This window comes from Mesorhizobium silamurunense, from assembly GCF_014843905.1.
Taxonomy (GTDB): domain Bacteria; phylum Pseudomonadota; class Alphaproteobacteria; order Rhizobiales; family Rhizobiaceae; genus Mesorhizobium; species Mesorhizobium silamurunense.
In genome coordinates, this window is the sequence record NZ_LPVS01000075.1 from 1 (window position 1) to 56,756 (window position 56,756).

General features: G+C 63.9%; 48 protein-coding genes, 2 tRNA genes and 1 pseudogene. 20 read left to right on the top strand and 31 right to left on the bottom strand.

Annotated features, from left to right (window positions below):
- The 3 genes from AU465_RS21040 to cpdR all read right to left on the bottom strand — a co-directional run.
- Positions 1–828 (bottom strand): cysteine hydrolase family protein (locus tag AU465_RS21040; RefSeq protein WP_312891298.1); only part of this gene is annotated, 828 nt, incomplete at its 3' end.
- A 401-nt stretch (positions 829–1,229) separates the two neighbouring features.
- Positions 1,230–1,304 (bottom strand) — tRNA-Val (locus AU465_RS21045).
- A 111-nt stretch (positions 1,305–1,415) separates the two neighbouring features.
- A complete protein-coding gene (gene cpdR / locus AU465_RS21050; RefSeq protein WP_006199474.1) occupies positions 1,416–1,778 on the bottom strand; it encodes a cell cycle two-component system response regulator CpdR in 363 nt (120 codons plus the stop codon).
- A gap of 164 nt (positions 1,779–1,942) precedes the next feature.
- Here cpdR and AU465_RS21055 point away from each other — a divergent pair, with 164 nt between their 5' ends.
- Together AU465_RS21055 and hisN are read left to right on the top strand one after the other, a co-directional pair.
- Complete coding sequence (locus AU465_RS21055) at positions 1,943–2,884, top strand: N-formylglutamate amidohydrolase (RefSeq protein WP_192252355.1); 942 nt, start codon at positions 1,943–1,945, stop codon at positions 2,882–2,884.
- Between the two features lie 304 nt (positions 2,885–3,188).
- Positions 3,189–3,962, top strand: coding sequence for a histidinol-phosphatase (hisN, locus tag AU465_RS21060; RefSeq protein ID WP_192252358.1), 774 nt, complete (start codon positions 3,189–3,191; stop codon positions 3,960–3,962).
- A 109-nt stretch (positions 3,963–4,071) separates the two neighbouring features.
- Here hisN and AU465_RS21065 read toward each other — a convergent pair whose 3' ends face one another.
- Positions 4,072–4,530, bottom strand: a complete 459-nt coding sequence (locus tag AU465_RS21065) for a styrene oxide isomerase (RefSeq protein ID WP_192252361.1) — start codon at positions 4,528–4,530, stop codon at positions 4,072–4,074.
- Positions 4,531–4,690: 160 nt separating this feature from the next.
- The gene (locus AU465_RS21070; RefSeq protein ID WP_192252364.1) at positions 4,691–5,647 is read right to left on the bottom strand and encodes an alpha/beta fold hydrolase; all 957 of its coding nucleotides are present in this window, start codon (positions 5,645–5,647) and stop codon (positions 4,691–4,693) included.
- A gap of 480 nt (positions 5,648–6,127) precedes the next feature.
- On the opposite strand from AU465_RS21070, the gene AU465_RS21075 reads away from it, so the two are divergent.
- Together AU465_RS21075 and AU465_RS21080 are read left to right on the top strand one after the other, a co-directional pair.
- On the top strand, positions 6,128–6,595 hold the full coding sequence (locus AU465_RS21075) for an Hsp20 family protein (protein ID WP_192252367.1): 468 nt from the start codon (positions 6,128–6,130) through the stop codon (positions 6,593–6,595).
- 133 nt (positions 6,596–6,728) lie between these two features.
- Positions 6,729–7,480: pseudogene (locus tag AU465_RS21080) on the top strand (sulfite exporter TauE/SafE family protein).
- Here the strand turns inward: AU465_RS21080 and AU465_RS21085 are convergent.
- Positions 7,481–8,533, bottom strand: a complete 1,053-nt coding sequence (locus AU465_RS21085) for a threonine aldolase family protein (protein ID WP_192252371.1) — start codon at positions 8,531–8,533, stop codon at positions 7,481–7,483.
- 496 nt (positions 8,534–9,029) lie between these two features.
- Between AU465_RS21085 and gltB the strand changes: the two genes are divergently transcribed.
- Positions 9,030–13,763, top strand: a complete 4,734-nt coding sequence (gene gltB / locus AU465_RS21090) for a glutamate synthase large subunit (protein WP_192252374.1) — start codon at positions 9,030–9,032, stop codon at positions 13,761–13,763.
- 156 nt (positions 13,764–13,919) lie between these two features.
- A complete protein-coding gene (locus AU465_RS21095) occupies positions 13,920–15,374 on the top strand; it encodes a glutamate synthase subunit beta (protein WP_192252377.1) in 1,455 nt (484 codons plus the stop codon).
- Here the strand turns inward: AU465_RS21095 and AU465_RS21100 are convergent.
- Complete coding sequence (locus AU465_RS21100) at positions 15,371–16,582, bottom strand: SGNH/GDSL hydrolase family protein (RefSeq protein WP_192252380.1); 1,212 nt, start codon at positions 16,580–16,582, stop codon at positions 15,371–15,373. The genes AU465_RS21095 and AU465_RS21100 overlap by 4 nt on opposite strands.
- A 114-nt stretch (positions 16,583–16,696) precedes the next feature.
- Positions 16,697–17,917 (bottom strand): lytic murein transglycosylase, encoded by a 1,221-nt coding sequence (locus AU465_RS21105; RefSeq protein ID WP_192252383.1) that lies wholly within the window; start codon positions 17,915–17,917, stop codon positions 16,697–16,699.
- Between the two features lie 226 nt (positions 17,918–18,143).
- Between AU465_RS21105 and galU the strand changes: the two genes are divergently transcribed.
- Positions 18,144–19,049, top strand: coding sequence for a UTP--glucose-1-phosphate uridylyltransferase GalU (gene galU / locus AU465_RS21110; protein ID WP_192252386.1), 906 nt, complete (start codon positions 18,144–18,146; stop codon positions 19,047–19,049).
- Between the two features lie 51 nt (positions 19,050–19,100).
- Here the strand turns inward: galU and AU465_RS21115 are convergent, their stop codons facing one another.
- Positions 19,101–20,888: an outer membrane beta-barrel protein gene (locus AU465_RS21115; protein WP_192252555.1), complete on the bottom strand. Its 1,788-nt coding sequence runs from the start codon at positions 20,886–20,888 to the stop codon at positions 19,101–19,103.
- A 160-nt stretch (positions 20,889–21,048) separates the two neighbouring features.
- Between AU465_RS21115 and AU465_RS21120 the strand changes: the two genes are divergently transcribed.
- Positions 21,049–22,050: a KpsF/GutQ family sugar-phosphate isomerase gene (locus tag AU465_RS21120; protein ID WP_192252389.1), complete on the top strand. Its 1,002-nt coding sequence runs from the start codon at positions 21,049–21,051 to the stop codon at positions 22,048–22,050.
- Positions 22,051–22,070: 20 nt separating this feature from the next.
- On the opposite strand, the gene AU465_RS21125 is transcribed toward AU465_RS21120, so the two are convergent.
- From AU465_RS21125 to AU465_RS21175, 11 genes are all read right to left on the bottom strand, one after another.
- Positions 22,071–22,535 carry an NfeD family protein gene (locus AU465_RS21125; RefSeq protein ID WP_192252392.1) on the bottom strand — a complete coding sequence of 155 codons (465 nt, stop codon included), beginning with the start codon at positions 22,533–22,535 and terminating at the stop codon, positions 22,071–22,073.
- Positions 22,536–22,555: 20 nt separating this feature from the next.
- Complete coding sequence (locus AU465_RS21130; RefSeq protein ID WP_192252395.1) at positions 22,556–23,506, bottom strand: SPFH domain-containing protein; 951 nt, start codon at positions 23,504–23,506, stop codon at positions 22,556–22,558.
- 136 nt (positions 23,507–23,642) lie between these two features.
- On the bottom strand, positions 23,643–24,707 hold the full coding sequence (gene hemH / locus AU465_RS21135) for a ferrochelatase (RefSeq protein WP_192252399.1): 1,065 nt from the start codon (positions 24,705–24,707) through the stop codon (positions 23,643–23,645).
- A gap of 200 nt (positions 24,708–24,907) precedes the next feature.
- Complete coding sequence (locus AU465_RS21140; RefSeq protein ID WP_192252402.1) at positions 24,908–26,977, bottom strand: 5'-nucleotidase C-terminal domain-containing protein; 2,070 nt, start codon at positions 26,975–26,977, stop codon at positions 24,908–24,910.
- 190 nt (positions 26,978–27,167) lie between these two features.
- Positions 27,168–27,539, bottom strand: coding sequence for an outer membrane lipoprotein Omp10 (gene omp10, locus AU465_RS21145; RefSeq protein WP_192252405.1), 372 nt, complete (start codon positions 27,537–27,539; stop codon positions 27,168–27,170).
- A 188-nt stretch (positions 27,540–27,727) separates the two neighbouring features.
- Positions 27,728–29,173 (bottom strand): homospermidine synthase, encoded by a 1,446-nt coding sequence (locus AU465_RS21150; RefSeq protein ID WP_192252408.1) that lies wholly within the window; start codon positions 29,171–29,173, stop codon positions 27,728–27,730.
- Positions 29,174–29,299: 126 nt separating this feature from the next.
- A complete protein-coding gene (locus AU465_RS21155; protein ID WP_192252411.1) occupies positions 29,300–30,235 on the bottom strand; it encodes a heme-dependent oxidative N-demethylase family protein in 936 nt (311 codons plus the stop codon).
- Positions 30,236–30,276: 41 nt separating this feature from the next.
- On the bottom strand, positions 30,277–30,939 hold the full coding sequence (locus AU465_RS21160) for an aminotransferase class IV family protein (protein WP_192252414.1): 663 nt from the start codon (positions 30,937–30,939) through the stop codon (positions 30,277–30,279).
- Positions 30,888–32,033 (bottom strand): aminodeoxychorismate synthase component I, encoded by a 1,146-nt coding sequence (locus tag AU465_RS21165; protein WP_192252417.1) that lies wholly within the window; start codon positions 32,031–32,033, stop codon positions 30,888–30,890. The genes AU465_RS21160 and AU465_RS21165 overlap by 52 nt, the downstream gene beginning before the upstream one ends.
- A 158-nt stretch (positions 32,034–32,191) precedes the next feature.
- Complete coding sequence (locus tag AU465_RS21170; RefSeq protein WP_192252420.1) at positions 32,192–32,905, bottom strand: helix-hairpin-helix domain-containing protein; 714 nt, start codon at positions 32,903–32,905, stop codon at positions 32,192–32,194.
- A 360-nt stretch (positions 32,906–33,265) separates the two neighbouring features.
- A complete protein-coding gene (locus AU465_RS21175; RefSeq protein ID WP_192252423.1) occupies positions 33,266–35,104 on the bottom strand; it encodes a M3 family oligoendopeptidase in 1,839 nt (612 codons plus the stop codon).
- Positions 35,105–35,251: 147 nt separating this feature from the next.
- Here AU465_RS21175 and AU465_RS21180 point away from each other — a divergent pair, with 147 nt between their 5' ends.
- The 3 genes from AU465_RS21180 (at position 35,252) to AU465_RS21190 (ending at position 39,172) form a co-directional block, all read left to right on the top strand.
- Positions 35,252–36,793, top strand: coding sequence for a sigma-54-dependent transcriptional regulator (locus tag AU465_RS21180; protein ID WP_192252426.1), 1,542 nt, complete (start codon positions 35,252–35,254; stop codon positions 36,791–36,793).
- Between the two features lie 378 nt (positions 36,794–37,171).
- On the top strand, positions 37,172–39,019 hold the full coding sequence (locus tag AU465_RS21185) for a peptidoglycan L,D-endopeptidase MepK (RefSeq protein ID WP_192252429.1): 1,848 nt from the start codon (positions 37,172–37,174) through the stop codon (positions 39,017–39,019).
- 79 nt (positions 39,020–39,098) lie between these two features.
- Positions 39,099–39,172 (top strand) — tRNA-Gln (locus AU465_RS21190).
- Positions 39,173–39,414: 242 nt separating this feature from the next.
- Here the strand turns inward: AU465_RS21190 and AU465_RS21195 are convergent.
- The gene (locus tag AU465_RS21195) at positions 39,415–40,053 is read right to left on the bottom strand and encodes a 2-dehydro-3-deoxy-phosphogluconate aldolase (RefSeq protein ID WP_192252432.1); all 639 of its coding nucleotides are present in this window, start codon (positions 40,051–40,053) and stop codon (positions 39,415–39,417) included.
- A 159-nt stretch (positions 40,054–40,212) separates the two neighbouring features.
- On the opposite strand from AU465_RS21195, the gene trhO reads away from it, so the two are divergent.
- Positions 40,213–41,142 carry an oxygen-dependent tRNA uridine(34) hydroxylase TrhO gene (trhO, locus tag AU465_RS21200; protein ID WP_192252434.1) on the top strand — a complete coding sequence of 310 codons (930 nt, stop codon included), beginning with the start codon at positions 40,213–40,215 and terminating at the stop codon, positions 41,140–41,142.
- A 17-nt stretch (positions 41,143–41,159) separates the two neighbouring features.
- Here trhO and AU465_RS21205 read toward each other — a convergent pair whose 3' ends face one another.
- Entirely contained in the window at positions 41,160–41,519 is a 360-nt protein-coding gene (locus tag AU465_RS21205; RefSeq protein WP_192252437.1) for a YybH family protein, read from the bottom strand.
- A 195-nt stretch (positions 41,520–41,714) separates the two neighbouring features.
- On the opposite strand from AU465_RS21205, the gene AU465_RS21210 reads away from it, so the two are divergent.
- Entirely contained in the window at positions 41,715–42,422 is a 708-nt protein-coding gene (locus AU465_RS21210) for a tellurite resistance TerB family protein (RefSeq protein WP_192252440.1), read from the top strand.
- Positions 42,423–42,716: 294 nt separating this feature from the next.
- On the top strand, positions 42,717–43,469 hold the full coding sequence (locus AU465_RS21215; protein ID WP_192252557.1) for an SDR family oxidoreductase: 753 nt from the start codon (positions 42,717–42,719) through the stop codon (positions 43,467–43,469).
- 12 nt (positions 43,470–43,481) lie between these two features.
- On the opposite strand, the gene AU465_RS21220 is transcribed toward AU465_RS21215, so the two are convergent.
- Positions 43,482–44,666 (bottom strand): pyridoxal phosphate-dependent aminotransferase, encoded by a 1,185-nt coding sequence (locus AU465_RS21220; protein WP_192252445.1) that lies wholly within the window; start codon positions 44,664–44,666, stop codon positions 43,482–43,484.
- A 101-nt stretch (positions 44,667–44,767) separates the two neighbouring features.
- Between AU465_RS21220 and AU465_RS21225 the strand changes: the two genes are divergently transcribed.
- From AU465_RS21225 to denD, 4 genes are read left to right on the top strand one after another with little or no spacing between them, the layout of a single operon-like run.
- Positions 44,768–45,454, top strand: a complete 687-nt coding sequence (locus AU465_RS21225) for a GNAT family N-acetyltransferase (RefSeq protein ID WP_192252559.1) — start codon at positions 44,768–44,770, stop codon at positions 45,452–45,454.
- 56 nt (positions 45,455–45,510) lie between these two features.
- A complete protein-coding gene (locus AU465_RS21230) occupies positions 45,511–46,491 on the top strand; it encodes a cation diffusion facilitator family transporter (protein WP_192252448.1) in 981 nt (326 codons plus the stop codon).
- A gap of 44 nt (positions 46,492–46,535) precedes the next feature.
- On the top strand, positions 46,536–46,742 hold the full coding sequence (locus AU465_RS21235) for a hypothetical protein (protein WP_192252451.1): 207 nt from the start codon (positions 46,536–46,538) through the stop codon (positions 46,740–46,742).
- Positions 46,743–46,744: 2 nt separating this feature from the next.
- On the top strand, positions 46,745–47,722 hold the full coding sequence (gene denD / locus AU465_RS21240; RefSeq protein WP_192252454.1) for a D-erythronate dehydrogenase: 978 nt from the start codon (positions 46,745–46,747) through the stop codon (positions 47,720–47,722).
- Positions 47,723–47,736: 14 nt separating this feature from the next.
- Here the strand turns inward: denD and AU465_RS21245 are convergent, their stop codons facing one another.
- From AU465_RS21245 to AU465_RS21260, 4 genes are all read right to left on the bottom strand, one after another.
- Entirely contained in the window at positions 47,737–48,915 is a 1,179-nt protein-coding gene (locus AU465_RS21245) for a nickel/cobalt transporter (RefSeq protein ID WP_192252457.1), read from the bottom strand.
- Between the two features lie 6 nt (positions 48,916–48,921).
- Entirely contained in the window at positions 48,922–49,590 is a 669-nt protein-coding gene (locus AU465_RS21250) for a DUF1007 family protein (RefSeq protein WP_192252460.1), read from the bottom strand.
- A gap of 135 nt (positions 49,591–49,725) precedes the next feature.
- Complete coding sequence (locus AU465_RS21255) at positions 49,726–50,625, bottom strand: LysR family transcriptional regulator (protein WP_192252463.1); 900 nt, start codon at positions 50,623–50,625, stop codon at positions 49,726–49,728.
- A gap of 2 nt (positions 50,626–50,627) precedes the next feature.
- The gene (locus AU465_RS21260) at positions 50,628–51,827 is read right to left on the bottom strand and encodes an amidase (protein WP_192252466.1); all 1,200 of its coding nucleotides are present in this window, start codon (positions 51,825–51,827) and stop codon (positions 50,628–50,630) included.
- Positions 51,828–52,368: 541 nt separating this feature from the next.
- On the opposite strand from AU465_RS21260, the gene odc2 reads away from it, so the two are divergent.
- Both odc2 and AU465_RS21270 read left to right on the top strand, forming a co-directional pair.
- Positions 52,369–53,502, top strand: coding sequence for an ornithine/lysine decarboxylase (gene odc2 / locus AU465_RS21265; RefSeq protein WP_192252469.1), 1,134 nt, complete (start codon positions 52,369–52,371; stop codon positions 53,500–53,502).
- A 299-nt stretch (positions 53,503–53,801) separates the two neighbouring features.
- Positions 53,802–54,338 carry a GNAT family N-acetyltransferase gene (locus AU465_RS21270; protein ID WP_192252472.1) on the top strand — a complete coding sequence of 179 codons (537 nt, stop codon included), beginning with the start codon at positions 53,802–53,804 and terminating at the stop codon, positions 54,336–54,338.
- Positions 54,339–54,418: 80 nt separating this feature from the next.
- Here the strand turns inward: AU465_RS21270 and AU465_RS21275 are convergent, their stop codons facing one another.
- The 4 genes from AU465_RS21275 to AU465_RS21290 all read right to left on the bottom strand — a co-directional run bounded on the left by AU465_RS21275 (position 54,419) and on the right by AU465_RS21290 (position 56,485).
- A complete protein-coding gene (locus AU465_RS21275; protein ID WP_126098072.1) occupies positions 54,419–54,703 on the bottom strand; it encodes an SCP2 sterol-binding domain-containing protein in 285 nt (94 codons plus the stop codon).
- A 228-nt stretch (positions 54,704–54,931) separates the two neighbouring features.
- Positions 54,932–55,453: a hypothetical protein gene (locus tag AU465_RS21280; protein WP_192252475.1), complete on the bottom strand. Its 522-nt coding sequence runs from the start codon at positions 55,451–55,453 to the stop codon at positions 54,932–54,934.
- Positions 55,454–55,484: 31 nt separating this feature from the next.
- Positions 55,485–55,907, bottom strand: coding sequence for a hypothetical protein (locus tag AU465_RS21285; RefSeq protein ID WP_192252477.1), 423 nt, complete (start codon positions 55,905–55,907; stop codon positions 55,485–55,487).
- Between the two features lie 8 nt (positions 55,908–55,915).
- Entirely contained in the window at positions 55,916–56,485 is a 570-nt protein-coding gene (locus AU465_RS21290) for a rod-binding protein (RefSeq protein WP_246506301.1), read from the bottom strand.
- Between the last annotated feature and the right edge of the window lie 271 nt (positions 56,486–56,756).

A 56,756-nucleotide genomic window follows, 5' to 3' on the forward strand; every position in this document is an offset into this window, starting at 1 on the left:
GCCTTCGCTGCAGCCTTCATCTTCTGGATCAATGAGTCCTGACCCTAGTTCAAAACGCCCCTGAACTCGCTCCTCGATCGCCTTCAGGAACTGGTCGGACGTCGATGTCCATCCAAAGAGTATCTGCACGAGCGTGATCGAGGCGTCATGATTGCTCCTTGAGGCGTCCCAAGCGATGGGCTCGCTGGTGCAATCCGTCAGCAGTATGCAGTGATAGTCCCTGAAGAAGGCATCCCGAATTGTCGATTCCACACACACGCTGGTCGTGCATCCTGTCACGATGAGGTGTTTGATGCCTGCGGTCTTCAGAACAGAATCGAGTTCGGTCTCGTAGAAACCGCTGAATCGCGTTTTGTAGAGGACGACATCCCCCGGCTCTGGCTTGAGGTCGTCAACGATATCTGTTCCCCAGGTGTCGCGGATCAGAATCCGGCTCTCGCTGCCATCCGGGGCTGTCATGCTCTCACCGACCCCAAAGATCTGGAGATGTCGGATACGGTTGGGGGCGTCCGATTTCCCAAGGTCCGAGAGGTCGGAATAATACCCCATTTTCAGATAGACGACGGGCACTCTCAAATCGCGAGCGGCCGCTATTACGCTGGCAGTAGGGCCGACAGCCCGTTGAATCCCGGAGATATCGATTCCAGCTCTGTCGAACATTCCACCTTTGGAGCCGAAGTCATTCTGCATGTCCACGACGAGAACTGCAGCGTTAGCAGTATCAATTAAAATAGGTTGAGGCTTCGCGTCGATGACAAGTGGATGCATTTTTATCCTCCCCCAGCATGAGGGGTCGCTCTTTGCGCCCTTGTCATCATGATCCGCCACCTACATCGCGTCAACAAAGGGGAGCTACATCCCTGCTTGGCGGACTAGAGCAGCGGTTACGTTCAAAACAGCTTTCCCGGCGACTATTGCCACATACTTCGAACCACGATGTCGAGCTTATGGGTTTCAACCCGGAACGCCGCAGATTGCCGAATGCATCCAACAGGAAGCTAGCTTGATGCCTCGCCCATTCCTTAGCGTCAGCAAGGACTGTGAATGTTCTGGTTAAAGGGGCGACGCCCTTCCTGCGAACCTGTACTTGATACTTGTCGCAGTGCTTCCGAATTCTGGCCATGACGAACCCTTTGCTGTGACCAGTTTGTGACCAGCAGCCAAATCAAGGGTCATTCGATGGGATTTGTTTTGATAGCTAAACTATTGAAAAGCTATCAAAAACTGGATGGTGGGCGTGACAAGGATTGAACTTGTGACCCCTGCAATGTCAATGCAGTGCTCTCCCGCTGAGCTACACGCCCATCCGAAGCCGCGCATACACCATTTTTGGTCCGGCGCGTCAATAGCAGGAATTGTGAAAAGAAGCTCCGTTTTGCCGCACCGGCGGAAGCGCCGCCTGTGCGGAAAATATCTCAGGCCGCCTGAAGCATCTTCTCGACCTCGTTGACGAGGTCGCGCAGATGGAACGGCTTCGACAGCACCTTGGCGTCCTTGGGCGCCTTGGAATCCGGATTGAGCGCGACGGCGGCAAAACCGGTGATGAACATGACCTTGAGGTCCGGATCGATCTCGGTGGCGCGGCGGGCAAGCTCGATGCCGTCCATCTCCGGCATGACGATGTCGGTCAGAAGCAGCGAGAAAGGCTCCTCGCGCAGCCGCTCATAGGCGCTGGCGCCATTGTCGAAATCGCTTACCTGGTAACCGGCACGCTCCAGCGCCTTGACGAGGAACCGGCGCATATCGTCGTCGTCTTCCGCCAGCAGAATGCGTGCCATCATATCCCGTCCGAATCACCCGCCCCAAGCCTGCCGCCGGGCAAGCCCGTTAACCATCCTGTATATGAGGAGGAGACGGTAAACATCAAGTGAACATTGGCCTTGTCCCGCCCGCTTCGACTGTCCGTTTCGTGGGCTGAGATGCTGGACATGACGGGCGCAAGATGGCAGTTTTGCGTCATGATGCAGTGCTGTTTCCTGGTTCGTTCAAATTGAAGACGGCAGCCGAGGATTTTTCGGTCGTACCACCCTTCGAAATCCGATTGGGCGCCGAGCAACGCGTACCTTTCCTGTTCAATTCGCCGCATAGCGGCCGCCACTATCCCGAGCGCTTCCTGGCCATGGCGCGGCTCGACCGCAACGCCATACGCCGGTCGGAGGATTGCTATGTCGATGAATTGTTCGGCGGCGCCGTCGCGCTCGGCGCGCCGATGCTGGCGGCGAATTTCCCGCGCGCCTATCTGGACGTCAACCGCGAGCCGTGGGAACTCGATCCGCGCATGTTCGCGGAGCCGGTGCCGTCCTTCTGCAACATCCGTTCTGCCCGCGTCGCGGGCGGGCTGGGCACGGTGCCGAAGCTGGTAGGAGAGGGGCTCGACATCTATCCCGGGCGCCTGCCTCTGGCCGAGGCCGTGGGGCGCATAGAGGCCGTCTACAAGCCGTATCACGAGACGCTGAAGCGGCTGCTGACCAGAACCCATGCCCGCTTCGGCTATGCCGTGCTGATCGATTGCCATTCAATGCCGGCCAGCATCCGCGTCGGCGACAACGGGGCGCGGCCGGATTTCATCATCGGCGACCGTTTCGGCATTTCCGCGACCGCGGCTCTGACCGAGACGGCGATCGGCCTGCTGACGGGCATGGGCTACGCGGTCGCGCACAACAAGCCTTATGCCGGCGGCTTCATCACCGAGCATTACGGGCGGCCGGCGCGTCATCTCCACGCGCTGCAGATAGAGGTCAATCGCGGACTTTACATGAACGAGCGGACGTTCCAGAAGTCGGCCGGCTTCGACGCGCTTGCCGACGACCTGGCGCGGTTTTCGGCCGAGCTGATGTCGATGCCCGACCATAATTTCGTCGACCTGCCGCTCGCCGCGGAATGATCGCAACCCGACGATTCGCGGCTTAAAAAAAGACCGCGTCGTTTTCACGACACGGTCGAAGTCTAGGGAGGAAACGCCCAAGGAGGGCATGGACAGGATAAGCTGTCCGAGAACAAAACTATTGTGCGATGCACAAATGTCAATCGACTTCGGGCTTTTTTAATTCAATATGATGTGCAAATTCCGTTTCGGCGGCTGAGGTGTGACATTCGGGCAACAAATGCGCGGCGCCTGATCGGCCTTTGCGTCTTTGCTCCGGGCAGAAACGGCGGCTGCCGACGGCTGCCGCAATGGGGAGAGCGAGTTGGATATCAGTATTGATTTCATGCGGCGCATCGCGCGTGCCGCCGCGGCCGAGACCTTGCCGCGCTTCCGCAGCCAGGGCGAGGTCACCAACAAACAAGCCGAAAGCTTCGATCCGGTGACGGAGGCCGACCGCGAGGCCGAGCGGGCGATCCGGGCGCTTATCTCAGCGGAATACCCCGATCACGGCATCCTCGGCGAGGAGCATGGCAGCGAGAATATTTCGAGCCGGCATGTCTGGGTCATCGACCCGATCGACGGCACGCGCGCCTTCATTTCCGGCCTGCCGGTCTGGGGAACGCTAGTCGGACTGACGGTCGACGGCGATGCCGTCGCGGGCCTGATGTCGCAACCCTTCACCGGCGAGCTGTTCTATGCCAATGCGTCCGGCTCGCACTACGAAGGCCCGGGCGGCCCGCGCAAGCTCGCGACGCGCAAGACGACGGAGCTTTCGCAGGCGACGCTGTTCACCACCACGCCGGCGCTGTTCAAGGGCGAGGCGCGCAGCCGCTACGACCAGTTCGAGAAGCAGGTGCAACTCGCCCGCTACGGCACGGACTGCTACGCCTTCGCGATGATAGCGGCGGGAAGCGTCGACATTGTCGCCGATCCAGGCTTGAAACCCTACGACATCGTGGCGCTGATCCCGATCATCGAGAAGGCGGGCGGCGTGGTCACCACATTCGAGGGCGGGCCGGCGGAAAAGGGCGGCGACATACTGGCGGCGGCGACGCCGGAATTGCACGCCGCGGCGATGGCAGCGTTGCGCGGCTGAGCATCTCTAAAGCGCGTCGCGCTGAAATGGATTCAGCGACGCGCTTTAAGCCTTTGTTTTGATGCATGTCGTTATCCCAGAACCGCTACGCACTTCTGGGCGACGTGCATCAGGCGTTGGTGGACGAAGCGCCCGCGAGACGCAGGCCCCATAGGATGAGGGCGAAAGAGATCAGGCCGGTCGGCGCGGACGAATACCCTATCCCTTTGATCACGCCTTCCTGGAAGGCACTCCAATGGAAGGCTCCGGCCGCCAGCGGCATTGTCTCGTTGCCGGCCCCCCAGATGCTGGCCATTACATAGGCGGCCAGGATGGCCAAGGCCGAATAGATCAGGAACCAGAATGCAACCCGTGACATCGCGGCGCCGAGATTGAGCCTGGGCCACATGAGACCCAGCGCCAGCAGGAGAACGCCCTGCAGGCCGCTGAGCGTGTGCGCGGACAGTCCGAGCCGCGGCGCGGCGAGGTACGGGATCGCAAACCCTTCGAAGGACGAAAACAGCAGGAGGGCGACGCCGATCTGCAGCAGGCGATGGCCCTGACGCGATAGCGGGCTCGATGCGTTCATGTTCTCTCCTCCCGGTCCCTGTCGACTGGCGTATGACCTCCTGGACAGCAACCTAGCGCTCGGCGCCCGAACGGGAATAAGCCGAGGCGGCGAAGTTCGCCCATCGGTCGGGGAGCCACGCTGCGGACTGGCTCTCAGGACGGGCGTGCTGCCGAGCCGGTCAGGGGACGTCGCCGGTGCCCGGAATGAACGCATCGAAGGCCGCGAGCAACTGCTCGCGGAAAAGATCCTTCTCCTGCAGGATCTCGTGATGGGCGCCGTCGATCATCAACAGCGAGCCGACGCGCAGCCGCCTGGCATAGGCCTCCACCGCCTTGGTCGACACGACCTGGTCGGCGCCGGCGGCGACGATCAGCATCGGCACCCGGATCCTTGCCATGAAATCGGGATCGCTGACGGCTTCCGCGGCTTCGGCGGCGGCCTTCAGCCAGCGGATGGTCGGACCACCGAGACCCAACTGCGGCCAAGCCCTGTAGATGTCCGTGTTGCGCCGGTAGCGCTCCGGATCGGAGGTTACCTTGTTGATTTCGAAGGGCGTCGGCAATTTCGGACGCGGCCCCAAGGCGGCATAGAGGCGGCCGAGGCCCAGCGCGCAGAACACCGCGCAGACGCGCCGTATGGTGGTTATCGAAACTTGCAAGTCGGGCACGGCCAGGAAGGGCGCGATCAGCACCATGCGCCGCACCCGGTTGACCATCGACGGCGAGGCAAGCAGCGCAATCACCGCTCCGGTCGAATGGGCGAGAATGTAATAGGGGCCGCGGCAATCCGGCAGCACGATCTCCTCGAAGAACTGCTCAAGGTCGCCGGTGTAGTCGCAGAAGCTGCGGACATAGCCGCGCTGCCGGTCGCGCAGCAGGCGGCTGGAATCGCCCTGGCCGCGCCAGTCGAGGATGGCAACGCCGAAGCCGCGGCCGGCGAGGTCGCGGATGGTTTCGAAATATTTCTCGATGCACTCGTTGCGGCCGGTAAGCACCACCACCGTGCCCTGCAGCGGGCGGGCGACCGCAGCGAAGACGCCATAGCGGATCTTCCTGCCGTCGCGGGTTGGGAAAAAGCCACCGGCGGCATGCTCAGGCGGCGGATTGCCCTCGGTGTGGTGGAAAAGGTCCGTCATTCGGCGCTTCGTAGATTGTTCTTTGCCCGAACGGGCCAGGCGTTGCCATGGTGATAGACGGCCATGCGCCAAAAGCAAAGGCGTTGCGGGATTTGCGCGCGGCTTTCACCGAGCTCGAAACGGGGAAGGCCGGAAGCGCCTGCGGCGCGCTTCCGGCCTCTGTCGATCCGGGAGGAAGGGACGTTGCACCCGGTTCGGCCTCGTCGCGGCGCCCCGATCGAGGCGCCGCATGTCCGTATTCTTAGGCGCAGCCTAGCCAGGCCAGGCTGAACGGATGCCGAAGCCGCGGTTCATCTGGCGTTCATCGGGCGGAAAGATCGAAGGGAAGTTGATCGCGCGAAGTTCTTGAAATGGGCTTTTGCGCTTCCCAAATGGAGATTGTGGCCGCCGATGTCGGGGCCGCTGGCCTATCCGGAACGCCTTTCGAGGGTTTCGCACCGGGTCATACGCAAACCATGTTGCTCAACAGGAGAACACACCATGCGTCACGTTGATTTTTCCCCGCTTTATCGTTCGACCGTCGGCTTCGACCGGCTGTTCACCATGCTCGATACGCTCGGCCAGCCCGAGAGCGCGCAGACCTATCCGCCCTATAACATCGAGCGCACCGGCGAGAACGCCTATCGTATCTCGATGGCGGTTGCCGGCTTCTCGGAAGACGAGATCTCGATCGAGGCGCACCGCAATGTGCTGACCGTCAAGGGCGAGCGCAAGGAAGAGAACAACGGCGAGGGTTCCGAGTTGCTCTATCGCGGCATTGCCTCGAGGGCCTTCGAGCGCCGCTTCCAGCTCGCCGACCACGTCGAGGTCGAGGGCGCCACGCTGAAGAACGGCCTGCTCTTCGTCGACCTCAAGCGCAACATCCCCGACGAGCTCAAGCCGCGCAAGATTGCGATCACCTCGTCTTCGGACAAGGCCAAGCAGATCGAGGCCAAGGCTGCCGCGTAACCCGCGAGCTCCATCTGGAAATACGTCTCCCTCCCGAGACGAAAGCGGCGTCGAAAGGCGCCGCTTTTTTGTGCCATGGGCAACGGATCGTTCTGGCTCTTTTGGAGCCAGTATTGTCCTTCCATGAAGGGCAATGTCTGATTTTTCCCTGGCCCTCACCTGCACAGTTGCAATCACCTTCCTGCTGGCGGGGATCGTCAAGGGCGTGACCGGCATGGCCTGCCGACGCTGGCGATGGGATTGCTGGGCACGGTAATGCCGCCGGTCGCTGCCGCGTCGCTGCTCATCGTGCCGTCTTTCGTCACCAATGTCTGGCAGCTCTTCGCCGGCCCGAGCTTTGCATCGATCCTGCGGCGACTCTGGCTGATGATGGCGGGCATCGTGATCGGCACCGTTATAGGCTCGCGGCTGCTGGCCAGCGACAATGTCAAATGGACGACCGCCGGCCTCGGCGCGGCATTGATCGCCTATGCCGCCTACAGCCTGCTGGCACGACAGCCCGCAGTTCCGGCGGGAGCCGAGCGCTGGTCTTCGCCGGTCGTGGGCTTCCTCACGGGGCTGGTCACCGGGGGCACGGGCGTCTTCGTGGTGCCCGCCGTGCCCTATATCCAGGCGCTCGGATTGAGCCGGGACGATCTCATCCAGGCGCTCGGCCTTTCCTTCACCGTCTCTACCATCGCGCTGGCGATAGGGCTCGCATCGCATGGCGCCTTCGAGCCTGGACATCTGGCGATGTCCTCGCTTGTCGTGCTGCCGGCCTTGCTTGGCATGTGGCTCGGGCAGGTCCTGCGGCAGCGGATCAGCCCGGCGGCATTCCGCCGCTGGTTCCTGATTTTTCTGATCCTGCTTGGCTCCGAACTGTTGCTGAGGCCCTGCCTCGCCTGATCATTCGGAGAGCAGTTGACCGAGACGATCGATCTCTCGCGTCGTGGTCGCGAAGCTTGCGACGAAGCGGTAGATCGCTTCACCGTCGCCGAGATGGCCGTCAAAACCCTGCGGCACGCCCCATTCATAGAATTTGGCGCCGGCGGCCTGCAGCTTTTCGGCAACCGCGCGGTCAAGGATGGCGAACACTTCGTTGGCCTGCGGCAGCCAGGCGAGCTTGCCTGCCGGCGAGTCCTCGATGGTCTCGGCCAGATGTGCGGCCATCGCATTGGCGTGGTGCGCCATCCTCAGCCACAGGTCGTCGCTGAGATAGGCTTCGAACTGGGCCGAGATGAAGCGCGCCTTGGAAAAAGTCTGACCGGCGCGCTGGCGCAGCAGGCGCAGGTCGCCGCCGACATCGGGGTTCAGAATCACCACGGCATCGGCCATCCAGCAGCCGTTCTTGGTGGCGCCGAAGGAGATGAGATCGACGCCGCTTTTCCAGGTCATTTCAGCAGGAGTCACGCCAGTCGCCGCGATCGCATTTGCAAAGCGCGCGCCGTCCATATGCAGTGGCAGCTTATGCCTGCGGCTGACCTCGGCGATCGCGTTGACGTCGTCGACGGTATAGACTGTGCCGACCTCGGTCGCCTGGGTGATCGTCACCGCCATTGGCTGGCCGGCGGGCGCAAGATCCTGCGAATAGCGCTTTATAGCCCGATCGAGAGCCTCCGGGTTCATGCGTCCCAGAGGTCCCGGGACCGGCGCCATGCGCGCGCCGCCGGTGTAGAAGCCCATCGCGCCGAATTCGTCGACATTCATATGCGCTTCGGAATGGCAAAGGGCGATGCCCCCGATACGGTTCAACGCCGCCATCGACAGCGCGTTGGCCGCGGTGCCGGTGGCGACGAAGAACACCTGAACTTCACGCTCGAAGACCTCGCTGAAGCGACGATAGACGGCGCGGTCCAACTCGCCGTCACCATAGGCGCTCGCGATGCCGGCCGCGTGGCGGGAAAGATTGGCCGAAATGTCGGGATGGACGCCCGCCCAGTTGTCGGATGCAAAGAACATCGAGAGGTCCGTATCGTGATTGGCAAAAGCGGCGCGACTTGACTGCTTTGGCGTCCGATGCGCAAGAGCCAATCATTGGCAAAGCTGTGAAGCCAGCCGGCGGCCGCACATGGTTGCGACCAAAGCTTACATTTCTCGATCCCGTCACGAAATTTTGTGTCGCGGCGAGGCCAAGATTTTTGTGAATCGGTCTTGTGCAGGCCCCCGAATTCTGCCATAAAAAATTTAGGACAGTAGTGCTGTCTTATTTTGTCGCACAAAACAGGCCGGACTGGCGTATCATCGGTGCCATTCCGGCCATTGTCGCGAGCGGCGGGTAGACGGCTCCGCTCTGGCCTGTACGATACCGGATGCGAACCGGGCGTATGGCCGCATGGTTCGGCAAGAATTTCGCGAGACGTGCAGCAAGGATGAAGGGGAAGCATTGTGCTTCCCAAGGCAAACCAGCGCCCTAAGGGAAATCACCGCCAAAGGGTGCGGAACGGAGGACAGGACGATGACGGAACTGACGCGATCTGCGATCAACGGCCAGGCCGCGCAGACGAAAGCGGCAGTTGTCAAAAATCCGACTCGCGCGACCAACGGCCCGACTACCGGCTTGACCGCGCAAGGGCTCTATGATCCGCGCAACGAGCATGACGCCTGCGGCGTCGGCTTCATCGCCAACATGAAGGGCGTGAAGTCGCACCAGATCGTCGAGGACGGCCTGGCGATGCTGGAAAACCTCACCCATCGCGGCGCCGTCGGTGCCGATCCGCTGGTCGGCGACGGCGCCGGCGTGTTGGTGCAGATTCCGGACCACTTCTTCCGTGAGGAGATGGCGGCCAAGGGCGTCGAACTGCCCCCCGCCGGCCAGTACGGCGTCGGCCACTGGTTCATGCCGCAGGACGCGGCCCTTCGCGCCCATATCGAGGACATCATAGCCGAATCGGCGCAGTCGGAAGGGCTGCCGCTCATCGGCTTCCGCGACGTGCCGGTCGACAATTCGTCATTGTCGAAGGCGCCGGAGATCGTCGCGTCCGAGCCGTTCCATCGTCAGGTGTTCATCGGCCGTACTGCCGACATTCCGGACGACGAGGAGTATGAAGCGAGGCTCTATCTCCTGCGCAAGGTTATCTCGGGCCGCATCTATGCCGAGAATGACAACAAGGACATCGGTTCCTACTGCGTGTCGCTGTCGGCGCGCACCATCGTCTACAAGGGTATGTTCCTCGCCTACCAGGTCGGGGCCTATTACAAGGACCTCAACGACCCGCGTTTCGAGACGGCGCTGATCCTCGTCCACCAGCGCTTTTCGACCAACACGTTCCCGTCATGGAAGCTGGCGCATCCCTACCGCATGGTCGCGCATAACGGCGAGATCAACACGGTGCGCGGCAACAACAACTGGATGGCGGCGCGCCAGGCCTCGGTCGATTCCGAGCTGTTCGGCAACAATATCTCGAAGCTGTGGCCGATCTCCTATGAAGGCCAGTCGGACACGGCGTGCTTCGACAATGCGCTCGAGTTCCTGTTCCAGGGTGGCTACAGCTTAAGCCACGCCATGATGATGCTGATCCCGGAAGCCTGGGCCGGCAACAAGCTCATGGATCAGGACCGCAAGGCCTTCTACGAATACCATGCAGCGCTGATGGAGCCGTGGGACGGGCCGGCGGCAGTCGTCTTCACCGACGGACGCCAGATCGGCGCGACGCTCGACCGCAACGGTCTGCGGCCGGCGCGCTACATCGTCACCGACGACGACCGCGTCATCATGGCTTCGGAAGCCGGCGTGCTGCCAGTGCCGGAGGAAAAGATCGTGCAGAAGTGGCGGCTGCAGCCCGGCCGCATGCTGCTGATCGATCTTGCCAAGGGCCGCATCATTTCCGACGAGGAGATCAAGTCGGAGATCGCGACCAGGCACCCCTACAAGACCTGGCTCGCCAACACGCAGCTCATCCTCGAAGACCTGAAGCCGGTCGAGCCGCGGGCGCTGCGCAAGGACGTCAGCCTGCTCGATCGCCAGCAGGCCTTCGGCTACACGCAGGAAGACACCAAGCTTCTGATGGCGCCGATGGCCACCACCGGCCAGGAAGCGGTCGGCTCGATGGGCACCGACACGCCGATCTCGGCGATGTCGGACAAGTCGAAGCTGCTCTACACCTATTTCAAGCAGAACTTCGCCCAGGTCACCAACCCGCCGATCGACCCGATCCGCGAGGAGCTGGTGATGAGCCTGGTGTCCTTCATCGGGCCGCGGCCGAACATCTTCGATCTGGTCGGCACGTCGCGCCGCAAGCGGCTGGAAGTGCGCCAGCCGATCCTGACCAATGGCGATCTCGAAAAGATCCGCTCCATCGGCCACACCGAGGACCGTTTCGACACCAAGACGATCGATATCACCTATGGCTCGAACGAGGGCGCGGCCGGCATGCAGGGCGCCATCGACCGGCTCTGCGAGCGGGCCGAGGCGGCGGTCGCCGGCGGCTACAACATCATCATCCTGTCCGACCGCCAGGTCGGGCCGGACCGGATCGCCATTCCCGTGCTTCTCGCCACCGCGGCGGTGCACCACCACCTGATCCGCAAGGGCCTGCGCACTGCGGTCGGGCTGGTCGTGGAATCCGGCGAGCCGCGGGAAGTGCATCATTTCTGCTGCCTGGCCGGCTACGGCGCCGAGGCGATCAACCCTTATCTCGCCTTCGACACGCTGCTCGACATGCACAAGCGCGGCGAGCTGCCGGAAGAGGTCGACGAATATGAAGTCGTCTCCCGCTACATCAAGTCGATCGGCAAGGGCATCCTCAAGGTGATGTCCAAGATGGGCATCTCGACCTATCAGTCCTATTGCGGCGCGCAGATCTTCGACGCCATCGGGCTCAAGTCGGATTTCGTCGAGAAATACTTCACCGGCACCGCGACGCTGATCGAAGGCGTCGGGCTGGACGAGATCGCGACCGAGACGCTCAGCCGTCACACAGACGCCTTCGGCAACGACCCTGTGCTGCGCAACAATCTCGAGGTCGGCGGCGAGTACATGTTCCGCATGCGTGGCGAGGCGCATATGTGGTCGCCGGACGCGGTTGCGACCTTGCAGCATGCCGTGCGCCAGGGCTCCTGGGACACGTTCAAGGAATATTCGGCGCAGATCGACAGCGCGACCGCGCGCGCGCAGACCATACGCGGCCTGTTCAAGATCAAGTTGGCGGAAGAGACCGGCCGCAAGACGGTCGCGCTCGACGACGTCATGCCGGCGGCCGAGATCGTCAAGCGCTTCTCGACCGGAGCGATGTCCTTCGGCTCGATCTCCAGGGAAGCGCACACCACGCTGGCGCGCGCCATGAACACCATCGGCGGCAAGTCGAACACCGGCGAGGGCGGCGAGGAGGCCGACCGCTATCTGCCGCTGCCCGGCGGCGGCAAGAACCCGGAACGCTCGGCGATCAAGCAGGTGGCGTCGGGGCGGTTCGGCGTGACGGCGGAGTATCTGGTCAATTCCGACGTCATGCAGATCAAGGTGGCCCAAGGCGCCAAGCCCGGCGAGGGTGGCCAGTTGCCCGGCCACAAGGTCGACGCCACCATCGCCAAGGTCAGGCATTCGACGCCCGGCGTCGGCCTGATCTCGCCGCCGCCGCATCACGACATCTATTCGATCGAGGATCTGGCGCAGCTGATTTATGACCTGAAGAACGTCAATCCGGCGGCCGACGTCTCGGTCAAGCTGGTGTCGGAGGTCGGCGTCGGCACGGTCGCGGCGGGCGTCGCCAAGGCGCGCGCCGACCACATCACCATCTCCGGCTATGACGGCGGCACCGGCGCTTCGCCGCTGACCTCGCTCAAGCATGCCGGCAGCCCGTGGGAAATGGGCCTTGCCGAAACGCATCAGACGCTGGTGCTCAACGGCTTGCGCTCCCGCGTGGCGCTGCAGGTCGACGGCGGCCTGCGCACCGGCCGCGACGTCATCATCGGTGCGCTGCTCGGCGCCGACGAGTTCGGCTTCTCGACCGCGCCGCTGATCGCGGCCGGCTGCATCATGATGCGCAAGTGCCACCTGAACACCTGCCCGGTGGGCGTGGCGACGCAGGACCCGGTGCTGCGCAAGCGCTTCAAGGGCACGCCGGAACACGTCATCAACTTCTTCTTCTACGTTGCGGAAGAGGTGCGTGCGCTGCTCGCCGAAATGGGCTTCACCCATCTCGACCAGATCATCGGCGACACCGACCTTCTGGAGAAGCGCGACGTGATCCAGCATTGGAAGGCGCGCGGACTCGACTTCTCGAAGATGTTCTTCAAGCCCGATGCGCCGCACGAGGCGCTGCACTGGACCGAACGGCAGAAGCATCCGATCGACGACGTGCTCGACCGCAAGCTGATCGAGCTGGCGAAGCCGGCGCTCGAAGCCAAGCAGCCGGTGACCATCGAGCTGCCGATCCGCAATGTCGACCGCTCCGCCGGCGCGATGCTGTCGGGCGAAGTGGCCAAGCGCTTCAAGCACAAGGGGCTGCGCGAGGACACGATCAGCGTCAAGCTCACCGGCACGGCTGGCCAGTCCTTCGGCGCGTTTCTCGCGCGCGGCGTTTCCTTCGAACTGGTCGGCGCCGGCAACGACTATGTCGGCAAGGGCCTGTCGGGCGGCCGCATCGTCATCCGGCCGCCGGAAGAGGCCAAGATCATAGCTGCCGAATCTATCATCGTCGGCAACACGGTGCTCTACGGCGCGACCGAGGGCGAGGCCTATTTCGCCGGTGTCGCCGGCGAGCGCTTCGCGGTGCGAAATTCCGGCGTCGTCACCGTCGTCGAAGGCGTCGGCGACCATGGCTGCGAATACATGACCGGCGGCATCGTCGTCGTCATCGGCAAAACGGGGCGCAACTTCGCCGCCGGCATGTCGGGCGGCGTCGCCTATGTGCTGGACGAGAGGGGCGATTTCGCCGAGCGCTGCAACATGGCGATGGTCGAGCTGGAGCCGGTTCCGGAAGAGGACGACCTGATGGAGAAGCTGCTCCATCACGGCGGCGACCTCGACCACAAGGGACGCGTCGACGTCTCCGGCGACATGACCAGCCACGACGAGGAGCGGCTCTATCAGCTGATCTCGAACCACGTCCATTACACGGGCTCGGTGCGCGGCCGCGAGATCCTCGACAACTGGGCAAGCTTCCGGCCGAAATTCCGGAAAATCATGCCGGTCGAGTATCGCCGCGCGCTGATCGAGATGGAACGCATGCGCATGAGCGTGGCGGCGGAATAGGCTTCGGGCATGGCCGGGGGAGATAATGCCCCGGCCGGCATCCTCACCAACAATCCTGACCTCGGAACCAAGGTTGCCACGGCGGCCTTATGAGGTTAACGGGTGCGCCGACAAGCTAGGCATTCGAGCGTGCCTTCGGACAGCAGGGACTGGACTATGGGCAAGGTAACAGGGTTTCTCGAAATCGACCGGCAGGTGCGCAAGTACCAGCCTGCCTCGGATCGCATCCGGCACTTCCGTGAATTCACGCTGCCGATGTCGGACAAGGAGGTCGAGAAACAGGCGGCGCGCTGCATGGATTGCGGCATTCCGTACTGCCATGGGCCGACCGGCTGCCCGATCCACAACCAGATCCCGGACTGGAACGACCTCGTCTACAACGGCGACTGGGACAGCGCGATCCGCAACCTGCATTCGACCAACAATTTCCCGGAGTTCACCGGCCGCATCTGCCCGGCGCCGTGCGAGGAAGCCTGCACGCTGAACCTCGAGGACATTCCGGTCGCCATCAAGACGATCGAGCAGGCGATCGCCGACAAGGCTTACGAGACCGGCCACATCCGGCCCTATCCGCCGGAGAAGAAGACCGGCAAGCGCGTCGCCGTCATCGGCTCCGGGCCGGCAGGAATGGCCGCCGCCCAGCAGCTCGGCCGCGCCGGTCACGACGTGCATGTCTATGAGCGCGAGAGCCGGCCGGGCGGACTGATGCGCTACGGCATTCCCGACTTCAAGATCGAGAAGCATTACATCGACCGCCGCATCGAGCAGATGCAGGGCGAGGGCGTGACTTTCCATTGCGGCGTCAATGTCGGTGTCGACAAGCCTGTTGCGGAGCTCCTCGCCGAGTACGACGCCGTGCTCTATTGCGGCGGCTCGGAAACGCCGCGCCCCGCCAACATTCCGGGCGACGATCTCAGCGGCGTCTACGATGCGATGCCCTATCTGGTCCAGCAGAACCGCCGCGTCGGCGGCGAGCCGATCCAGTCGGTGGCCTGGCCCTCGCATCCAATCATCGCCGGCGGGCAGCATGTGGTGGTCGTCGGCGGCGGCGACACCGCGTCCGACTGCATCGGCACCGCCTTCCGGCAAGGCGCGGTCCGCGTGACACAACTCGACATCCGTCCGCAGCCGCCGGAGAAGGAAGACAAGCTCGCTGTCTGGCCTTACTGGGCGACCAAGATGCGCACATCCTCCTCGCAGGCCGAAGGCGCCGAGCGCGAATTCCAGGTGGCGACGCTCGAATTCATCGGCGAGGACGGCCAGCTGACCGGCGTCCGCTGCTGCGAGGTCGACGAGAAGCGCAAGCCTGTTCCCGGCACCGAATTCGTCATACGTGCCGATCTCGCCTTCATCGCCATCGGCTTTGCCGGTCCGGTGAACGACAGCGTGATGAAGGAACTCGACGGGCAGATAAAGGTCGTCACCGACAGTCGCCGCTCGAGGAACGTCGAGGCCAACGACCGCGACTACAAGACCAGCGTCGACAAGCTCTACACGGCGGGCGACGTGCGCCGCGGCCAGTCGCTGGTGGTGTGGGCGATCCGCGAAGGCCGCCAGGCGGCGCGCGCGATCGACGAAGCGCTGATGGGGTCGACGGTACTGCCTCGTTAGCGATTGATTGCCGTGGTCGTGTCCGACGATGCGGTGGGCGTCTTCGGCGGCCAGGAGAAATCGTCGGCGCGGCCGGGCGAGGCGGCGGGCGCCTTGCCTTCGACGGTCAGCTTTTCACCCGGCAGGTTCGGATCGGCCTTGGCGGGCGGCGCGGCACCCAGCAGTTCGGTGCCGCCGTCGAGCGAGGGGTCGCTGAGCAGCATCGGCGCGGTGCGGTCGACGATGACGGGGGCCGCGGCAGGCTTCGACGCCTCGACCGGAGCGCCGGCCGGCGCGGAAACCGTGGTGACGCTTCCTGGCGCCGCCAGTCCAAGGATCTTTGCCAGCGGCTTTTCGGTATAAAAGGCAAGCTTGCGCTTGCCGGCCTTGGTCACGTTGATGCCGTCGTCGGAGCGCAGGCGCACCGGCTGGCCGTTGATGTCCGGCCCGGAGGTGACAAAGGCGCCGTTCTCGTCGACGAAGCCGTCCCAGACATCGACGAACTCTCCGCCATGCGTCTGTGCGGCAGAATGATAGATGTCGTTGAAGGCCAGCATGTCCGAGGTCATCTTCGCCGCCCCGAACGCCGGCATGCCGACCCACAGGAACGGCACCTTTGCATCCTGGATGGCCTTGCCCAGCGCATCGGTGCGGCGCTCGTATTCCTGGGTCCAGTTCTCGGAGCGCGGCTGCTCGCGCACGTCGCCGACGCGCATCTGCTGGCGGTCGTTGGAGCCAAGCATGATCACCACGACGGACGGTTTCTCCGTCTCGATCAGCGACTTGATCTCGACCGGCCAGTTGTAGAAATCGTCACGCACGAAGCCGGACGAGCCGTTGCTGCGTGAAACGATCCTGACTGCGGGATTGTCGGCAAAGGCGGTGTCGAGACCCTCGGCCAGCCCGCCCGCCAGAAAATCGCCGACCACCAGCACGACGCGGGAATCCGGCGTCTTCTCGATGATCGGCGTCTCCGGTTCGGCCGGCGGGCGCGGCTTGGATTTCTTCTTTGGTTTCGGCCTTGCCTTCTGGATTTCGGCCGGTGGCTCGATGCGCTCGCTGCGGCGCGGGAACAGAAGATCGCGCAGCGACCAGCCGCGGCTTTCCTCTTCCTGCGCGAAAGCTGGCGTATGGAAAGCGCTGGAGCCGGCGACGGCAAGCACGGCGATGGCCAGGACAAGGATCGGCAGGCGGCGAACGATCAGCCGGATACGCGCAACCGTAACCAATCAAGTCTCCATCCCTTGGCGCATGATCATGCAAAAGCGGGGAAATCATGCGCAAGCCGAAGCGCTACAGCATCCTTTCCGTCTTTGAAAGGATGCTTCACGCCATGGACGGCTCTATTGCTTCCGAAGCCATTTCAGCACTTCCAGGCTCGGATAGCCATCCTGGGTCAAGCCGACCTTCGCCTGGTAGGCCATGATGGCGGCCTTCGAGCCTTCGCCGATCTTGCCGTCGAACTTGCCGTCATAATAGCCGTGCTCGGAAAGCCGCTTCTGCAGTTCCTGCCGTTCCTCGAAGCTGAGCTTGGTGAAAGGCCGCTGCCAGTCCTGCACAAGACCGGTGCCGCCGGCGATCTCGTCGGCGAGCAGGCCGACGGCCAAAGCATATTTGTCGGCGTTGTTGTAGGCCTTGATAACCGAGAAATTCCTGATCATCAGGAAGGCCGGTCCGCCCCTGCCGTCCGGCACCTTCAATGTCGCCTTGTCGGTCAGGTTCCTGAACGGCTTGCCATTGGCCCTGGTGACGCCGAGCGCCTTCCATTGCGCCAGCGTCTTCGATCCGGCGGGCAGCTTGCCGGCGGGCAAGGTCACTTCGTAGCCCCAGGTCTTGCCGGCCTGCCAGCCGTTCTTCCTCAAAAGATTGGCGGATGTCGCAAGCGCGTCGGGGATCGAATTCCAGATGTCGCGCCGGCCATTGCCGTCCATGTCGACGGCGTAGCGCTGGTAGCTGGTCGGGATGAACTGCGTCTGGCCCATCGCGCCGGCCCAGGAGCCCATGAGATGGCCTTCGTCGATGTCGCCGGTCTGCAGGATCTTCAACGCGGCGATCAGCTGGGTGCGGGCGTATTTCGACCGCTTCGGGTCGCCATAGGCAAGGGTGGCCAACGAACGGATGACATTGCGCATGATGTCGTCGCGCTTGAGGATCTCGCCATAGTTCGATTCCATCGACCAGATGGCGAGAAGAATGTTGCGGTCGACGCCGAACCGCGCCTCGATCCGATCCAGCCACGGCCTCCATTTGCGCGCCATCGCCTGACCGTTGGCCACCGACTGGTCATGCACGCGGTTGTCGAAATAGTCCCAGGCGGGAGCGGTGAATTCCGGCTGGGTGCGGGCCTTTTCCAGCACGACCGGGTCAGGCTCGATGCCCCTCATGGCCTGGTCGTAGACCGCGCCGGAAACGCCGCCCTGCACGGCGGTGGCACGGAAGCCCACGACCCACTGGCGGAACCCCGCATCGGCGAAAGCAGGTCCGGCGGGCATCAGCAAGGCGAGCGTGAGGCCGGCGGCCGTCACCAGTGCCGTCAGGCGCCTTGCGGTGTTGCGAACGGACATCTTTTTCCTCCTTCGTCAAATCAGGAAGGATCATTCAACGCCGAACCGGGTTAGTATTTAGTTTACCATAGGTGCCGCCGGGAACGAAAAGAGAGGTCGCGGCTTTTAGCCCTGCGCGTTCAACTCAGCCGTTCGGTAATTCAACATTCCGGCGTGAAAAATGTTCGGGGGTATTGCGGAGCAGATCGCCGAGCGGATAATGGGCTCAAAACGGATGGGGTGGAGCATGAAGCGAGTTCGCAAGGCAGTTTTCCCGGTCGCCGGCCTCGGCACACGGTTTCTTCCGGCCACCAAGGCCATTCCGAAGGAGATGCTGACCGTCGTCGACCGGCCGGTCATCCAGTATGTGGTCGACGAGGCGCGCGATGCCGGCATCGAGCATTTCATCTTCGTGACCGGACGCAACAAGGCGGTCATCGAGGATCATTTCGACGTCCAGTTCGAGCTCTACGACACGCTGGCCCAGCGCGGCAAGGACGACCAGCTCGCCCGCCTGCAGCGGCTGCAGCCGGCGCCGGGTCAAACCAGCTTCACCCGCCAGCAGGTGCCGATGGGGCTTGGCCATGCCGTCTGGTGCGCGCGCGAGCTGGTCGGCGACGAACCGTTCGCGCTGCTTTTGCCCGACATGATCATGCAGTCGGAGAAAAGCTGCATGAAGGACATGGTCGAACTCTATGCCGAGACCGGCAGCAACATCATCGCCGTGCAGGAATGCGATCCGGCCGAGGCGCACAAATACGGCATCGTCGGCCGTGGCGAGGATACCCATCACGGCTTCCGCATCACCGGCATGGTGGAGAAGCCGAAACCGGGCACGGCACCCTCCAATCTCTTCATCAACGGGCGCTATATCCTGCAGCCGGAGATTTTCGGCATCCTCGAAAACCAGGAGCGCGGCGCCGGCAATGAGATCCAGTTGACGGATGCGATGCTGAAGCTGGAAAGACAGCAGCCCTTCTACGGCTATCATTACAAGGGGCGCACCTTCGATTGCGGCTCGCCGGAAGGCTTCGTCGAAGCCAATGTCGCCTTCGCGCTCTGGCGCAACGACATGAACGAGAGCATGGCCGGCGTCATCCGCACCCTGCTGGATGAGGTGCGGCCAGCGGAGCGGAGTGAGGCCGCTTCTTAGATCTAGCAATCATTCAGGCAATTCCGATTGGCCGCGGTTCCGACTTGCGGGTTACCGTTGCACCTTCAAGCCGAGATAGACGCTGTTGGCGACATATTCGCGACCGGGCAGGTTGCTGGTCAGCTTCTCCGTCCTCACCCGCGTGGTGAGGCCGGCGTAGCGGTTCAGCCACCAGGTCAGCCCGGCCTCGGCGCTCAGGATCAGGTCGTGGCCGTCGGAGCCGGTATAATCGCGCCAATCGAGGCCAAGCGACGAATTCGCCGTCAGGTTGGCGCGGATTTGCCGCTCGCCGGTGAGCCGGCTCGAGTAGAGGACATCGCCGCTCTCGTTAGCCGCGGTCGTGCTCTCGATGGTGGTCCTTCCGGTGAGGCCGATGATCGTGCCGCGCTCGGGCGACCATTTGAGATCGGCGTTGACATACGGCCCCGCATTGGCCGGCAGGCGGTCGTCATCGATCGCTTCGCGCAGCCATCCGACGGAAAATTCGCCGGAAAGCTTGTCATGCATGTCGAGCTCGAGGCCGGCGCGCGCGCCGAGCCGCGTCGAGGAGCGCTCGAAACCGTTGCTGTCGAGGCGCAGATCATAGATCCGCCGGCCGGCTTCCACTTCGGCGAAGGGCGTGATGGCCGGTGAGACCTGGTAGCCGGTACGCAAGGTCGCGGAGTAGAGCGTGGAGTCGCGATCCTTCTGCGACAAGACGGTGCCGTCGGAGAGCTTGGCGTCGCCGTAGAAATCATGCCTGACCGCGCCGGTCAGCGTGTAGCGCATCTTGACGACATCCTTCTCGACGCCGAGGCTGCCGTCCACGGTCTGCCGCAGCGGCTGCGAGGTGACGCCGGCAATGGCATCGGGCGAGGAGGCAGATTCCGGCACGGTTTCATAGCCGAGCTTGGCGATGGCGCGCAGCTCATGGTCGAGGTCGACATTGAGCTGGCCCTCGATCCGGCCCTGCGCATCGTTGATCTTCTGGCCCGAAAGCGTGTTGCGGAAGATGCCGTAGCCGTCGATGACGGCCGAATTCTCGCGCCAGTCGGAGGTGGCGGAAAAACGCAACGCCGTTTCGGACAGCACCGCCGGCCTGCCGCCGCTGCTGCCATCGGCGTTGGACGTCGCGGTAAAGCCTTGCTCCAGCGTCGGCCGGAAGACGAAAGTGCCGAGCTTGATGCCGGGGGCGGCGAAGGGATCGTCCTCCGGCTTGATTTTCTGGCCGTCGATCGACCCCGTGCGCTCCGCGCCCGGATCGAGCTTCTGCCCGTCGACGCTGTCGATGGTGACGGCGCGGCGGTTCGCGCCGTCTTCGTCGGCGGCCGCCGTGTCGGCCTGATCGCCGGTGGCGGCGGTCTTGGTCGTGCTGTCGGTGGTCTGGCCACGCTTCTTCTTGGCCTTTTTCTTATCGGCCGCCTTGGCGTTGCTTTTCGCGTTGGCGTCAGTTGCGCGCTGCCTGGCGGTCGAAGGCCGGCGTGGCTTGGCCGCGGTCTGATTGTCGGCGAAAGGGTCACCGGTCGCTTCCGGCTGGTCGAAGATGCTGTCCGTCGCCGTCTGGTCGTCGTCCGCAACAGCTCCCGGGCTTTCCGGCTGGTAAGGATTTGCGAGCGTCTGGTCCTCGGCCGCCTGGGTCGCCGGAGCCGTCTGATCCTGAGATCCTTGCGCCCGCAATTGCCTCGCCTTGCGCTGCTGGTCGGCCAGGATTGCCGATTCGGAGACTTCGCCGCGCAACTCGGTTTCCTGCGCGAACACCGGCGCAGGGCGCAGCAGGGCAAGAATGCTTGCCGTCAGCAGAAGCGCTGCAACGGCAATGCCCTTCCGACCCGTTTTCGTATCTGGCTCGCCCCCGGACATCGTCACCACTGCTCGCGCGGCGCAGGCGCGCCATACTTACCGGACCGTAAATGCGGATGGTTAACGGAGGGTTGAAACGGGTCGGTTCCGCGGCCCCCGACGCACGCGAAACGGGAATTCCGTTGGACAGGCGAGCGACATGGCGCTAATGGCATCTGCCATGCATGCGGGGTCCCCAGAAAGAAAGCAGCCGGACAGGCAGGCTGCGATCGAGTCGGCGCTGAGAACCGTGGCGACGGAGCAGGCCGGCGTCGCGGCGCTCGCCACAGCGCTCGGCAACGGCCTGGCCGAGCCGTTCGCGGCCGCCATCGATCTTATTTCGCGCATCGAGGGGCGCGTCATCGTCACCGGTGTCGGCAAGAGCGGCCATATCGGCTCCAAGATCGCCGCGACGCTCGCCTCGACCGGCACGCCCGCCTTCTTCGTCCATCCCGCCGAGGCCAATCACGGCGATCTCGGCATGATCGCCAGGGATGACGCGATCATCGCCATGTCATGGTCAGGCGAGAGCAAGGAACTGATGGGCATCGTCGCCTATTCCAGGCGCTTCTCGATCCCGCTGATCGCCATCACCTCCGGCGAGAGCTCCGCGCTGGCGCGCGCCGCCGATGTCGTGCTGCTCCTGCCGGCCGTGCCGGAGGCCTGCCCGCACGGGCTGGCTCCGACGACATCGGCGCTGCTGCAACTGGTCATGGGCGATGCGCTGGCGATCGCGCTGCTCGAGGCGCGCGGCTTCACGCCGGACCATTTCCGCACCTTCCATCCCGGCGGTCAGCTCGGCGCCAATCTGATGCAAGTCTCCGAGATCATGCGGGTGGGCGATCAGATTCCAATCGCCCTAGTCGGAACGAAGATGCCGGAAGCGGTGATGACGCTATCCAACAAGAAGGTCGGCTGCGTCTGCATCGTCGATACGAAAGGCGAACTGGTCGGGATCATCACGGACGGCGATGTCGCGCGCAATCTGCATCGCAACCTGGCCAACATCGCCGTGGAAGACATCATGACGAGGACGCCGAAGACGGTCGACCCGCAGACCCTGGCCGGCACGGCTATCGCTCTCCTCAACGAGCACAATATCGGGGCGCTGGTCGTGACCGAGAATAAAACGCCCGTGGGCGTGGTTCATTTCCACGACCTGCTGCGCATCGGCGCGGCTTAGTTCACCCTATCTTCGTTGACTCAGACAGCCTCGACCGTCAGTTCAAGATCGGTATCGGCGGCGCCCGTTACGCGAACCTGCGTGCCGGCCGGCAGATCCGGGCCCGAGACACGCCACAGCGTGTCGCCGAGCTTGATGCGGCCGCGGCCGTCCTTGATCGGCTCCGCAAGCGTGGCCATCTTGCCAACCATCTGCGCGCCACGGCGGTTCAGCAGCGGCTGATCGGTCGGATCATGGCGCCCGCCAACCAGCTTCTTGCCGACATAGGCCGAAACCAGTGAAAGCGTGAGGAAGGCGAGCACCTGGACTTGCCAGGTCCAGAAGCTCGCGTCCCAGATCAGCAGCGAGACCGCGCCGATGAGCAGCGCTGCGATGCCGATCCACAGCATGAAAATGCCGGGAGCGATAACTTCCATCACCAGCAGGACAAAGCCGAGAACCATCCAGTTCCAAGGGCCAAGTTCGAATACAATGCGGTCGAGCATGAGAGTAGCCTCCTACGATCTCAGCTCTCGCTCGGGCGAACCACGGGCGGGCGGCTGGCCTGCCGTTGCGCGCCGGTGGTGCCTTCGCTCCTGAACACTTCCTTGGCTATCTCGCCAATGCCGCCAAGGGTGCCGATCAACGAAGAAGCTTCGAGCGGCATCAGCACGACTTTACTGTTGGCGGCCGAGCCGATCTTGGTCAGCGCTTCCGTGTATTTCTGCGCGACGAAGTAATTGAGAGCCTGCACGTCGCCTTTGGAGATGGCTTCGGACACGACTTGCGTGGCGCGGGCTTCAGCTTCAGCCGAGCGTTCGCGGGCCTCCGCATCGCGAAACGCGGCTTCCCTGCGGCCCTCAGCCTCCAGGATTTGCGACTGCTTGAGACCTTCGGCGGCGAGGATCTGCGCGCGCTTGTTTCGCTCGGCCGTCATCTGCCGTCCCATCGATTCGATGAGGTTGGCCGGCGGATTGATATCCTTGATCTCGACGCGGGTGATCTTGATGCCCCAAGGGTGCGCGGCTTCATCGACGACGCGCAGCAGGCGCTCGTTGATGGCGTCGCGGTTCGACAAAAGTTCGTCGAGGTCCATCGAACCCATGACCGTGCGGATGTTGGTCATGGTCAGGTTGAGGATGGCGTTTTGCAGGCCGGAGACCTGATAGGCTGCCTGCGCCGCGTTGAGAATTTGGAAGAAGGCTATGCCGTCGACACCCACTATAGCGTTGTCCCGGGTGATGATCTCCTGGCTCGGGACGTCGAGCACCTGTTCCATCATGTTCATCTTGGCGCCAATGCGGTCGATAAAGGGCACGATGAGATTGAGGCCCGGGCTCAATGTCTTGGTATAACGGCCGAAACGTTCAACCGTATAATTGTAGCCTTGCGGGATTGTCCGGATGCCTTTGAAAAGCACCAACACGACAAGTGCAACAAGAACAATGATGGCGATATCGAAACCGCTGAAGCCCATTTCGTTTCTCCCTCAAAAGGCGGCGACCTCACGGAATCACTTAAGTGTGTTTCCGCAACGTTACAATCAGGTGATCATGAATATCGGTTAGCGGAGGCTTTTGCGCACCGGTTTCAAGGCCTGTCGGTGAAGCCCGTCACACCCAGCCGCACAGCTCGCGCCGCACCAGCGCTTCGATCACCGCCATCCCCTCGGCGCTGTCGTTGAGGCAGGGGATGTGGGCGAAGTTCTTGCCGCCGGCGTGGTGGAAGGTCTCGGCGGCTTCGCGGCCGATCTCGTCCAGCGTCTCGATGCAGTCGACGGAAAAGCCAGGATTGACGACTGCGATCGACTTGACGCCGTCCTTCGCCAGCTTCTCGACGGTGACGTCGGTGTAGGGCTGCAGCCATTCCTGGGCGCCGAAGCGCGACTGGAAGGCGGTGATGAGCTTCTTCTCGTCCCAGCCGAGTCTTGCCCTGAGCAGCTGGGTCGTTTCGAGGCAATGCGCCTGGTAAGGGTCGCCCTTGTCGGAATAAGGTTTTGGGATGCCGTGGTAGGAGGTGATCACCACCTCCGGTTCGAAGTCGAGCGTCGCAAGATGCCTCTCTAGCGAACGGGCGAGCGCATCGATATAGATCGGCTCGTCGTAATAGGGCGGCACGCTGCGGATCGCCGGCGCATGCCTGATCTGCATCAGCGCGCGGAACAGCTGGTCGTTGGCGGTCGCTGTCGTCGTCGCCGAATATTGCGGATAGAGCGGAAAGGTGAGGATGCGCTTGCAACCCTGCTCGACCAGCCGGCGGGCGACGTTTCCGGTGGAGGGATTGCCGTAGCGCATCGCCCAGTCGACGACGACGTTCGGCAGGTCGCCAAGCGCGCCGGCGAGCTTTTCTGCCTGGGAGCGGGTGAAAGTGCGCAGCGGCGACTCGTCCTTCTCCCGGTTCCAGATCCTGGCGTAGTTGGCGCCGGACTTTTTCGGCCGCGTGGTGAGAACCAGCCCGTAGAGGATCGGATACCAGATCGCCTTGTTGAGCTCGATGACGCGAGGGTCGGAGAGGAATTCCCTCAGATAGCGCCACATCGGCTTGAAGTCGGTGCCGTCAGGCGTGCCGAGATTGATCAGCATGATGCCGATCTTGCCCGCCTTCACCGGCGCGGCGCCCGCCGGGACCGGACCGGCGGTCTCGGCGGCTTTCGCATCGGCAGGGCTGGCAAGCGTCATCAACAGTCTCCAGGCACCGAAGGCTACGCAATTCCGGACGGAAAATCGTTGCACAATGGAATTGCTTTATGCGCCGCGAAACTAGCGATGCCGTGCCGGTTTTCAATGCTGCGTCTGGCCGCACCTTATCTCGTTCCAGCCCGAAAACGGAACACCCGCCCGGCATTGCCGGGCGGGTGCCAAGAACTCACGGGAAGAAACTACTTTGCGGCCGGCGGAATGGTGAGCGTGGCGCCGAGCGGCAGGCGGCGCGGCCTGAAGTCCTTGTTGGCCTCGGAGATCAGCTTCCATTTGGCGCCGTCGCCATAGTTCTTCTTGGCCAGGTCCCAGTAGGTGTCGCCGGCGGCTATCACATGGCTGGTCTCTGGGCTGGTCTCTGGGCTGGTCGCGGCCGGCTTGGCCTCGGTGGGCGCTGTCTCGGCAGGTTTTGCCGGTTCTGCCGCCGGGGCAGGGGCGGGGGTCGCTGGAGCAGTCTCAGCCGGCTTTGCGGTCTCCGCCGGAGCCGTCGTTGCCGGAGCGGTTTCGGCCGAAACGGTCGGCGGCGTGCCGGCGATATCGCCGGAATTGGACGGCAAAGCCGGCATTGCGGGCTCGGCGGCTGGTGCCGTCGTGGCAGGAGCAGTCTCGGCTGGCTTTGCCGGTTCAGCCGCAGTCGCCGTCGCGCCGACCTCGGTGATGCGCCCGTCGAGCTTCGGCGTATAAGGCCGGTGCGCGCCGAGATAGTCGGCCACCACCTGCTCCAGGCCCGGACCGTAGTCGTAGGCGTCGGTCGCCTTTTCGGCGAAGACCTTGTAGCCGTCGCCGCCTTGGCGGACATAGTTGTTGGTGGCGACGAGATACTGCTTGTCCGGATTGATCGGCGCCCAGGAGCCGTTCTCCATCACCTCGACGGATTTGACGCGGCCGGCATTGGGCGCGACCGACTTGTCGAAGGCGTATTTCAGGCCGGCCACCTGCGGGAAGCGGCCGGCGCCGTCCTCGATCTGGCTGAGGCCGTTTTCGAGACCGGCGACCAGATCCTTGCCGGAGATCTTGAACGTCGCCAGCGTGTTCTGGAACGGCAGCACCGTCAGCACCTCGCCCATCGTCACGGTGCCCTGGTCGATGGAGGCGCGCAGGCCGCCGCCGTTCGAGATGACGATCTCGACGCCCTGGCCCTTGACGCGGTCGAGGATGGCGTCGGAGACGAGATTGCCCATCTCGCATTCGCGGGCGCGGCAGTTCTCGCGGCTGCCGTCGATTGCCTTGGTGGTCTCGGCGACCTCCTTGTTCTTCAGCGCTTCGATGGGCGCGCCAAGCTCCTTGATGCGGGCGAGAACGGCGGGGTCGGGGGTGATCGACTTGTCGAGATAGATCGGATCGCCGCTAGCCGATTTGACGACGCCGTTGTCGTCGAAGACGACCTTGAACTCGCCGAGATATTTCGAATAGGACGCCGCCTGCACGACCGGCACCTTGGAGCCGTCGGGATTGTCGACCATCGTCGGATAAGGCCCCGCCGCCTTCGGATCGGTGTTCGACAGAAGCGTGTGGCTGTGGCCGCCCACGACCACGTCGATGCCGGGGATTTTCGCGATGACATCGCGCTCGCGGTTGTAGCCGATATGGGTGACCGCGATGATCTTGTTGATGCCTTGCGACTTGAGCTTCTCAACTTCGGCCGTGATCGACTTGACGTCGTCCGCGATGGCGATGTTGGGGCCGGGCGAGGCGAGTTCCGGCGTGTCGTTGGTGACGGCGCCGACGATGCCGATCTTCTGGCCGCCGACCTCGACAACGATCGACGGCTTGATCTTGCCGTTGGCACCGGACTTATCGTTGGGCACGACATTGGCGCTGACGACGGGGAACTTCGCCTTGTCGAGGTAAGGCACCAGCGCGCTTTCGCCATCGTCGAATTCATGGTTGCCGAGCGTCACCGCGTCGGGTTTGATCTGATTGAGGAATTCCTCCTCCGCGGCACCCTTGTACGTGATGTAGAACAGCGATCCCTGGAAGCTGTCGCCGGCATTGAGCAGCAGCACGTTCTGGCCTTCGAGCTTCTTGCGCTCCTGCGCGATAGCGGTGACCAGCCGGCCCGCGCCGCCGATGCATTCGCCCTTGGTCTCTTCCTCGGCGGAACAGGTCGACTCGTATTTGTTGTTGCCTTCGATGCGGCTATGCCAATCGTTGAAATGCAGGATGTTCAGCGTGTAGTCGGCGAAGGATGCTCCGGCCGACAGGCCAATCATCGAGGCAGACAGGGCTAGAATGGCGGCAATCTTCTTCATCTTCGTCTCCCGGATAAGCTGACCTGAAGTGCTTAATGCCCTCGCTTGACTGGAAAATAACAGTCAGCTGCGGGTCATGTTCACATCGCGTTTTGGTCGATGCAAGCGGAAATCGGGAGGAGGTTTGCCGGCACAAAAAAGGACGGCGGCTCGCGCCGCCGACCCCAACAAGATTGATGTCAGACTATGCTCAGGCGCGGCGCGTCAGCACGAAGTTCTGGCCGCTGGCACTGGTGCAGTTGAGCTGGCTGGTCGAGACCATGAGGCAGTTGAAGCTGACCGGCGTCTGGCGGATCAGCGACGTGCCGTGGATCTCGACCGAGGTCGGTCCGGTCATGGTGTAGCTGCCTTCGGACAGCTTCTGGCCGGTATCGGTCGCGACAGTGGTGAAGCTGCCGGCCGTGAAGGTCGACAGGCCAGTGCCCTTGGCGTCGATCCAGTTCCCCTCGACGCCTTTGGGCGCCGCTGAAATCGGCTCGGAAGGGCCGGTCGTGGTGCAGGCGGCAGCGGCCAGAAGGCTTGCCGCGGCGCCTGCCGTAAGCAATTTGCGCGCAATGGTCATTTGAAAAATCCTCTCCTCTCGCATCGGCCCGAAAATCGCTTTCCGATTTTCGGAAAGCACGATGCGTTCATTAAAGTGCTAGAGCGTACTTTGTGCGTCCGAATGGACGCACGTCGCTCTAGGCCGCTTCATTTCAATCGCCCGATTTCCGGGCGATTGCAAGGTGGAGAGAGATACCGGCAGAGCCGCTATCGCACCAGGATGTTGCGGAACTGCCACGGGTCGTCCTTGTCCATATCCTCGGGGAAAAGGCCGGGGCGATTATCCAGCGGCGTCCAGTCGGTGTAATAGCCCCTGACCGGCCCGAGATAGGGAAACTGCACCTCCAGGCAGCGCCTGAAATCCATCTCGTCGGCCTCGACGATGCCGGCCATCGGATTTTCCAGCGCCCAGACCATGCCGGCGAGCACCGCCGAGGTGACCTGCAGGCCGGTGGCGTTCTGGTAGGGCGCGAGCTTGCGCGCCTCGGCCAGCGACAGCTGCGAGCCGTACCAGTAGGCGTTCTTGTCGTGGCCGTAAAGCAGCACGCCGAGCTCGTCGACGCCGTCGACCAGCTCGTTCTCGTCGAGCACATGATGCACGGGCTGCGCCTTGCCGGCGGCGCCGAACATCTCGTGCAACGACAGCACGGCGTCGTTGCAGGGATGGTAGGCATAGTGGCAGGTTGGGCGGTAGTTCACCTTGCCCTTCTTGCCGCGCACGGTGAAGAAATCGGCGATCGAGATCGCCTCGTTGTGCGTCACCAGGAAGCCGTATTGCTCACCCGGCGTCGGGCACCACGAGCGCACGCGCGTGTTGGCGCCGGGCTGCTCCAGATAGATCGCCGCCTGCGAGCCGTTGTTGTGCTTCCTGCCGTTCTTCGGCATCCAGTTCTCGTGCGTGCCCCAGCCGAGCTCGGCGGGCTGCAGGCCTTCCGAGATAAAGCCCTCGACCGACCAGGTGTTCCAGAACACGTCCATCGGCTTCGGCTTCTTGGTGCGCTGGGTATCGCGCTCGGCGATGTGGATGCCCTTGACGCCGGCCTTTTTCATCAGCTTGGCCCAACCGTCGCGGTCGTGCTCCGCGGGCACCACAAATTCGAGCCCGAGGTCGGTGGCGAGGTTGACCAGCGCCTGTTTGACGAACCACGAGACCATGCCTGGATTGGCGCCGCAGCAGGAGATCGCGGTGGTGCCACCCGGGGCCTTTTCCTTCTCCAGGCGCACGCTCTCGCGCAGCGCATAGTTGGTGCGCGAGGCGTTGTCGGCCTTGGCGTCGAAATAGAAGCCGAGCCAGGGTTCGACGACCGTGTCGATGTAGAGCACGCCGAGCTTGCGGCAGAGCTTCATCAGCTCGAGCGAGGAGGTGTCGACCGACAGGTTGACGCACATGCCCTGGCCGCCGCCATTGGTAAGCAACGGGGTCAAAAGCTTCTTGTAGTTCTTCTTGGTCACCGCATCCTGAACGAAGGTGATACCGCGCTCGTCGAGCAGTCTGCGGTCGGTGTCGCGCGGGTCGATGACCGCCATGCGCGACTTGTCGAACTTGAAATGGCGTTCGATCAGCGGCAGCGTCCCCCGCCCGATCGAGCCGAAGCCGATCATCACGACAGGGCCGGTGATTTCACCGTAAACGGGCCAGTTTTCATTCGCCATTTTTTCGGACACTCCTTCAAATACATGCAAAATCCGGGCGTTTCCGCCCGAAGCGCTACACCACAGATCATTGTCATAAACCAGCGAAAAGCGCCAACCGCCGGCTAAGTCGCAATGGCGGCGTGGTTAAGCCGCCTTGGCCATGCCGTCGAGGAAGGCAACCAGCCGGTCGCGGTCGGCAGCCAGGCCCTTGTAGTCGAGCTGCGCCTGGTCGAGCGCGTTGAGCTGCCCGGCAAAAGATACCGCAAGCGTCGCCCTGTCAGGGTGCCGGACAAGCACGGCCAGCGGATCGAGATGGATGCGGATGGTGAAGAGGATGTCGCGCGAGACCGGCAGCTTGCGCAGCGTCTGGCGCTCGACTCGGATGAAGGCGTTGGCGTTGATGTCGCCGTCGGGGAAGCGCGTCGGGCGGTTGGTGGCGCGGTCGATGCGCTGGATGTTGGAGAGCGGATGATAGAGCGCGTCGCCCGCCTGGATCGACCAGTTGAAGCGCTCGACCGCCTGACCCTGCAGGCCGTCGAACATGCGGTTGATGACCTCGGCGGGCCGGGTGCCGGGGCCGAAGCCCGGCACCGGCGCGTGGATCTGTTGCAGCGGCTTGCCGAATTTTTCCTGAAGCGACCAGGACGAGGGGAAGCAGAGCGAGCCGGCGGCCAGCCGCCAGCCGTCATCGCCGCGGCGCATCAGGATCAGATCTTCCTGGACGAGCAGCGAGGCGTTTACGAGTGGCGCTTCGCGCAGGGCGGGAGCCAACTTTTCGAGCGCTCCTTCGAAGCCGATCACCTCGATATCCGGGCCCTTGCGGTGATGGGTGCCGGAATGCCTTGCCGCCAGATGCGCGACGAGCAGTTCCAGCACCTCGCGCTGCGCGGCGCGGGTGCCGTCTTCCTCGACAAAGACCTTTTCCGGGATTTCCTTATAAAGCCGCAGCTTCTCGATGAGATGCGGCAAAAGGAATTCGTCGACCTCGATCCAGCGATCGAATTCAAGTGGCTTCAGCCCGATCGTGAAGAGTTTGGAGGACCCGTCATAGGGCGTATGGGTCGGTTGGCGAATGGTCATGCCTGCCTGGGTGCTATCCAGTTTGATGTCTTCAGCCTCAATCAGCCGAGTTGCGCCGGGATCAGCCCGCGCAGCGAATTGCCGACGAAGATCGCCTTCGCGGACTTCAGATCGTCGAAGGTGTAGATCGCTTCCACGGCGCGGCCTTCGTCCAGAAGCGTGCCGCGCAATATCCCAGGCAGCAGGCCGCAATCAAGTCTTGGCGTCGCCAGCACGCCGTCGCCGAAGTCGGCAAAGAGGTTGGTGATGGTGCCTTCGCAGAGTTCGCCGCGCTCGTTGGCGAGCAGCACCTCGTCGGCGCGGGTGGCGAGATACTCGGCGCGCGCCCGCTGGTAGGTTTCGCGCCGGCTGGTCTTGTGGCGCAGCAGCGTGTCGCCGGAATCGAGCCGGACCCGCGCCAGCTGCAGCCGCCACACCTTGCCGGCGGGCAGCGGTTCGTAAGGCTGCGCGGACGCTGTCGCCTTGCCATTGCGCTGCAGGGCGAGGCGGGTGCGCATGGCGATCTGCCGGCCGCCGACCGCGCTCGCCAGCGTCTCGCCGACCCGTTGCGGGTCGCAGGCAAAGCCGAGCTCCGCCGCCGAGGCATAAAGCCGCGCGAGATGGCGGTCGAAGCGCAGGAAGCCCGAGCCGGGTTCCCAGCGCATGGTCTCGATCAGCTCGAAGTCGGCACCGTTCCCGTCGCGAAGCGCGCTTTCAGAAGACACTCCCGATACTCCTCATCGGCCGTCGAATCGAAGACGACGCCGCCGCCGACATTGTAGACGGCCTCGCCATCGGCAAAGAGCGAGATGGTGCGGATCGCCACCGAAAAACGCATTGTGCCGCCGGGGGCGACCCAGCCGATGGCGCCGCAATAGACGTCGCGCGGCACGCCTTCCAGATCGTGCAGGATCTCCATGGCGCGGATTTTTGGCGCACCGGTGATCGAGCCGCAAGGGAAGAGCGCGGCAAAGACCTGGCGGATGCCGATACCCGGCAAGAGTTTCGCCCGCACCCGGCTCACCATCTGGTGCACCGTCGGGTAGGTCTCGATGCGGAACAGCTCCGGCACCTCCAGCGTGCCGACCTCGCTGATCAGCGAAATGTCGTTGCGCAGGAGGTCGACGATCATGCGGTTCTCGGCCTGGTTCTTCTCGTCGTTGCGCAGGAACGCCTTCAGCCGCGCGTCCTCGGCCCTGGTCGCGCCGCGCGGCGCCGTGCCCTTCATCGGGTGCGTCTCGATCATGCCGTCCGCACCGATCTCGAAGAAGAGTTCCGGCGAGCGCGACAGCACGACCGGATCGCCGAGCGCGATCAGCGCGCCGTATTTCACCGGCTGGCGCTCGGTCAGCGCGTCGAAGGCGGCAAGCGGATCGCCGGACCATTGCGCATGGACCGGAAAGGTCAGATTACCCTGGTAACAATCGCCCTTGCGGATATGGTCGTGGAGGCGCGCAAAGCGAACGGCATAGTCCTCGGCGGACCATCTCGCCCTGGCGTCGAAGATCGGTCCGTTGCTGTCGGGGCCTGAACTCTTTCGCACGGCCTGCTCGAGCGGCGCGTCGAAGACGCCGAGACAGATCAGCGGCGCGCGGCGGCCCTCGGGGAGCAATGGCACCAGCTTCGGCTCGAGCAGATAGCCGGCCTCATAGGAGAAATAGCCAGCCAGCCATTTGCCGGCGTCGGATGCGGCTTGAGCTGCTTCGATCGCCGGCGTGAACTCATCCGCGCCGCGCGCGACAATGATCTCGCGCGGCCTGTCGAAGGCGAGCTGCCTGCCGGTCTCGTCGTTGCGGAAGATGGCGGAAGGCAGGGACATAAGCCTCGGATGCGGTCAATTAAGTCGATCGCTCTATATGGGGGCTGGGGCAGGCGCAATCGAGAGAACGGCGTCGGGCGGCGCAAAGGCGTCTGGCCCAAGAGAAAGGCGGCGTCCGCAACGGGCGCCGCCTTGCGCTGGCCATTGTCGATGCGGGATCAGGTGTTGCTGGCGGTGCCTGCCGTCGGGAACCGGCGGGCGAATTCCGCCTCGTCGCCCGCGGCCAGCAATTTCGCCTGCTCGATCCATTTCTCGCGCGCGATGCGGCCGTCGAAATTGAGCACCTCCTCGATGCGCTTGACGTCGGCATCGGTCCAGGCGGCGATCTGGGCGTAGGTCGTGACGCCCTGACCCTTGAGCAGCTTTTCGTTGACCGGGCCGATGCCGATCAGGCGGCGCAGATTGTCGGCCTTGCCGCCAGCCGCTTTGCCCGATGCCGGCGCGGCCTTCTTTGCCGCCGCCTTGGGGGCTTCCGTCCTCGCAGCCGGCTTGGGCGCGGCGGTCGACTTGGCTGCCGGTTTTGCGGCGGCGGATTTGGCGGTGGCGGGCTTTGCCGCCGCCTTGGAAGGCGCGGATTTTGCCTTTGCCGGTGTCGACATCAACGCCGCCGGCGTCGGGGCGGAGGCCTTCGCGGCGCCAGACGCGGCTGGCGCATCACGCAGCTTGCGTTCGAGATCGGCGCGGGCGCGGACACACGCGTCGAGCTCGCCGGTCAGGCGGTCCGCATCGGCGCGAAACCGGTCGCGTTCGCCCTTCGCGCGGTCGAGGTCGCCGCGCAGGCTGTCGAGCTCGCCGCGCAGCCGGCCCCAGAGGAACCAGCCAACCAAAACACCCACAACGAACGCCAGGAGCATGTAGAAGAAAGTGCTCATTTCCCTCTCCAGTCCGATCGGGCGGCCGCGGCCCGGAGTGGCGGGCTTGCCGCAGGGATCGTCAATCGTTCCACGCTCGGCGGAACAGCCGCTTCAATCGAGCCGTCGGCGCTTGGCTCTCCTCCGGCTGTGGCCGACGGCCATCATCACATTCGCCGAAGCAACGCTAGGACCGTCTCTGGCCTTGGCGTTGCGTCCGGCTGAGCTTGGGGCCGGACGCTAGCATACGGCTTGCGGAAAGCTAATTGAAAAATGCGGTCTAGAGTTATTGAAGAACAGGTATTTAGGCTGAGAATAGAGCCGCCATAATATGCGTTTCGGCTAAATTATTCTGGTCTATGCCGCCGGGCGAAACGCCCGTCATTTGTCGAGCGCTTCCAGCTCGTCGATCAGGGCGCCGATCACGCCAAGGCCGATCTGCCAGAAGGCAGGATCGGTGGCGTCCAGGCCGAAGGGCGCCAGAAGCTCGGAGTGATGCTTGGTGCCGCCGGCGCGCAGCATCTCGAAATACTTCTCCTGAAAGCCGCGCTCGGCATTCTGGTAGACGGCATAGAGCGAGTTCACCAGGCAATCGCCGAAGGCATAGGCGTAGACGTAGAAGGGCGAGTGGATGAAATGCGGGATGTAGGTCCAGAAGACCTCGTAGCCGTCGCGCAGCTTGATCGCCGGCCCCAGGCTCTCTGCCTGCACTTCCAGCCAGAACTGGCCGAGCCTGTCCGAGGTCAACTCGCCGTTGCGGCGCTCGGCATGCACCTTGCGCTCGAACTCGTAGAACGCGATCTGGCGCACGACGGTGTTGATCATGTCCTCGACCTTCTGGGCGAGCATCGCCTTGCGCTCGCGCTTGTCGGAGGTCTGGTCGAGCAGCGAGCGGAAGGTCAGCATCTCGCCGAAGACCGAGGCCGTCTCGGCCAGCGTCAGAGGGGTCGAGGCCATCAGCGCGCCCTGGCCGGCGGCCAGCACCTGGTGGACGCCGTGACCGAGCTCATGCGCCAGCGTCATCACGTCGCGCGGCTTGCCCATATAGTTGAGCAGCACGTAAGGGTGAGCCGAAGGCACCGTCGGATGGGCGAAGGCGCCCGGCGACTTGCCGGGCCGTACAGGCGCATCGATCCATTTGCGGTTGAAGAAGGTCCGCGCGATTTCCGCCATCTCCGGCGAAAAGCGCTGGTAGGCCGACAGTACCGTGTCCCTGGCGTCGTCCCAGCGGATCACCGCTTGCGGGGTCTCGGGCAGGGGCGCGTTGCGGTCCCAATGGTTCATCACTTCCATGCCGAGCCAGCGCGCTTTCATCTGATAATAGCGGTGCGACAGCCGCGGATAGGCCTCGCGCACTGCGGCCGCCAAAGCATCGACCACGCCGCGCTCGACGCGGTTGGCGAGATGGCGTGAATCGGCGATGTCCTCGAAGCCGCGCCAGCGGTCGGAAATTTCCTTGTCCTTGGCGAGCGTGTTGGTGATGAGCGTGAAGGTGCGCAGGTTCTTGCGGAAGGTCGCGGCAAGCGCCTCGGAAGCGCGGCGTCGCACTTCGCCATCGGCGTCCTGCAGCCGGTTCAGCGCCGGCTCCAGCGTCAGCTCCTCGCCGTCGACATCGAAGCGCAAGTCGGTCATCGTCTCGTCGAACAGGCGGTTCCAGGCGCCACGTCCGGTGACCGATTTTTCATGGAACAGCTGCTCGACCCGATCCTCGAGCTGGTAGGGCTTGTCCTTCCTGAGGTCGAGCACCCAGGGCCGGTAATGGGCGAAGGCCGCGTCGGCCGCAAGCGCGCTTTCGATCACCGCGTCGTCGATCAGGTTGAGCTCCAGCGCGAAGAACAAAAGATGCGCGCTGGCATCGGTCATCTTCTCCTGGACGTCGCCATAGAGCTTGGCGCGCTGCGGATCGGCGGTGTTGCCGGCATAGACCAGCCCGGCATAGGAGACGATGCGGCCGATCAGTTCCTCCAGCGCCTCGTAAGCCTTCAGCGCCTCGCCGAGCCGGCCGGCGGTGCCGCGCTCGGCCTCGGCGGCCAAAGTGCCCTTCCAGCGGGCTTCGAAGGCAATGGCGTCGCTTGCGGCCCGGGCGATATCGCGCTTCAGCTCCGGCGCTTCCATGCCGGAGTAGAGATCGGCGAGATTCCACTCCGGCAGGTCGCCGAGCTCCGCCGCGCCCTGGCCAGACGCTGGCGCCGCAAGCCGCCGACCAAACATCATGCGCATCAACACAATACCTTCTTTAAAATCAACGGGAGAGGAGAAGCCGGTCAAATCCTAAGGAATTCGTTCACCGGGTTTTTTGAAACCTTATTTAGAACCCTGTGCCAAGATGATCCATGGGGATTTATCGGGCGGATAATTCAAACAGTCATGACAGGTTCCATACTCATAGTCGATGACGATCCCGTGCAGCGCAGGCTGCTCGAGGCGGCGGTGACGAAATTTGGCCACAGCGCCATCGTCACCGACGGCGGCGAGGCGGGCCTCGATGTGCTCGACGGGCCTAACGCGCGTGATGTTTCGGTCGTCATCCTCGACCTCGTCATGCCCGGTCTCGACGGCATCGGCGTGCTGAAGACGATGCGCGAGCGCGCCATCAACGTGCCGGTCATCGTGCAGACCGCGCAGGGCGGCATCGAGACCGTCGTCTCGGCCATGCGCCACGGCGCTTTCGATTTCGTCGTCAAACCGGCCTCGCCCGACCGGCTGCAGACATCAATTTCCAATGCCTTGAAGGTCGAGGCGGTCGAGGACGAGGTGAAGCGCACGTCGCGGCGGCGCGGCGGTCATCTCACCTTCAAGGACTTGATCACCCACAGCCCGGCGATGGACCGGGTGATCCGCCTCGGGCAGAAGGCGGCGGCCTCCAACATCCCGATCCTGATCGAAGGCGAATCGGGCGTCGGCAAGGAGCTGGTGGCGCGCGCCATCCAGGGCAGCGGCGACCGCCGCTCGAAACCCTTCGTCACCGTCAATTGCGGCGCCATCCCCGACAATCTCGTCGAATCGATCCTGTTCGGCCACGAGAAGGGCTCGTTTACCGGCGCCACCGACAAGCACACCGGCAAATTCGTCGAGGCGCATTCGGGCACGCTGTTCCTGGACGAGATAGGCGACCTGCCGCTCGACGTCCAGGTCAAGCTGCTGCGCGCCGTGCAGGAGGGCGAGGTCGATCCGGTCGGCGGCCGTTCGACCGTCAAGGTCGACATCCGGCTGATCTCGGCGACGCACCGCAACCTTTTGCAGCAGGTCAAGGACGGCAAATTCCGCGAGGACCTGTTCTACCGGCTGAACGTCTATCCGATCTTCGTGCCGCCGCTGCGCGACCGGCGCGAGGATATCCCCTATCTGGTCAGGCACTTCATGGAGAAGGTCGCGCCGGCCGATCCGCGCCACCGCCTCAGCGGCATATCGGCCAAGGCCCTGGCGATGCTGCAGGCCTATGACTGGCCGGGCAACATCCGCCAGCTGGAAAATGCGGTGTTCCGGGCGTCCGTGCTCGCCGAGGGCGAATTGCTCACCGAAGAGGAATTCCCGCAAATCCGCGCGCAGGTCGAAGGCACGGTGAAGCTGGAAGCTGAGCCCGCGTCGGCCGCCGCACTGGTCGCGGACGAGCCGCAGGCGGGCGAACAAGCCGCCCCCGGCGGAGCCGCGGCAGCCTTGCACGAGGCCGAGGCGCCGGCGCGGCTCCAGCCTCGCTTCGGCACGCTCAGGGCCTTGGACGAGCGCGGCAATGTGCGGGCGCTGGCCGATGTCGAGCTCGAAATGATCAAGCTTGCGATCGACCACTATAACGGCCAGATGAGCGAGGTGGCGCGCCGCCTTGGCATCGGGCGCTCGACGCTCTACCGCAAGTTGAAGGAATATGGCATTGACCCCGAAGCGGGTCGTCTCGACCGGCTTGCCTCCTGAGACGCAAGCCCCAACCCAGCTTGCCCGTTTAAATCTTGAGTCAAATCGTCGCTTGTCGGTCGGGAAGGCGCTGTTTTCAGTGGCTTGCCTGCCGGCGATCACGCATTAAGGCAAACGGTAACAGATCGTGTTTCGGTCCAAACCGAATTCTTGATCTAAACCAGTGATTTACCACGAAACACGGTGCATCATTTTTGACTGGATATCGCCACGGTGTTACCGCATTTCGGCTTCAATAAGCGATGATTAACCATTAGGATCGATATTCGGATGTGAGAACCACGCATCCGTTTGGGCAAATCCGGGGACAAACGGCAGCCTGCAAGGCCTTTTGATTTGAACCAAGTCGAACGACACACAGACGGGCGGCATTTTCACATGAGCGTCTGGCCGAGGTGGCTGACGTTTGTGATTTTGGCCGTCGGGTTCCTCTCGGCAGCCGTCTCCGGCGCGAAGGCCGAAATCCGTTCGTTGAAGCTCTATCACCTGCACACGCACGAAAAGGCCGAGATCGTCTACAAGCGCAACGGCCGCTACGACCCTGAAGGCCTGCGCAAGATCAACATCATCCTGCGCGACTGGCGCCGCAACGAGCCGACCAAGATGGATCCGCGGCTGCTCGACCTGGTGTGGGAAGCCTATCGGCAAAGCGGAGCGACCGACTATATCCAGGTCGTCTGCGGCTATCGCTCGCCGTCCACCAATGCGATGCTGCGCAGCCGCAGCCGCGGTGTCGCCGAGAAAAGCCAGCACATGCTCGGCAAGGCGATGGACTTCTATATTCCCGGCGTGCCGCTGAAGAAGCTGCGCAACATCGGCCTCAAGATGCAGGGCGGCGGCGTCGGCTACTATCCGAATTCCGGTTCTCCGTTCGTCCACATGGATGTAGGCAATGTCCGCCACTGGCCGGGCATCAGCCGTCAGGAATTGGTCAGCCTGTTCCCGAACGGCAAGACGCTGCACGTGCCGAGCGACGGCCGGCCGCTGCCGGGCTATGAGCAGGCTGTGGCCGCTTACAAGGCGCGCAAAGGCGCGGGCACCCCCAATATCGAGCTGGCAAGCGCCGGCGGGTCGACCAAGCGGTCCGGCGGGCTGCTTGCGGCCTGGTTCGGCGGCGGCGACGACGAGGCCGACGACAGCGCCGATGTCGCAAGCGCCCAGCCCGCGCCCCAGCCGAAAGCTGTGAAGCAGGTGGCGGCGGCCAAGAGCGGCAATCTGCCGGGCATCGCGATCGTCTCGCCGCAGGACGCCAAGCGCGCCAACGTCCCGCAGATCGCGGATGACAGCACCGACGATTCGCAGCCGCCGCGGGACACGCCTGAGACCATCATCGCCGCGCTGCCTCCGAAGGAGGTTCCGCTGCCCGCCTTCGCGCCGAGGCCGAAGGCCGATGTCGGCCAGCAGACGCCTGAAAACGTGCCGTTCGCCGTGGCGGACGCCTCGGCCACGGCCGAGCAGGCGGTGGCGACGGCGCATGCTCCGGCCAATGTGCCCTTCGGCATGGCCGATGCCACCGGCGCGGCGCAGGCCGCGGCCGATCCCGCGCAGGTGGCTGTCAACAACATCCCGCTACCGACTTGGCGTCCCGATCGTTCGACGCCGGCCGAGCTCGTCTCCAAGGACAAGAACGTGCTGCTGGCGCTGGCGGAAACCGCCTCGCAGGATAAGAGTGCGACCGACGCCTTCTCGGTGTTGCCGACCGCGCGGCCCGACGCGGGCAAGCCGGATGAGATCAAGGCTGTGCTCGAGCAGGCCAGCGCAACCACCGTGGCCGGCGCGAGCGGGGCCGAATATGAGGTCGCTTCGCTGACGGCGCCGGAGCCGCGCTCGGCGTTCAACGATCCGTCGGGGCTCGATGCCGCCTCGCCGCGTGAAGCCATCGCCGCCCGTCCGGCCGGCACCGATCCGGCGCAGGCGATCGGCGCCGGCGTGAAGACGACTCGCAAGGAGGCCAGGGCTTCCGCCAGCGACATGCGGCCTGAGCCGAAGGCGATGGTGGTGGCGGCGCCGCCGCAGGCAGCGCGCTGGGCGCTCGGCAGCGGCGAGAACATCGCCGCCGTTTCCGATCCGACGACGGCGCCGCGCTATGCGTATAACATCGTGCACACGCCGCCGAGCGAGGTCTACACGGCCGGATTCCAGACGGATCCCCAGGTGCCGGACGCCAGCCGGTTTACCGGTAACGCCGTGAAGTTCCTTTCGGTCGCCCGCTTCCAGACGAAATAGCGAGCCTGTACCGCAAAAGCCGCGCTGGACAACAGCGCGGTTTTTGCCTCTCATGCGTGCTTGCCTTGACCTCCCGATCTCCCGCTTCGTCTAATGGTAGGACAGCGCCCTTTGAAGGCGTGAATCGTGGTTCGAATCCATGAGCGGGAACCAGTCGGCCGCCGCAGTTTCCGGCTTGTCATGGCCTATGGCAGCTCAAAGACGGCGCTCAATGCCATCACGGTGACCTTCGCCAGGGAGCGTGCGCCGCGCGCCGCTCCCGGTTACAGCGACGGATCTCAATGGAAATAGAGCTCACCGCCGGCGGCCGAGATCGTCGTGCGCCTCGCCATGCTCGATTTTGGCGGGCCGACCGGTGGCTATTTCGATCAGAACGGTCCGGTGCCTTGGGCGAACTATTTGACGAGCTTACTCGCCTCACGCGCCAGCGCTTCGATCTCATCCCATTTGCCGGCCTTGATGAGATCGTCGGGAGCGACCCAGGAGCCGCCGACGCAGATCACATTGGGCAGGTTGAGATAGTCGGCGGCGTTCTTGGCCGTTATGCCGCCGGTCGGGCAAAACTTCACGTCGGCGAGCGGCGAGGCAAAGGCCTTCAATGAAGCGATGCCGCCCGACTGCTCGGCCGGGAAGAACTTCAGGAAACGCAGGCCCGCTTCGCGGGCGGCCATTATTTCGCCGGGCGTGATGGCGCCGGGCAGCAGCGGCACCGGGCTGTCCTTCGCCGCGTCCAGGAGCTGGCTCGTAATACCGGGGCTGACGATGAATTTCGAGCCGGCGGCTGCTGCCTCGTCGAATTGCTTCACATCGAGAATGGTGCCGGCGCCAACGATTGCGTCCTCGACCTCGGCCGCGACGCGGCGGATCGCTTCCAGCGCGTCGGCGGTGCGCAGCGTGATCTCGATCGCCGGCAGGCCGCCGCGCGAAAGCGCGCGGGCGAGCGGCACGGCGTCAGCGACATTGGCGATCTTGAGCACCGGGATGACTGGCTGGCCGTTGAGGAGTGACAGGAGCTTTTCGGTCTTGCTGGTCATTGGCTTGTCTCTCCGTTCCGATCGATTTCAACCGATTAGCAGAAGGGGTATCCCAAGTCCACGAAGGCAGGCGTGTCGCGATGTCACGCAGGGATCGCAGCACCGGCCCGAATTTCCTCCGCCTTGAAACCGCTTTCACCACGGTCTAGTGGCATAGCCATGACAACAAGCAGAGAAATTCAGCCAGTCCGCGTCGCCGCGCTTTACAAATTCACGCGGCTCGACGGGTACGAGGCTTTGCGCGCGCCGATCGCCGCCTTCTGTTGCGGACGCGGCATCAAGGGCACGCTGCTTCTGGCGCATGAGGGCATCAACGGCACGGTGGCCGGCAGCGAGGAAGCGCTCGCCGCCTTGATCGACCACCTCCAGGCAATCGAAGGGCTGGCCGGGATGGAGGTGAAATACAGCAGCGCCGCCGACATGCCGTTCCACCGCATGAAGGTGCGGTTGAAACGCGAGATCGTCACCATGGGCGTCGACGATCTCGATCCGGCGACCAGCGCCGGCACCTATGTCGCGCCGGCCGATTGGAATGCGCTGATCTCGGATGCCGACACGTTGGTGATCGACACGCGTAACGCCTATGAAGTGTCGATCGGCACCTTCAAAGGCGCGGTCGATCCGCGAACCGCCAGCTTTCGCAAATTTCCGGCCTGGGTCGAGCAGCACCGCGACGAGCTCGAAGGCCGCAAGGTGGCGATGTTCTGCACCGGCGGCATCCGCTGCGAGAAGGCGACGGCTTATGTGAAGTCGCTGGGCTTCAAGCACGTCTTCCATCTCAAAGGCGGCATCCTGAAATATCTCGAAGAGGTGCCGGCCGAAGAGAGCCTGTGGCAGGGCGAATGCTTCGTCTTCGACGAGCGGGTATCGGTGTCGCATGGGCTGGCCGAAGGTGAAGCCGAGCTCTGCCGCGCCTGCCGGCATCCGCTGACCGTTGAAGACCGGCTCTCGCCGAAATACACGGCTGGCGTTTCGTGCCCGCGTTGCTCCGAGGCGCGTTCGGACGAGGACCGCGCCCGCTATGCCGAGCGTCACCGCCAGGTGGAACTGGCGCAGGCGCGGGGCACCAGGCGCCACATCGGAAGCTGAGGCGTGTTGTTGGAAGCTCAGGTCACCGAATAGCGGTCGATCACCCAGAGCCACGTCCCGTCGTTCTGACGGCGGGCGACCTCGGTCGTTATGCCGCCATCGGGCAGCTTCGTCGATGTGAGCGCCAGATTGCCGTTGACGAGGGCAGGGCGTCGCTCGCCACGCTGGAATTTGAGACCTGTGGCGAAACTTTTCTCGAAGAGCCCGCAGATTGCTTCCCGGCCGCGGGTCAATTCGCCTGCACCGCTGTCGACGACGGCGTCCGGCTCGAAAAGCGCCAGCATGCCCTCGATATCGCCGGCCCATTGCCGCTCGATCAGCATGCGCTCGAGATCCTGGGGATCGCGCGCCGGTTCGCGGCTTGCTGCGTCCGACATTGAAATTGCCCCTTCGAAAACTGTCCGCGATCTTAGTCGAAGTGCCGGTTGCGTTCGACACCTGGGCTTCCGCCCCAATGCCGGCAGCGGGCTAAAACATCCGTCCGTCATTGTAATGTCAACGCACGGGGCCTACGTCTTGCCGGTCCGAAACCCGCCCGGGCGCATTCGGCCGGGCCAATTCTGGAGGCATTGATGCTCGACCCCAAGAAGCTGCTCGACGACCTTCTCGGTTCGCAAATTCCCGGCACGGGATCGACCGTTCGCGACAAGGCGGGGCAGGCGGTGCAGATGGCGAAGGACAATCCGCTCGCCGCCGGCGCGCTGGCCGCGGTGCTGCTCGGCACCGGCACCGGACGGCAGGTGACGGGCGCCGCCATCAAGCTCGGCGGCCTGGCAGCGATCGGCGGCCTCGCCTACAAGGCCTACCAGAACTACAAGAACGGCGCCGAGCCGACGCAGGCGCCGGCCGCAAGCGAGCCGGAACTGCTGCCGCCGCCGGCCGACACTGCCTTCCATCCCTCGCAGGCGCCGCAAGGCGAGGCCGAATTCTCGCTGACGCTCGTGCGGGCGATGATCTCGGCCGCCAAGGCGGACGGCCATGTCGATGACGAGGAGCGACAGAAGATAGCCGACAAGCTCAAGCTTGCCGGCATCGGTGCGGAAGCGGAAAAGTTCCTGATGGCCGAGCTCGAACGTCCGCTCGATCTCGACACGCTGGTCGCGGGCGCCAAGACCGATGCGCAGAAGCTCGAACTCTACACAGCCTCGCGCCTCACCATCGATCCCGACACCCGCACCGAGCGCGGCTATCTCGACCTGCTTGCCGGCCGCCTCGGCCTGCCGGACGCCTTGGTCGATCATGTCGAGGCGACGGTTTCGGCGGCAAAGGCCCCGGCTTGAACCGCGCCCAATCCGCGCTGGTAAATCCGGGTTGGTAAACGCGCCTGTGGCATCCTGCTGATCGTTAATCTTTCGTTAACCCAGCAAGCGCATCATTCTAAGCAGTCGGACCGGCTTATCCTCCTCCCAAGCGCGGTTCAGATGAGGGCGGTCGCCAATGACCGCCCTTTTTGTCGGCCAGCCCTTTTGTCGGTTCGCTCTTTTTGTCGGCAAGAGCCGCTTGCCACGACCCCGATCATTTGCGATGCCACGTCTTCTTCCAGCAGTGACCGGGGAGGGACGACGATGACCGCCATGACAGAGAAAACCGCCATCGTTACCGGCGCCGGCACCGGCATCGGCAAGAGCGTCGCCACCGCGCTCCTCAAGGCCGGTTGGAACACCGTCTTCTGCGGCCGGCGCAAGAAGGTGCTGGAAGAGGCGATCGCCGACGCTGGAAAGACGAGCGCCAAGGCGCTCGCGGTTGCCTGCGATATCAGCAAGGCCGGCGAGGTCGACGATATGTTCGAGACGGTGGTGGAGGCGTTCGGGCGCGTCGACCTGCTCTTCAACAATGCCGGCATGGGCTACAAGTCGACGCTGATCGACGAGATCCCGGTCGAGGTCTGGAACGATGTCGTCGGCGTCAACCTCACCGGCTCGTTCCTGTGCGCCCGCGCTGCCTTCGGAGCGATGCGCCGGCAAAAGCCGACGGGCGGCCGCATCATCAACAACGGCTCGGTGTCGGCCTATGCGCCGCGCCCGGGCTCGGTGCCCTATACGGCGACCAAGCATGCCATCACCGGCCTGACCAAGACGCTGGCGCTCGACGGCCGGCCCTTCGACATCGCCTGCGGCCAGATCGACATCGGCAACGCGCTGACCGAGATGGCGCAGCCGATGACGGTCGGCGTGCCGCAGGCCAACGGCTCGATCGCCGCCGAAGCGGTGATGGATGTCCAGCGCGTCGCCGACGCGGTGCTCCACATGGCCAGCCTGCCGCTCGACGCCAACGTGCTGTTCATGACCGTGATGGCGACGAAGATGCCGTTCGTCGGCCGCGGGTAAGGGGCTGAAGCTCTACTTCTTCAAGAATGCCTCGATCCGCTCCAGCGCGCGCAGGATGTTCTCCTCGGAATTGGCGTAGGAAAGCCTGACATAGCCTTCGCCGAGCACGCCGAAATCGGGACCGCCGATCAACGCGACGCCCGCATCCTCGAGCAGCGCCGAGGCAAGCTTCTTCGCCTTCCAGCCGGTCTTCGACACGTTGGGGAAGGCATAGAAGGCGCCCTTCGGCGTGATGCACGAAATGCCGGGGAGCGCATTCAGCCCCTCGACCACGATCTTCCGGCGGTTGTCGAAGGCACGCATCATCTTTTCGACGTCGTCCTGCGGGCCGTCTATCGCCGCGATGCCGGCGTATTGGCTCGGCGCGTTGACGCAGGACCAGCAATTGACAGCCAGCTTGCGCACCTTGTCGTAGAGGTGAGCGCCCTTTTCGCCGTTCGGCCAGATCGACCAGCCCATGCGCCAGCCGGTCATCGCCCAGGTCTTCGACCAGCCGTTGAGCACGATCAGCCTGTCGCGGATTTCCGGGAAATTGAGCAGCGAGCAATGCGTCTCGCCGTCATACGTCATGACATCGTAGATCTCGTCGGAGAGGATCGCGATCCCAGGGTGCTTCTCCAGTCCCTTGACCAGCTTCTCGATCTCGGCGCGCGGGGTGACGCCGCCGGTCGGGTTGGCCGGCGAGTTGAGGATCAGGAGCCTGGTCTTCGGCGTGATCAGCGCCAGCGTCTCTTCCGCCGAGAAGGCAAAGCCGTTCTCCTCGCGGATCGGCACCGGAATTGGGGCCGCTCCCGTGAACTCGATCATCGAGCGATAGATGGGAAAGCCGGGGTCCGGATAAAGGATTTCCGCGCCCGGTTCGCCGAACATCAGGATCGCGGCGAACATGGTCGGCTTGCCGCCTGGCAGGATCATCACGTTTTCGGGCGATACCTCGACGCCGGTGGTGGTCAGCGTGCGGCGCACCACCGCCTCGCGGGTGGCAAGCAGCCCGTTGGCGGGCGTATAGCCATGATGGCCGTCGCGCAGCGCCTTGATCGCCGCCTCGACGATGTGCTGGGGCGTCTTGAAGTCGGGCTGGCCGATGCCGAGATTGATGATGTCGCGGCCCTGATGGGCAAGCGCGGTTGCCCGCGCGAGCACCGCAAACGCATTTTCCTCGCCGAGACGGTCGAAGGCCGCGATCGTGTGGAGCATTTTTCCCGTCCCTGTGGTTCTTTCTGTTGGCGAGCGTTTTTGTGAGCGTCCGTCGGCAAATGTCAAACGGATTGGAGTTCCCCGTGTCAGAAAATATTGGGGTGTCGGAAAATCTCAAAGAGTGGCGGCCACGCCCGCGTCCGGAACGCAAAGTGCTCGAAGGCCGCACCGTCAGGCTCGAACCGTTGAGCGCGGCAAAACATGGCGATGGGCTCTACGAGGCGTCGTCGGTTTCGGATGCCGGCGGCCGCTTCGCCTGGCTGCCCGACTATCCGCCAGAAACCCGCGCCGCTTTCCAGCCATGGCTGGACAAGGTCGAGGCGAGCGAGGATCCGCTGTTCTTCGCCGTCATCGACAAGGCGAGTGGCAAGGTCGCCGGTCGCCAGACGCTGATGCGCATCGATGCCGCCAACGGCGTCATCGAGATCGGCAACATCTATTGGGGGCCGCTGATCTCGCGCAAGCCGCAGGCGACCGAGGCGCAGTTCCTGTTCACGAAATATGCCTTCGACGAGCTCGGCTATCGCCGCTACGAATGGAAGTGCAACAACCGAAACGAGCCGTCGAAGCGGGCGGCGGAACGTTTCGGCTTCAAGTTCGAAGGCATTTTCCGCCAGCATCTTGTGGTAAAAGGCGAAAACCGCGATACGGCGTGGTATTCGATTATCGACAAGGAGTGGCCGGCGTTGCGCAAAGCCTATGAGGCCTGGCTCGATCCGACGAATTTCGATGGCGAAGGCCGCCAGAAGCGGCGGCTCGAGGATTTCCGCGCCGAGTTGGGCGCCTAGACCATGATCCCGAAAAGCGGAAACAAGATCATGGTCAGTGAATAGGAGTTTCCAGGATGGCGCGCGATCACGCTGCGCATGGGCATAGCCAAGGCGCCGGCCACGTGCATGGCTCGACCGACAAGAAACGGGTGCTGATCGCGGCCTGCCTGACCGGCGGCTTCATGGTCGCAGAGGCGCTCGGCGGCCTGCTCACCGGCTCGCTGGCGCTGCTCGCGGATGCCGGCCACATGCTCGCCGATTCGATCGCGCTTGGCCTCGCCTGGTATGCCTTCCATCTCGCAGGACGTCCGGCCACCGGCCGTCTCACCTATGGTTTCGCGCGCGTGAAAACGCTGGTCGCCTACACCAACGGCATCGCCATTTTCGTCATTGCACTCTGGATCGTCTACGAGGCCTGGGGACGGCTGATGCACCCGACGCCGGTGCTGGGCGGGCCAATGCTTGCGGTGGCGGTGGCAGGCCTGCTGGTCAACATCACCTCCTTCTTCGTGCTGCATGGCGGCGACCGCGAGAGCCTCAACATGCGCGGCGCCATCCTGCATGTGCTGGGCGATCTGCTGGGCTCCGCCGCGGCCATCGTCGCTGCCGTCATCATCCTGGCGACTGGGTGGACGCCGATCGATCCAATCCTCTCCGTGCTGGTGTCGCTGCTCATCCTCTCGACGGCGTGGTCGCTGATGCGCGAGGCCGCGCATGTGCTGCTCGAAGGCGTGCCGGCAAGCCTCGACCGCGACCTGATCGCTAAGGATCTGGAAGCCACGGTCAAAGGCGTGCGCGAGGTGCATCACATGCATGTCTGGTCGCTCGACGGCACCAGCAACATGGCGACGCTGCATGTCTGCCTGAATGACGGCGTCGATCCGCATATGGTGGTGAGCGCCATCAAGAAGCGGCTTGCCGCAGAGCACGGCATCGACCACGCAACGGTCGAGCCTGAGTTCGGCCTGTGCGCCGACAGCCGTGATGAGCACGACCATCACCATGATCACGATCATGCGCATGACGCGCCCCGCGATCGCCGTCTCTATCACTGAGCTGGGCGATGACTTTTGAACTGCCTCGGACCGAAGGGTGAGTGATGGATCGCGAGACGCGTAACGCGGCGATCGCCGCCGCCTGGATACTGCTCCTGTTTGGCCTCGCCGCCTATTTCCTGCCCACCGTCATGCTGGCCGTCGGCAAGATCTCGACGGTCCTGGCAGCTATCATCGCCGCAATTTTCATGGTGGGACTGTTCGTCGTCCTATGGCTGCGCGGGCGCAGCCAGCGCAAGAAGGGTCTGTAGAGATGAGAATTCTGATTACGGGCGCCGCCGGCATGGTGGGCCGCAAGCTGATCGCGCGGCTGGCCAAGGATGGCGCCCTGCGCGGGCGGAAGATGATAACTGCGCTCGACTTGCACGACATCGTGCCGCCGCAGGCGCCGGTGCTTGCAGGCGTCGATGTCTCGATCCACACCGGCGACCTTTCCGCGCCCGGCGCAGCGGCTACGCTCGTCGCTTCCCGTCCGAACGTGATCTTCCACCTTGCCGGCATCGTTTCCGGCGAGGCGGAAGCCAATTTCGATCTCGGCTACCGCGTCAATCTCGACGGCACGCGCGCGCTGTTCGACGCCGTGCGGCTGGCGGGCTTTGCGCCGCGCCTCGTCTTCACCTCGTCGATCGCCGTGTTCGGGGCGCCATTTCCCGAGGTTATCCCGGACGAGTTCCACCCGACGCCGCTTACCTCCTATGGCACGCAAAAGCTTATCAGCGAGGCGCTGCTCGCCGACTACTCGCGACGCGGCTTCTTCGACGGCGTCGGCATCCGGCTGCCGACCATCTGCGTGCGCCCGGGCAAGCCGAACAAGGCGGCGTCGAGCTTCTTCTCCGGCATCATCCGCGAGCCGCTCAGCGGCCAGGAGGCGATACTGCCCGTGCCGCGCTCCGTGCTGCACACACATGCCAGCCCGCGTTCGGCGGTGAATTTCCTGATCCACGCCGCCGGGATCGACGGCGACGCGGTCGGGCCGCGCCGCAACCTCACCATGCCGGGCGTTGCCGTCACCGTCGGCGAGCAGATCGAGGCGCTGGAGCGTATAGCTGGCACCGAGGTCGTGAAACGGATCCGCGAGCAGCCCGACGAGACGATCTGGGCGATCGTCAAGGGCTGGCCGACGCGCTTCGAGGCAAGACGCGCGAGGGAACTGGGTTTTGTCGCCGAGAAGAATTTCGACGAGATCATCCGCGCCCATGTCGAGGACGAACTGGGCGGCAAGATTTCCTGAAAGTTCGGTCGGCTTCAGACGCCGCCCGTCAGGCTGGCCGACAAAAGCAGAAGCCCGACCAGGAAGATGAAGGCCGCGCCGCCGATCTCGACGATCGAGTGGATGCGGTTGCCGATGCGTCCATCGCCGGCGAAATAGACGGCCCAGTTCTTGGCCGTCACCGCGATCGTCGCGAGCGCCGAGACGGTGATCGCGGTGCCGATCGACATCGCCAGCACTGACAGCAGGCCGCCGAGCCAAAGCCCGTTAAGCAGCGCGAAGCTCAAGACGATCAGCGCGCCGGAGCAGGGACGGATGCCGACGGCGGCAACCGCCGACCAGGCGGTCTTCCAGTCGAAGCGGTCGCCTGAAAGCAGCGCCGGATCCGGCGCGTGCGAATGGCCGCAGGTCTCGCAGACTTCGCCTGGGGCATGGTGATGATGCCCAGCGTGATCATGGTCGTGCGCCGCGTGGTCGTGATGGTGCGCGCTGTGATCGTGTGACTCGTGGCTGTACGCATGCGCCGCATGATCATGGTCGTGATGCGCGCGCAATGCGTGGGAATGCGCGTGAGCGTGTGAGTGTCCCGCATGCGAGTGCCCGCCATGCGAATGGCCGGCATGCGCGGCCGAAAGACTGTAGGCCGGACCGGCGCCGAATAGGCGCAGCACGGCCGGGCCCGCCTTGCGCCAAAGCAGCCAGCCGCCAAACAGGGTCACCAGCACAAAGCTCGAGATTTCGAGGAACCATGCCGCCTCGGTCATCGACACCGCGGTGCCGCGCAGCACGAAATAGGCGAGCATCATGACGACGACGGCGGTGAGGCCCTGCAGCAGCGCCGAGACGAAGGACAGCATGATGCCGCGCTTCAGCGCAACCTCGTTGGCGACCATGTAGGAGGAGATCACCGCCTTGCCGTGGCCGGGGCCAGCGGCGTGGAAGATGCCGTAGGCGAAGGAGAGGCCGACCAGCAGCCAGAGCTTGCTGCCGTCCTGACGCATCGCCTTCATCGCGGCTGCCAGGGAATGGTAGAATTCCTGCTGTCGGGCGTTGATCCACATCAGGATGTGAGCGAACGGACCGGAGGCAGTTGGGGCCATGCCGTCATTGGTGCCGATGCCGAGCGAGCTCTGGGCATGGGCGACGCCGGGGAGATGCGTGATCACCAGGGTGGCGGCCGCAAGGCCGAGCGCCAAGCGCAGCGACGGTTTCATCACTGGTTATCCTTCTGGCGGACAGTTCAGTTCGAGCTTGGTGGCGAAGATCTTGCTCATGTCGGTGCCCGTCGGATCGTTGAAGAACGCTTCCGTCAGGGTCTTCTGGTTTTCCTTGATCGCTTCGTCCGGATCGGGACGGATCACCTGCTTTGTGCAGTTCGAGGGCAGGCCCTCGACGGTGAGGTTGGCGTCGTCGGTGAAGTCGATCGCGGTGTAGAAGGTCGGATCGTAGACGCCGATGTCGATCTTGCCGGCGAGCTTGATCGGAGCCTTCGGTTCGGATTCGAACAGGATGATCAACTGGTCGTTGTCGAAATTGGCCATCAGATGCGGCGGCGGGACCATGAGCACGTCCTTGCCGTCCTGCGTGACCAGCTGGAAGTAGTTGAACTCGGCCAGCGAGGAATGGACGGTGTCGGCCACTTCCTTGAGTTCGTTGTCGTCAAGCTTCAGATCGGAGTTCTTGTCGAACTCCATCATCACCGTACTCGAAAAAAGGTCGTCGAAACGCCACAGATGGCGCAGCGCTTTCACACTTTGGTGATCCGGGGAGAGAATCACGTCGAGGCGGGCTTCGGCAAAAACATGCGGATGCACCTCGGCCGGCTCGATCCCCGCAAATGTCGCCGCAAGGGCCGAAGCCAGCATGGTTGCTTGCCGTTTCAAGTGCATTCTGGGCCGCGATTCCATCGACTTCGGGAGTGGACCCCGAGAGTTATCAGAAAGGGGGCGAAATTGGGACGCTCGCTACAGGTCTGTTCTGATGTCGTTGTCCCGGAACCGCCGGACACTTCCGGGCGACATAGATCACGCAGCGTCGCGCGTCCTGAACCAGTGCACCAGGAAATCGACGAAGACGCGGACCTTGGCGGGCAAATAGCGACGGTGCGGGTAGACGGCGAAGATGCCGCTGCCCGAGAGAATTCGATCGTCTAGCACGCTTACCAGTTGGCCGCTCGCGAGGTCGGGCGCGGCGATGAAATCGGGCAGGATGGTGAAACCCAGGCCCGAGACGGCGGCGGCTCTGGCCGCCATCGGACTGTTCACCTCGATCGGACCCGACACGGTGACGCTGACCGAATCCTCGCCGTCGCCCTTGAAGCGCCAGTTGGCTAAAGAGCGGCCATTGGTGTCGACGATGCAGGGCATGTTGGAAAGGTCCTGCGGGCGCGTCGGCAGGCCATGCTTTGCAAGCAGCTCCGGCGACGCGCAAAGCCGCACTGAAAACGGCCCAAGGCGCCTGGCGATCAGCGACGAGTTCTCCAGCCGCGAAATGCGCACGGCGACATCGAAGCCTTCCTCGACCAGGTCGACGAAGCGGTCGTCGAGATGGATGTCGAGCACGATGTCGGGATGCTGCTTGGCAAAGTCGATCAGCGACTGGCCGATCGGCGCGTCGGCGAAGGTGCGCGCCGCCGAGAGCTTGATCCGGCCGCGCACGTCGCCGGAAGATTCGCGTACGGCATCGGCTAGGCTGTCGACCTCGCGCACGATTTCAGAGGCGCGCTGATAATAAGTGTGGCCGGCTTCGGTCAGCGAGAACTGCCGCGTCGTGCGGTTCAACAACAGCGCGCCGAGCTCGTCCTCCAGCTCGCGCACATATTTCGACAGCAGCGCCTTCGAGCGGCCGATCTTGCGCGCGGCGGCCGAAAAGCCTTCGGCCTCGACCACGTCGATGAAGGCGCGCATGCGGGTCAATGTATCCATGGTCAGACCTTTCGTGCCGCGTCGAGAATCCTGCGGCCGAGCCGTATCAGGGCGACGTCGCTGCCGGAAGGGCCCAGCAGCGAAAGGCCGAATGGGGCGCCGTCGACGGAGCCGAGTGGCAAGGTGATCTGCGGGAAGCCCGATAGGCCGGCCAGGCACAAAAGATGCAGCGCCCTTTCGCGATAGGCCTGGAACTGTTCCGGCGTGCTGGTCTTCAGCGGCGCCGCGCCAGGAACGGTCGGCAGAACGAGAAAGCCGTTGTTGCCGAGCAGCGCGCCCAGCTCGGAACGGAAGGCCTGCCGGCGTTCCCGCTCGGCGGCAACCGTGCCGGCATCGATCGTGCGGCCGAAGCCGAAACGCTCGTCGACACCCGGGCCGAGGCCATGGTTGCCTGCCGAGATCCAGCCGCCATGCACCTGCCAGGCCTCAAAGGCCTGCAGTCGGCGGAAGCACCAATAGAGATCGTCCGGGAAAGAGGCAGAGGCGTATTCGGCTTCGGTCGGCGCGCCGATCACGGTGGCGGCAAGCTTCTTCATCCGGTCCAGCTCAGCGGCCTCGGCCGGGCCTGCTACGAAAGCGTCCAGCCAGCGGATCGACAGCGGGCGGTTGAGCGGGTGCAGATGCGGATCGCGGCCGAGAAGCAGCTTGCCGACCGTCTCATAGGTCTCGATGTTGTCGGCGAACCAGCCGAAGGTGTCGAAGCTCGGCGCGAGCTTCATGGCGCCGTCGAGCGAGATGCGGCCATGCGTGGTGCGCAGCCCGATCAGACCGCAGAAGCTCGCCGGCGCGCGGATCGAGCCGCCGGTGTCGGAACCGACGGCGATGTCGGCAAGCCCGCCGGCGACTGCCGCCGCCGAACCGGAGGAAGAGCCGCCGGTCACGCGGTCCGGGGCGGCCGCATTCACCGGAAACGCGAAATGCGAATTCTGGCCGAACAGCGAGAAGGCAAGCTCGTCGGTCTGCGTCTTGCCGACGAATCGCGCGCCGGCGTCGAGGATCATCTGCACGGCCTTGGCCGTCTGAGAGACGGCGTGGGCTTGCTCGAACTTGCGCGGGTTGCCGCAGCCGGTGCGGTAGCCGGCGACGTCGTAAATGTCCTTGACGGCCAGGCGCAGGCCGGCAAGCGGGCCTAATTGCGCATTGGCCACGGGCATTCGGCGCAGATCGAGGAAGGCGTTGAGCGGGCCGTGGGTGCCTGGCATCGTTCGATTTCCGGATACGGTCCACAAACATTGTTCGATGCCGAATTTTTTACAACCGGCGCTTACGATTTTTATTGATTGTGAAACCCTTCGCTCTTATATCGCGCTTGCCCAAAGTCGCACGTGCCTGTGGGTGTCCGCCGATCCTCGAATGGTGAGGGCAACCGGTAAGGTAACTGGAGCCAACCCCTCCAGTCGGTCTCGTGGCCAACCGCCAGACCGAGGACACCTTGAAGCAACGACGGTGCGGGCCTTTCTGGTGTCTGCCGGTCGTCCAAAGACCGGGGTTACTGAAGAGGCACACCTTCATTGCCGGCAGTGCGGACGGGGTCCTCCCATCCAAGCCAAGGCAGACAAAGCGAACCGAGGCCGGGCAAGGCCAGGTTCACCGCCGCGAGACGGCGATTCATGGTTCCGGGGTCTCCACCGGCTGGTTCCATGGATTTTTCGTCCCGCCTTTGTCCACCGCGAGTTCGCGGGGCTGAACGCCCGCGTCCCGCAGCCTTTGTGCGCGCCGCAAGGCGCAGATGGAGAGACCTCGATGGCCACCCAGCGCATCCTTGACTTTCTCGCCACGCGACGTCCGAACGGCCCTTGCCTCGTCGTCGACCTCGATGTCGTGCGCGATAATTTCCGCGCCTTCGAGAAGGCGTTGCCCGATTCCAAGATCTACTATGCGGTGAAAGCAAATCCGGCGCCGGAGATCCTGCGCCTGCTTGCTGCGATGGGCTCGTCCTTCGACACCGCATCCGTTGCCGAGGTTGAGATGGCGATGGACGCCGGCGCGCCGGCCGACCGCATCTCCTTCGGCAACACCATCAAGAAGGAGCGCGACATCCAGCGCGCCTACCAGCTCGGCATCCGCCTCTATGCGGTGGACTGCGTCGAGGAGGTCGAGAAGATCGCCCGCGCTGCCCCCGGCTCGCGCGTGTTCTGCCGCGTGCTCACCGACGGCGAGGGCGCCGAATGGCCGCTGTCGCGCAAGTTCGGCTGCGTGCCGGCGATGGCCGTCGACGTGCTGCGCCATGCCAAGGGTCTCGGGCTCGATGCCTATGGCGTGTCTTTCCATGTCGGCTCGCAGCAGACGGACCTCACGGCCTGGGACCGCGCGCTGGGCGATGCCAAGAAGGTGTTCGCGACGCTCGCCGAGGAAGGCATCGTCTTGAAGATGGTCAACATGGGCGGCGGCTTCCCGACCCGTTACCTGAAGGACGTGCCGGCGGCGCAGGCCTATGGCCAGGCGATCTTCTCGGCGCTGCGCAGGCATTTCGGCAACGCGCTGCCCGAGACGATCATCGAGCCGGGCCGCGGCATGGTCGGCAATGCCGGCGTCATCAAGTCGGAAGTCGTGCTGATTTCGAAGAAGGCCGACAACGACAATGTGCGCTGGGTGTTCCTCGACATCGGCAAGTTCGGCGGCCTCGCCGAGACCATGGACGAGGCGATCCGCTATCCGATCGTCACTCGTCATGACGGCTCGGAGACCGCGCCTTGCGTGCTCGCCGGCCCGACCTGCGATTCGGCCGACGTGCTGTACGAGAAGACGCCTTATCCGCTGCCCTTGTCGCTGACCATCGGCGACGAGGTGCTGATCGAAGGCACCGGCGCCTACACGACCACCTATTCGGCGGTCGCCTTCAACGGCTTCGAGCCTCTCCGATCCTACGTGATCTGACCGGTTCGCAAGGACCGCTCAGATCATCCCAGGTGGGCGCCTGTCGCCCGCCCGGGCTCGCTTGTGGAACAGATCTCCGCTCGTGAAGGATCGCGGAAATGGACATTGCAGACTTCATCGTTGAGGGCGCCGCGCGCCGGGTAATCTCCCCCCTTGAGGGGGAGATGGCCGCGCAGCGGCCAGAGGGGGTGGTCTCGCATAGATCGCCTGCGTCGTCACTCGTGGCGGAAGGGGCCGGCGCTTCACGCGCGGCGACCCCCTCTGTCGCCTTCGGCGACATCTCCCCCTCGAGGGGGGAGATGGCCCGCGCGTTTGCGATCGTCGCCGAAAGCATGGGTGACATGCAGGCGCGCGAAGCGTTGCTCGACCGGGCGATGGGGCCGAAGCGCAGGAAGAAGTCGTCCGAAAAGCTGCGGCGCGGCCGCCGGCCGTCGGAAGGCCTGGCCTTCGTTGCGCGCGATCCGTCGGGCGCGGTCGTCGGCTCCGTTCGGCTGTGGGACGTGACGCTGGGCGAGGGCGGTCCGGCCGCGCTCCTGCTCGGGCCGCTGGCGGTCGAGCCGGCAATGAAGAGCGGCGGCATCGGCTCGGCGCTGATGCGGCATGCAATTGCCGAGGCCGCGCGGCTTGGCCATGGCGCGATCCTGCTCGTCGGCGATGCGCCCTATTACGGGCGGTTCGGCTTTTCGGCCGACCGCACGGGCTCGCTCGCCATGCCCGGCCCCTATGAACGGCATCGGCTGCTGGCGCTGGAGCTGACGGAGGGTGTGCTCGACGGCGCCAAGGGCACGATCAAGGCCGCCGGCCGCAAGGTGAAGGCGCTGGATTTTATCGCCTGAACCCGGCGAAGAAGCGCCGATGCGGCGTCACGCGCTCAAAACGCGGCGCCGCATCGCTCGTTGACTGTCTTTGATGTCGATCAGCCGAGCAACTGGCTTAGCGCCATGGCGACCGTCATGTCGCCCTCGACCTTCAGCTTGCCGGCCATGAAAGCCATGGTCGGGTTGAGGTCGCCGGCGATCAGCGAGTCGAGATCGTCGAGCGAGAGCTTGATCGTGCAATCGGTCGGCGCATCGGCGGTCGAGACCGTCGCGCCGTCGATGACGATGACGCCGTCGCTGCCGGTGTCGAACTTGACCGAGTGCTCGAAGCCGGCGCTTGCCACGCGCGACTTGATCTTGTCGGCAATCTCCTGAACGCCCATGGCGGTTCTCCTCGTTTGGTTGCGTTTGACCCGCACCGGCCTTGGCCGCTGGGCGAGGCGCCGCGTCGCGCTGGAGCGCCGCGACAGCCACCGGCGCATATAGCTTCGGGTTGACGTTTACGTCAACGTGGTAGCCATGCGGCATGGTGGTAACCATGCGGCATGGCGCATCAGCTGGCGGATGGGTGGGGGCGCGGCATCCGACCCGGCGGAGACACCGCGTCGCGATCAATGCTGCTTGAAGGCCTTGGTCATTTCCTGGGCCGTCTCGCCGGCATTCTTGCGGCGGCGGATCGCATTGTCGCGGATTTCGTCCTTGGACAGGAAGTTGACCTGGTCGATCAGCACGTCATGCACCAGTTCGACGCCGACGCGGGCGTTGACAGTTTCGCGGATGGCCTTGCGGAAAGCATCGAGATCGATCGTCTCCTTCTTGGTGAAATCGATCTGCGGATTGGAATAGAGGTAGGAATAGACCTGGTCGGTGATGATCGCCGGCGCCGGGATCGACAGCTTCTTTATCTGATCCGGTTCCACTGTGTAGACGAGCTTGGTCAGGAAGTAGCCGTCGATCTTGGCTTCGCGGATGAGCGGCACCGAAATGATGTCGGTCTTGACGTAGTCGAGACCGCCCAGCATCGGCTTCGGCGGCTCGCCGACGCCGCGTTCGCCCGCCGCCTGGAAGGAATAGAACACCGCGCCGAGCGTTACGGCGCAGATCCAAAGCGCTGCGGCGATGAACTTGATCACCGGATCGTTCCTTGCGCCGTGGTCATCCCATTCAAGCCCGTGCGTATCCGAACTCGCCGGCCGAATAGGTGCCGTCGGCATCGGCACGCTGGATGGCGTTCTTCAGCAGCGTGGCGACCTCGTTGACGGCGTTGAGATGAGCAAGGATAGCGGCTTCGTTCTTCGCCAGCTTCTGGCGCAGCCGCGCCAACCCCTCGCGATGCTGCTCGAGGAACTCGATCTCGTTGGCACCCTTCAGCGCGCGGGTCAGTTCGTAGAGATAGCGGCTTTTGCGGGCATTCGAGGCCTTGAGGTCGTAGCCGGTTCCGCTGCGGATACCAGCCGTTTCCTCGTCCACCGCTTCCTCGATGCGGCCGATGATGGCGGCGAGGTTGCCGGGCCGAGCAGGCGCGGTCGGCATTTCCGTGGCGATGGTCCGTGCGGGCAGATTGGTAAGGTCCGTTTGGTCGGCCATGTAAGTCCCTAGATCTTGATGTCCGTTTTTATGGTTGTGTCGTCGCCGGTCATCGACCGGGCAGCCTTGCGCTCAAGCTCCTCGATCATCGAGGTCGAAAGCCGGGTCTGCTGGTCGATATCGGCTTTCTCCGGTCCGCCCCCAACAGGCCCGACCGACACCTTGCGCTTGCCGTCCAGATAGTGGTCGGCAAGCATTGATTTCGCGATGCCGATGCCGCCGTGCGCGGCCATGACATCGGCCACCTTTTCAGCCAGCTGTGACTTCCACATGTCGCCGGCCAGCCCCTTGCCATAAACGCCTTCGGTGTCCTTGGGCATCATGTTCTGGATGAAGGTCGTCAGCACCATCGCCTCGAAGCGCTGGAATTTTTTCGCCGGATTTGCCGCTTCGGCTTTGTCCGCCGTGGCGCGCGAAAGTACCGAGCCGGCGTCGACGGAGGCGGTCTGGTCAATCGAAAAAGGCCCCGCGGTACCGCCGGCGCGCCTCCCGAGTGCTGCCCGCGCGGCCTCGACATCGCCCGGCTCCGCTGCGCGGGCGACGTCCATCACGATGTCGCTGGGAGGTGAAATCGCCAAGAAAGCACTGCCTTTTTGCCAGGTTTTGTCAGTTGCACAATGACGCAACAAGCTTGTGGCAGGCTTGCGGGGAGGCGGAATGCAGATTGCGGTGCGATCCCAGGCGGCGGGCGAGCCCGCCGCCTGGGAGTGGCATGTCGACCGTGGCGGCCGACGTTGCCGTCAATGGTCCCAGATCCCCTGGCCATAACCCGCCGCGGGGATATCGAAGGCAGGATTCCCGCCTGCGGCCGACTCCATGCCGATGCTGTTCATGCTGCCCAGATCGAGC

Excerpts from the sequence above, each read along its gene's own strand:
- AU465_RS21155 (WP_192252411.1), bottom strand. The coding sequence starts at position 30,235 with ATGACCATTCGCCAACCGACCCATACGCCCTATGACGGGTCCTCCAAA.
- AU465_RS21095 (WP_192252377.1), top strand. The coding sequence starts at position 13,920 with ATGGGCAAGGTAACAGGGTTTCTCGAAATCGACCGGCAGGTGCGCAAG.
- AU465_RS21140 (WP_192252402.1), bottom strand. The coding sequence starts at position 26,977 with ATGAAGAAGATTGCCGCCATTCTAGCCCTGTCTGCCTCGATGATTGGC.
- AU465_RS21195 (WP_192252432.1), bottom strand. The coding sequence starts at position 40,053 with ATGACCAGCAAGACCGAAAAGCTCCTGTCACTCCTCAACGGCCAGCCA.
- AU465_RS21220 (WP_192252445.1), bottom strand. The coding sequence starts at position 44,666 with ATGCTCCACACGATCGCGGCCTTCGACCGTCTCGGCGAGGAAAATGCG.
- AU465_RS21270 (WP_192252472.1), top strand. The coding sequence starts at position 53,802 with ATGGCCCGCGCGTTTGCGATCGTCGCCGAAAGCATGGGTGACATGCAG.
- AU465_RS21165 (WP_192252417.1), bottom strand. The coding sequence starts at position 32,033 with ATGTCCCTGCCTTCCGCCATCTTCCGCAACGACGAGACCGGCAGGCAG.
- AU465_RS21260 (WP_192252466.1), bottom strand. The coding sequence starts at position 51,827 with ATGCCAGGCACCCACGGCCCGCTCAACGCCTTCCTCGATCTGCGCCGA.
- AU465_RS21285 (WP_192252477.1), bottom strand. The coding sequence starts at position 55,907 with ATGGCCGACCAAACGGACCTTACCAATCTGCCCGCACGGACCATCGCC.
- omp10 (WP_192252405.1), bottom strand. The coding sequence starts at position 27,539 with ATGACCATTGCGCGCAAATTGCTTACGGCAGGCGCCGCGGCAAGCCTT.
- cpdR (WP_006199474.1), bottom strand. The coding sequence starts at position 1,778 with ATGGCACGCATTCTGCTGGCGGAAGACGACGACGATATGCGCCGGTTC.
- AU465_RS21065 (WP_192252361.1), bottom strand. The coding sequence starts at position 4,530 with ATGAACGCATCGAGCCCGCTATCGCGTCAGGGCCATCGCCTGCTGCAG.
- galU (WP_192252386.1), top strand. The coding sequence starts at position 18,144 with ATGAAGCGAGTTCGCAAGGCAGTTTTCCCGGTCGCCGGCCTCGGCACA.
- AU465_RS21175 (WP_192252423.1), bottom strand. The coding sequence starts at position 35,104 with ATGCGCATGATGTTTGGTCGGCGGCTTGCGGCGCCAGCGTCTGGCCAG.
- AU465_RS21125 (WP_192252392.1), bottom strand. The coding sequence starts at position 22,535 with ATGCTCGACCGCATTGTATTCGAACTTGGCCCTTGGAACTGGATGGTT.
- AU465_RS21075 (WP_192252367.1), top strand. The coding sequence starts at position 6,128 with ATGCGTCACGTTGATTTTTCCCCGCTTTATCGTTCGACCGTCGGCTTC.
- hemH (WP_192252399.1), bottom strand. The coding sequence starts at position 24,707 with ATGACGCTTGCCAGCCCTGCCGATGCGAAAGCCGCCGAGACCGCCGGT.
- AU465_RS21210 (WP_192252440.1), top strand. The coding sequence starts at position 41,715 with ATGCTCGACCCCAAGAAGCTGCTCGACGACCTTCTCGGTTCGCAAATT.
- AU465_RS21215 (WP_192252557.1), top strand. The coding sequence starts at position 42,717 with ATGACAGAGAAAACCGCCATCGTTACCGGCGCCGGCACCGGCATCGGC.
- AU465_RS21275 (WP_126098072.1), bottom strand. The coding sequence starts at position 54,703 with ATGGGCGTTCAGGAGATTGCCGACAAGATCAAGTCGCGCGTGGCAAGC.
- AU465_RS21070 (WP_192252364.1), bottom strand. The coding sequence starts at position 5,647 with ATGACGGACCTTTTCCACCACACCGAGGGCAATCCGCCGCCTGAGCAT.
- trhO (WP_192252434.1), top strand. The coding sequence starts at position 40,213 with ATGACAACAAGCAGAGAAATTCAGCCAGTCCGCGTCGCCGCGCTTTAC.
- AU465_RS21255 (WP_192252463.1), bottom strand. The coding sequence starts at position 50,625 with ATGGATACATTGACCCGCATGCGCGCCTTCATCGACGTGGTCGAGGCC.
- AU465_RS21120 (WP_192252389.1), top strand. The coding sequence starts at position 21,049 with ATGCATGCGGGGTCCCCAGAAAGAAAGCAGCCGGACAGGCAGGCTGCG.
- AU465_RS21055 (WP_192252355.1), top strand. The coding sequence starts at position 1,943 with ATGGCAGTTTTGCGTCATGATGCAGTGCTGTTTCCTGGTTCGTTCAAA.
- AU465_RS21205 (WP_192252437.1), bottom strand. The coding sequence starts at position 41,519 with ATGTCGGACGCAGCAAGCCGCGAACCGGCGCGCGATCCCCAGGATCTC.
- AU465_RS21115 (WP_192252555.1), bottom strand. The coding sequence starts at position 20,888 with ATGTCCGGGGGCGAGCCAGATACGAAAACGGGTCGGAAGGGCATTGCC.
- denD (WP_192252454.1), top strand. The coding sequence starts at position 46,745 with ATGAGAATTCTGATTACGGGCGCCGCCGGCATGGTGGGCCGCAAGCTG.
- AU465_RS21245 (WP_192252457.1), bottom strand. The coding sequence starts at position 48,915 with ATGAAACCGTCGCTGCGCTTGGCGCTCGGCCTTGCGGCCGCCACCCTG.
- AU465_RS21085 (WP_192252371.1), bottom strand. The coding sequence starts at position 8,533 with ATGTTCTTTGCATCCGACAACTGGGCGGGCGTCCATCCCGACATTTCG.
- gltB (WP_192252374.1), top strand. The coding sequence starts at position 9,030 with ATGACGGAACTGACGCGATCTGCGATCAACGGCCAGGCCGCGCAGACG.
- AU465_RS21230 (WP_192252448.1), top strand. The coding sequence starts at position 45,511 with ATGGCGCGCGATCACGCTGCGCATGGGCATAGCCAAGGCGCCGGCCAC.
- AU465_RS21130 (WP_192252395.1), bottom strand. The coding sequence starts at position 23,506 with ATGGGCTTCAGCGGTTTCGATATCGCCATCATTGTTCTTGTTGCACTT.
- AU465_RS21235 (WP_192252451.1), top strand. The coding sequence starts at position 46,536 with ATGGATCGCGAGACGCGTAACGCGGCGATCGCCGCCGCCTGGATACTG.
- AU465_RS21170 (WP_192252420.1), bottom strand. The coding sequence starts at position 32,905 with ATGAGCACTTTCTTCTACATGCTCCTGGCGTTCGTTGTGGGTGTTTTG.
- AU465_RS21250 (WP_192252460.1), bottom strand. The coding sequence starts at position 49,590 with ATGCACTTGAAACGGCAAGCAACCATGCTGGCTTCGGCCCTTGCGGCG.
- AU465_RS21185 (WP_192252429.1), top strand. The coding sequence starts at position 37,172 with ATGAGCGTCTGGCCGAGGTGGCTGACGTTTGTGATTTTGGCCGTCGGG.
- AU465_RS21105 (WP_192252383.1), bottom strand. The coding sequence starts at position 17,917 with ATGTCCGTTCGCAACACCGCAAGGCGCCTGACGGCACTGGTGACGGCC.
- odc2 (WP_192252469.1), top strand. The coding sequence starts at position 52,369 with ATGGCCACCCAGCGCATCCTTGACTTTCTCGCCACGCGACGTCCGAAC.
- AU465_RS21180 (WP_192252426.1), top strand. The coding sequence starts at position 35,252 with ATGACAGGTTCCATACTCATAGTCGATGACGATCCCGTGCAGCGCAGG.
- AU465_RS21150 (WP_192252408.1), bottom strand. The coding sequence starts at position 29,173 with ATGGCGAATGAAAACTGGCCCGTTTACGGTGAAATCACCGGCCCTGTC.